The sequence below is a fragment of the Clostridium caldaquaticum genome, assembly GCF_023806125.1.
Lineage (GTDB): Bacteria > Bacillota > Clostridia > Clostridiales > Clostridiaceae > Clostridium_AT > Clostridium_AT caldaquaticum.
Genome location: NZ_JAMSKT010000010.1, coordinates 1 through 57671, shown reverse-complemented (window position 1 = coordinate 57671; position 57671 = coordinate 1). Strand labels below are relative to the sequence as shown.

Sequence of the window (57671 nt, the reverse complement as noted above, 5' to 3'; positions counted from 1 at the left end):
ACTATTGCTATTTATTCTATAAAAAATTAGAAATTCCTTCTAAAAAATAGGAATTTTGAATTAAAATTTAAAATTTTTATATGTTTTTTCTTTTGCAGAACATTTATTCTACTATACTAATAGTATTATCCTTGAAATAGCTATAACTGTAATGTATAATCTATAAAAGAAAAGTTAACTAAAGAGCGAAAGGAATGTAAATAGATGAAACTTGGAATAGTAGGTTTACCTAATGTTGGAAAAAGCACACTCTTTAATGCAATAACTAAAGCTGGAGCAGAATCTGCAAATTATCCTTTCTGTACCATTGAACCAAATATAGGTGTAGTGAATGTACCGGATAAAAGACTTGATGTACTAGAAAAAATGTATAATGCAAGAAAAAAAGTATTTGCCTCTATAGAATTTTATGATATAGCAGGACTTGTAAAAGGAGCCAGCAAAGGTGAAGGACTAGGTAATAAATTTTTATCTCATATTAGAGAAGTAGCTGCCATTGTTCATGTGGTAAGATGTTTTGATGACCCAAATGTAGTACATGTAGATGGTTCAGTTGATCCAATCAGAGACATTGAAACTATAAATTTAGAGCTTATATTTTCTGATATAGAAGTTTTAGACAGAAGAATTGAAAAAACTATTAAGCTAGCACGTTCTGGGGATAAAAAAGCAAAAGAAGAATTAGCCTTTATGGAAAGATTAAAGCAACATTTAGAAGCTGGAAAGCCTGTGAGAACACTTGAAATGAACGAAGATGAATCAGAATTTTCTAAAGGATTATTCCTGCTTACTTCAAAACCTGTGCTATATGCAGCTAATGTTTCTGAGGATGATTTAATTTCAGGAAATACAGAAAATAATTATGTATTAAAAGTCAGAGAGTACGCTGCAGGTGAAAACTCAGAAGTAGTAACAATATGTGCAAGACTTGAAGAAGAAGTTTCCTCCTTAGATGATGAAGAAAAATTAGAGATGCTTAGAGAATATGGTTTAGAAGAAACGGGTCTTGATAAATTAATTCACTCAAGCTATAAATTACTTGGTCTTATGAGCTTTTTAACAGCTGGTGTTCAGGAAGTTAGAGCTTGGACTATAAGTAAAGGTACAAAAGCTCCACAAGCTGCAGGTAAAATCCACTCTGATATTGAAAGAGGTTTTATAAGAGCTGAAATTATAACTTATGACAAATTAGTAGAGTGCGGCAGCGAAGCCTTAGCTAAAGAAAAAGGTTACTTTAGGCTTGAAGGAAAAGATTACGTAATGCAGGACGGAGATGTAGTAAACTTTAGATTTAACGTATAAAGAATGGAGAAATACTCCATTCTTTTTTATTTTTTACTATACTTTTTAATTTCTTTTAAAGCCGCATCAAAAACATCCTTAAAGCTTACCCTGCCTTCTCCCATCAATATTTCTATGGCATCCTCTACTGTTTTCATAGTATAAATGTGAAATTTACCTTTTTGTACTTCTTCTTCTACTTCGTAACTTAAGACAATATCATTTATATTGCTGTAGGGAATAAGTACTCCTTTATCATCCGTTGTATCTAAAACCCTACAAATATTAAAAAAGCCTTCAATTTTGTCATTTACTCCTCCAATAGGCTGAACCTGCCCAAATTGATTAATGGAACCAGTAACAGCTATGTTCTGTTTAATAGGTATTTTACTTAAGGCAGAAATCATACATATTATTTCTGCAACGGAAGCACTGTCCCCATCTATTTTTCCATAAAGCTGCTCAAAACTTAAATGAAAATCAACTGGCAGTCTTGTATAGGCATTGACTAATCTATTTATATATCCTTTTAGTATATTTATAGATTTGCTGTGAATTTCTCCACTTAAATTGCTCTCTTTCTGAACATCTATTATACTGCCTTCACCTTTATAACAGGAACAGGTTATTTTTATAGGCTTTCCTAATTTAAAATATCCTGCATCGATAACAGAAAGTCCATTAATTTGACCAACTATAGTTCCTTTTACATCTATCAGTATTCTTCTGCTCTTATAGTTATCTAATATTTCTTTATGAATGTTTTCTTCCTCATAAGCTACTTTTCTTATATCTTCCGCATCTATACTTTCTTTTTTTTCATTTATAACCTTATTATTTGAAAGCATAAGCAATCTATTGATTTCACTGTCATCAAAATATAGCTTATTTCTATTTTCTGCTTTTCTTGATAAAAACTTAGCTATTTCACTAATTGCTTTATTAGTTAATGGTTTCAATTTATTTTCTTCACAAATTTTAATTATATTGCTGACAAAGATTTTCTTTATACTTTCATCTATATCTACAATCGGTGCATACTCTGCTCTTATTTTAAAAATCTTTCTGAAATCCTCATCATAATTATAGAGCACATCATAGGTTTCATAATCACCTATAATAATTACTTTTTCTTTTATACTAATTGTATCCGGCTTTAAACTATTCAAAGATAACAATTCCAAATAACCTCTATTATAATCTAAATTTACTTTTTCAGAAATTAAAGTCTTTTTAAGATAATAGTAAGCCTGCAAGTTAGTAAATAAGCTGCTGGCTCTTATTATAAGGCATCCCTCATTTGCCTTTAACATTGAACCTGCTTTTATTAAGGATACATCTGTTGTATATACATTATTTCTATTTTCATACTCTATACTACCCAAAAGATTATTTACACTCGGATCTTCTTCATATATAACCTGAGGTCTTTCAAATGCACTATTATCAACTAATACATTAACTTCATACTTATAAATAATCTCGTTTATCTTTTCTTCATCTTCTTCATAACTAACAGAATAATTATTAATTATGTTAGTTTCAATTTCATTGCAAACATTTTCTAAAAACTTAAAAGCTTCCTCTAGTTCACCAAAAGCTGCTTTATAACCTTCTTTTATGCTTCTTAAATTATTTTTAAAATGCTCTGCAAAAATTTTTTTTACTTTTTTAAGTTCCTCAACTTCAATGTCTTTTAATTCATCTAATATATACTCTGCATCTCCTTTTAACACAGAAATCTTATCAAGAATTTCATCCTTTTTATCTCTATCTAAGTCAGCATAATCCTTTTCAGTCATAGTTTCGCCTTCTTTTAAAGGTATAAATACGAAACCACCCTGAGTAACCTTTATTTCAAAGCCATATTCCTCTGCCTTATCTTCTAATTTGTTAATAATTTCATTTCTTTTCTTCTGCATATTGTCGATTATATTTTCTTTTTCCTTATTGGAACTACTATTATAGAAATTGAAGGTACTTTCTGAATAGGCCTTTTGTATATCTTCTATTGTCTTTTTCAACTCTACACCCTTACCTCCAGGCAAAAAAAGTACCTTAGGACGTTTAGGATCATCATAAACTATATAGCAGATATCCTGAGGTTTATCTTTCTTATCTAGAATTTTTTCTACGAAATTCATAATATTTTTTAATTTATTTTTTGAAAAATCATCAATTAAAAAAATATTATATCCGCTTTCATCTATCTCTAAGGCACTTTTTATCTTTTTATAAACATCACTATATTCTGGTATATAGTCAACTTCTTCCCTGGACATATCATTATCAAAACAAAATTCATAAATAATTTCTTTAGGTGTAAGTTCTAATGTCACTCTCCTATTCCCCCTTCATAATAGCTTAAAATAAGTCTGCCTGAAAAACATCTAATCTCCTTATTTACTATATTAATATTCTAAAATTTTTATTTTAGGAACAATTAATAATAAAAAACTACGTTTTTTCTATAAAAACGTAGTTTTAAAAATTTAAATTTAATATTTAGTATTTGCTTCTCCGCCTTCACATATTGCTACGGATGCAGAGGCTCCAATTCTAGTGGCACCAGCTCTAATCATTTTTACTGCTTCCTCATAACTTCTTACTCCTCCTGAAGCTTTAACACCCATTTCTTCTCCTACAGTTTGTCTCATAAGTTTTATATCAGCTTCAGTAGCTCCGCCGCTTGAAAATCCCGTTGAAGTTTTTACAAAATCTGCTCCAGCTTCCTTTGCTAATTTACATGCCGTAACCTTCTCTTCATCAGTAAGCAGGCAAGTTTCAATGATTACCTTTGTTAAAGCTTTACCTTTTGCGGCTTCAACAACAGCTTTTATATCTTCTTTTACATAATCATAACAGCCATCCTTAAGCTTTCCTATATTAATTACCATATCAACTTCCTCTGCACCTTCTTTAATTGCTTCAGAGGTTTCAAAAGCTTTTATTTTACTGCTGTTTGCTCCCAAAGGAAAACCAATGACTGTACATACTTTAACAGAGCTTCCCTTAAGCAAACTAGCAACTAAAGAAACATGACAAGGATTTATGCAAACAGAAGCAAACCTATACTTTAAAGCTTCTTCACAAACTTTTCTTATTTGCTCTTCAGAAGCTTCCGGTTTTAATATAGTATGATCTATAAACTTTGCTAGTTCTTCTTTTTTCATTTCATTCAACTCCTATTTAATTTATTTTCCAATAGATTAATCAGTAGTATTCTATACCAATTATACAAAAGTAACAAGTATATACTAGAAAGTATATTTTATCCTAGTATTTTTATCAAATTCTCTTATAATTATGTAGTTTTATTGGTAAAATAAAATATAAAAATATTATATATTTTAAAAGAGAGTACATTGTGTTATAATGTAGATAAAAAATGTCATTTTTATTAATTTTACTAATTGTAAATAATAAAAATAAACTATTTGCAAAGGAGTCATACATATGAGTATTAAGGAAAAATTCGCCAAATATTACACTGAAAACTTTTTAAAAAAATACGGGGAAAGACTTACACAAATTCAAGGTAATGTTATATCTGTAAAAATAGAAGAAAAAACTATACTTTGGTTGTTTCATAAAATTAAAGCTACTCTCATAGTTAAACCTGATCGAAGCAAATCAGTTATTAAATGCGTATATCAAAAAAACAGATGGTTTAAAAAACCTGAATTTATAACTATTAATCAAGGCAACCTTGTAATTATACAGGGTATTAAAGGTAAAAAAGGCAAAGAAGACAGAGAAACTATAAGTATTATGAATGTTAGAAATCTTACTACAAAGAAAGATTTAATTCCTGTAGAAGGCAAGGTACAAAGGGTTCAAAAAGTTCAAAGAATAAAATAAAAGAAGTGGAAATCCACTTCTTTTATTTTCTGCCTATAAAAAGATATAGGCTGTTTATTACTGCAATTATACCAGAGAAAAACACAACAATAGACCATTGTCCAAAGTTTAAGGCTACTGTTTTAAATATTCCTTGCAAAAACGGTATATAGATTACACTACAAAGCATGGTTATAGATATAAGCACAGCACCTACTAAATACAGATTTGTAAAGAAATTAATTTCAAATATTGAGTATTTTTCCGACCTGCACTCAAATACGTGTATAAGCTGTGAAAGTATCAGTGTACCAAGAGCCAATGTTCTGCAGGCACTTAAACTCATACCATAGTATTTGCCAGCTAAGAAAGCTAAAACTGTACAAACACCGATCAAACTTCCTCTAAGCAATATTTTTTCTTTTAAGCCTCTTGCAAATATATGTTCATTCTTAGGCCTTGGTCTTTGATACATTATATCGCTGTCTGGAGGATCTACTCCAAGTGCAATTGCAGGCAAGCCATCTGTTACTAAGTTCACAAATAAAATCTGTATAGGAAGAAGAGGAGTATCTAGGTAAAGAAGAGAAGCTAAAAACATTGTAAGAACTTCTCCAAGATTACAAGAAAGTAAATATCTAATAAACTTTCTTATATTGTCATAAATAACTCTTCCTTCTTCAACAGCAGCTACTATTGTTGCAAAATTGTCATCTAAAAGTATCATTGAAGAAGCTTCCTTTGTAACATCTGTACCTGAAATACCCATAGATATTCCTATATCCGCCTCTTTAACGGCAGGTGCATCATTAACACCATCTCCCGTCATAGCTACTATGTAATTTTTCTTTTTAAAGAGTCTAACAATTCTAAGCTTATGGTTTGGACTTACACGTGCAAATACACTAAGCTTTCCGACTCTGTTTAAAAGCTCTTTATCATTAAGCCTGTCTAATTCATCTCCAGTTATAACTTCTGACTGGTCCTTGCATATATCAAGTTCTCTGCCTATGGCAAAGGCAGTATTTCTATGATCGCCTGTTATCATTACAGGCTTTATTCCAGCTATTTTGCATTTTAATACTGCATCTTTTACTTCTTTTCTTGGAGGATCTATTATACCAGCTACTCCTAAGAAAACTAAATCTCTTTCTAAAGAACTATTCTTAACTATATTAGAATCCTTGTAAGCTGCTCCAATACATCTTAGTGCATCAAAGGACATAGCTTCAACAGCCTTATTTATCTTATCTTTATAATTAGAAGTTAAAAGTCTTACTTCTCCATTTATAAGTATGTATTTACACCTATCAAGAAGCTTCTCTGGAGCACCCTTTACATAGCAACATTCTTTTCCATTCTCTCTAATAATTACGGACATCATTTTTCTGTCTGAATCAAATGGAATATCAAAAATTCTTATACCTTTTGAAAGAAAGCTTGTATAGTTTTTTGTATCTTTGAAAAAAGCTTTTACTAATGCTGTTTCTGTAGGATCCCCAAACAAGCTTTTTTGAATAGAACTTTCTTTTTCATCAAAACTACAATCATTACAATAGGTAAAAACTTTTTTTAACAGCAAGTTATCTGGGATACCGTCCTTATCTACATTATATACTCTTTCATTAAAATATATAGCCTTAACAGTCATATTATTTTGAGTAAGAGTTCCTGTCTTATCGCTGCAAATAATGGAAGTACACCCTAGAGTTTCTACTGCAGGCAGTTTTCTTATCAGTGCATTTCTTTTTAACATTCTTGAAACACCAAGAGCCAAAGCTACAGTTACTATAGCAGCCAGTCCCTCTGGTATTGCTGCAACAGCAAGACTCACTCCTAAAAGGAACATCTCATACTTATTTTGTCCTCTCCAAACCCCCATAATAGTAACTACAGCACAAATTATTATACACAAAACTACTAAAATTTTACCTAGAGCATTAAGCTTTTCTTTAAGCGGAGAGGTATCCCCTTCTATATCCTGAAGCATATTTGCAATTTTACCCATTTCTGTTTTCATACCTGTTTCAGTAACTTTAGCCATAGTTTTCCCTGTCAACACTACAGTACCCATAAAAAGCAGGTTTTCCTTATCTTTATTGCTCTTATTTACTCCCACAGATTCTCCTGTTAAAAGAGCCTCATCTACCATTACAGCACTGTCTTGTACTATTATACAGTCTGCTGGTACTCTATCTCCGCTTTCCAGAACTATTAAGTCTCCAGGTACAAGCTCCTCAGCATTAATTACCTGAAGCTTTCCCTCTCTTATAACTTTAGATGTAGGTGCTGCAAGCTTTTTTAACGCCTCAAGGGATTTTTCAGTTTTATATTCCTGTATAAATCCCAGAATTGAATTCATAATTATAATTATGAATATAGTAATTGCATCTGCTTTTTCTCCCATAACACCTGAAATAATAGTTGCAGCTATAAGTACCCAAACTATAAAGTCATTAAATTGAGAGAAAAATATTTTTAAAGGAGAAACTCGTTTTTTATTCTCTAGTTGATTTAATCCATAAGTTTTTAATCTTTTTTCTACTTCGTTTTTTGAAAGCCCCCTGACAGAAACTTCATTGTTTATCATGCTATACCTCCCTGTAAGTTAATATGTTTTTTACTCCTTGTGTTTTTATGCACAATCCGTACATTAGTAATATATGAAAGTAACCTCTATCTTATGAAGATTTTTAACCCTTGTAAATGCAGAAAATACAATTAACCTATTTACAAAAAAAAGAAATGACCTTAAAATAAAAATATTAACTAAAGAACAAATATATACTATTTATGATAACTATGGAGGTAATTTAATGAATGAAGTATTATATATAACTGGTCATAAAAACCCTGATACTGATTCAATTTGTGCAGCTATAGCCTATGCTGAATTTAAAAATAAAACTGGAACCTTAAAGGCTATACCTGTTAGGCTTGGAGATATTAATAGAGAAACTCGGTTTATTCTCGATTACTTTAACGTTGAGACACCTAAACTTATTGAAACAGTAAAAGTTCAAGTTTCAGATTTAAATATAGATACTGTAGCTCCTGTAGCTCCTGATATATCCTTGAAGATGGCTTGGAATATTATGAAGAAAAATAATACAAAAACCTTACCAGTAGTTGATGAAAATGACTTTCTTGTAGGTGTTGCTACAATAACTAATCTATTTTCAAGCTTCATGGATATTTGGGATAATAACATATTATCAAAAAGCCATACTAAACTTGAAAATATATTAGATACTCTTTCAGCAAAGTATGTATATATACATGACGAAAATATAAATCTAAGCGGAAAAATAGTAACAGCAGCAATGCAGCCAGACAGCACTGAAGCTATTGTTGAAAAAGGTGATATTGTTATTTGCGGAGACAGAGAAGATACCCAAGATGCAGTTATTAGATGCGGAGCCTCTCTCATAATTATCACAGGAAATCATACTGCAAGTGAGGATATTATAGAAAAAGCCAAGACCGCTTCCTGCTCAATAATCTCTACACCTTATGATTCCTTTACAGCATCAAGGCTTATAACTCAGAGTATTCCTATAAGCTACGTCATGAATAAAGATAATATTGTAAGCTTCAGAACAGAAGACTTTGTGGATGATATAAGAGATGTCATGCTTGAAACAAGATATAGAAGTTATCCTGTAATAGATAAACTTAATAAAGTAATTGGTACTATATCGCGTTATCACTTAATAAGTCAAAATAGAAAAAAAGTAATACTTGTAGACCATAATGAAAGAACACAATCTGTGCACGGCCTTGAAGATGCCGAAGTTTTAGAAATTATTGACCACCATAGAATTGCAGATATTCAAACAGGCAATCCTATTTATTTCAGAAACGAACCTGTAGGAAGTACCTCAACAATAATAGCCTCAATTTTCTTCGAAAATGGCATACGTCCATCTAAAAAAATTGCAGGCTTATTATGTGCAGCTATAATATCTGATACACTGCTTTTTAAATCACCTACCTCAACCAATGTGGATAAATTAATGCTGAAAAGACTAGCAGAAATAGCAGATTTAGATGTGGAAAATTTTGCAAGGGAAATGTTTAAAGCTGGTACTTCATTAAACGGCAGAACAGTAGATGAAATATTCCATCAGGATTTTAAAGTATTTACTTTAAATAATCTAAAAATCGGAATATCTCAGATTAGCACTATGGATTTAGAAGGTTTTGCAGATATGAAAAATGATATGATATCTCTTATGGAAAAAAAATCTGTAGAAAACAGTTTTAATCTCCTAGTATTTATGCTTACAGATATTTTAAAAGGCGGCTCAGAACTTTTAGTAGTAGGTAAAGACAAAGAGCTGGTTGCAAGAGCCTTTAATGTAAAACTTAATGGTCATAGCATATATGTTCCTGGAGTGCTTTCAAGAAAAAAACAGGTAATACCTCCAATAACTTCAGCTATTACCTCACTAAAATAGATAGAAGCGGTTTTCCGCTTCTTATCTTTTTATTTTCTTTTCTATTTATTTTATTATCACATAGAATATAATAAAAAATATCAAACAAATGCCATAGGCAATACTTAAATAATCTTTAACACAAATATCATCTATTTTTTTTGTATATTCACCATAGCTTTTTAAATAATCAGTATTTTTAGAACTATACAAGTAATAAAAATTTACTGATTCGATATATGCTCCTAGTATATCCACATTTAATAAAGGTCTCACAAAAATGTTTGTAAAATAATCCCCTTTAAAATCTATTGCAGATTTTTTATTTCTGCAAAGGTATACAATATACATAAATATTTCCGCAATAACTGCTGGTATAATGGTCAGTATTACAAATAAATATCTGAAAAGCATTAATTCATCTTCCAGCATGCTTATATTATATATAAACATATAAGCTATACCGTAGATATTGCCAAAGGCTGCTATAAATAATAAAGGAGCTATAAATCCGCAAACTACTGCTCTTGAAATAATTGAAATAGAATCATAAAATTTAAATTTTTCTCTTTGTCTTAAATTCTTCTTTTCAGTATTGCTTATATCAATTACAAGGAAAGCAGTTATAAAATTATTAATTTCCCCATACTTAATTTTAAATATAAAAAAACATATAATCGAAACAATAATAACATATATTAATTGCAGCAGAATTTTATTATTTATTTTTTTATGAAATATCTTGTTAATTCTATAAAATAAATATTGTCTATCCAACTTCCACAGCACTATGCTTGTCAGACATCCAACCACATAACCAATTCCCATGATAATCCCCCAAACTTAATCTATAATCTCCTCAATAGGCACAGATTTCATTTTCATATAAAATAAGTTGGGACTGTACATATAATCATTTCTGTTATAACAAGGATATCCAATATGTAAAGGAACTTGTTCATACATAGAATTATTTCCTCTAGTTTTATTCATGTACAAATAATTCATACATGCTGGCATTGCTCCCATCATAGGATTTATATTAACTCCCTGCGAATACATTGCAGAGCAGGCCATTATAGGACATACTATTCTCATATTTCCATTTTCTCTCATACTGCACATTTGCTCCATATATACTCCCCCTAAAATATTATCTCAATAATATTATATGATTGCAGTTTAATGCTTTATGAAAAATTTATAAAAAAAGAATAGGGCCTCTGCTGCCTATTCTTATCTGGATTTTAAGTTATTAGCCATGCTCCACATTTCATCTGCTGTTCTCATAGCTCTTGAGTTAATTTCAAAAGTTCTTTGAACCATTATCATATCAGTCATTTCCTTTACTAAATCTACATTTGACAGTTCTAAAAATCCCTGCCTTATACTGGAGTTTTGAACTATATACGGTGTTTCTACTGGTACATCTACACCATTTATATTTTCTGTATTAACTGTATAGAGATTATTTCCTATAGATTTTAAAGAGTTATCTCCTGCTACATTATATAAATTTATTTTTCCTATCTGAATACTATTAACACCATCGTTTTTATAAATATATCCATTCTCATCAATTTTAAAATTATCCTTGGTAAACTGCATATTTTCAGCTGTAACACCATCATTAAAAATAATATAAAGCTTGTTTCCATTTTTATCTACTATATTATTATTGCTGTCTATATTAAAGCTTCCGCTTCTAGTATAGGCAGTCTTAAAAGTACCATCTGCATTTTGTTCTGGAAGTATTACTTGAAAATACCCCTCTCCATCTATAGCTAAATCAGTATTTACGTCAGTTTCTGTAAGATTGCCCTGCCTATTATCTCTAATCCATTGTGAAGCCCTAACTCCCGTTCCGTTATAGGATAAAGCCTCAGCATTATTGGGATAACCATTCCTACTTAGTGTTTCATATACTAAATCTTTAAAACTTACATCTACACGCTTATAGCCTTCAGTATTAACATTTGCAATATTATTTGATATGCTGTCGAGTTTTTCCTGCTGAGCAGCCATAGCACTCCTACTGTTCCATAATATTCTAAGCAAATACCTCGCCTCCTAACCCTTACGTTACCTTACTGAACCTACTTCATTCACAGCCTTGCCTAAAGTTTCATCTATAGATTGAATTATCTTCTGATTTGATTCAAAGGTTCTAAAAGCTGTAATCATATTTACCATTTCTGTCATAATATTTACATTAGATTTTTCTAGAGACTTTTGCTTTACCGACCCATTAGTATAATCTACTGGATTTTGCCCAGAAAATAGATTGTCTCCTATCTTTGTAAGCATATCGTAATTCTCAAAATCAACTATACTAAACTTATATCTGTCTCCATTTAAATTAAAACTTCCATCGCTATTAAGCTGCAGCTCCTCATTGCCTACCAGTATAGGTTCTGCTGCTCCGATAGGTTGTCCATTAAAATCCACCCTTGCAGCAAGCACATAATCACCGCTATCATTTACTAAATAACCTTCATTATTTACATGAAAATGTCCATCCCTTGAATAAAAAGTAGTATTAATTCCATTTATCTCTCTTGCAACAGAGAAAAATCCTCTTCCTTCTATAGCAAAATCACTCCACTTATCTGTGCTTTCAATTATACCTTGAGTAAAACTTGTTGAAACCCCATCTATAGAACTTCCCTGGCTTAAAGAACCAATTACATTTTTAACATTTTTTCCGCCTTCAATCTTATCATAATTTTCTATAAGTACATCATTAAATCTTTTTACTGAAAGATTATCACTTTTAAATCCAACAGTATTTGCATTAGCTAGATTATTAGTTATTACATTTTGCTTAGCTTCTTGAGTAATAAGACCTGATATAGACGTATATAGAGACCTAATCATTTGTTTCCCTCCTTATTTATTACTTTGAATTCACTAGGATAATCCATGCCTAATCCTCTTGCTCTTTTTTCAATTTCCGCATCACTTATATTTGTTTTAAATTTGTAAGTACCTAAAATAATAGTAGTTAAAATTATACCTATACCAATTCCTAATAGAATTTTTCTATCACTTAAAAAGTCTATTAAATTCTTTATTTTAGATATAACTCTTTTATTAATAATACTTCCCCCTTGCCTATTCCTAATCTGGCTGAAACTTCTTCAACTGAAAGTCCTTTAGACAATAGTTTGTTTATCTCTTCAATCTTTATACTATTACTAGTTATATTGTCTCTATATTTACTTTCATCATTTTCAAAAACTTTTTCTTCCAATTTTATCTGGGCTTTTTCAGCAATATTATTGTTTGATTTCATATTTGTTTCTTCGTAATTTTCTTCTATTTCTTTATCCTGAAGTTTATAATTATCTAAAATTCCATCATTTTCGTTTATTTTTTTTAACCTCTGAATTTCCTTCTGTAGCTCCAATATTGTTTCGGAAAATTCTCTTCTAACTTCTCCAAGCCTTACCTCAAACTCCTTCATATTATCCTCAGTGTAATTTAATACACTGCTAAAAGTTTTTTTTTCTTTTTTTAAAGCTCTTAAATTTAAAAAAACTAAAAGACTTCCTATAATCAATAAAAATATAATCATTTAATCAACTCCAGAAAACTAACTGTATTTTAATTTCTTTAATTCATTTCTAAGATGAACAATAGCTCTTCCATGAAGCTGACAAACCCTTGACTCTGATACTTCAAGCACCTTTCCTATTTCCTTTAAGGTTAAACCTTCATAATAATAAAGAGACAGTACTGTTTTATCCTTTTCATTCAAATTGTTCAAAGCCTTCACTAAATATTCTAATTCCTCTTTTTCTTCAAGCACTTTTTCTGGACTTGGACTCTTTTCATCTTCGATAGTACCAATAAGAGCCATATCATCATCAGAGAAAATCAAGTCTTCAAGAGAAACTACAGATATATAGTTTATATAGCTTTCTATCTCAGTAACCTCATCAACAGACATTTTAAGTTCCTTGGCTATTTCTTCGGAAGAGGGCTCTTTTAAAAGCTTTTTTTGCAGCGCTTCCAATACTTCATTATACTTATTCAGCTTATCCATGGCACCTTTTGAAATAGGACTGTTTTTTCTTAATTCATCTATCATTGCACCTTTAATTCTTATGGAAGCATAAGTTGAAAATTTCATTCCTCTGCCTTCATCAAATTTATTTATAGCATCCATAAGTCCAATCATACCATAGCTAACTAAATCTTCATATTCTATATACTTACTTTTTCCTATTATTACTCTAGAGGCTATATACTTAACTAATGGAATATATTTTGCCACAACTTGCTCCTTTATATCAGAAGCTTTAGCTAAAGCCATATTAAATCCTCCTCTTTATGCTTTTCTCATTTGATTACGCATTATCTTAAATATAAATCTTATTATTTTTTCTCTTATTCTATCCTCTAAATCAATAAAACTAATACCACTTATATTTATTCTATTTACCTCATCTTTTTCAAATCTGACAACTGAGCCTTTAACTATAATTTCTTCTGTTCCAATTGGTATATGCATCTTTAATATATCTCCGACCTTTAATTCATCTTTTAGCTTTATTTTTAAACCACCGCCGCTCAAATCTACCATGGTTGCCTTGAACAAATTACTTTCCATATTAATCTTTTCAGATTTATCATAACTAAGCTGCTTTTCTTTTGAATATAAAATAGAATATACAATTGGCACTCTAACATATTTTCTCCTTTGAATCTTAAATACTTCTTTAGGATAAGCCAATTGAATAGTAGGTATCTTTCCAGCTGTTCTATCTACAACAACAGTATTAAACTTATAGCAGCTTCCTCTGTAATAGTATATTACCTCTATAATCTCTCCCTTTCTTAAAGGTATATACTCTCCTTCCCTTATAGGAATACCAATTGAGATGAAATCATTATGCACATCTTCAATTCTGCTTTTATACCAGCCTTCATCATAAAAAACTTCTACTTTACTGTTTATGACAAATTTGAAATTGTCAAGCATAATTACATCTCCTTAACTAAAAATACTAAATATCTTTTTAAATAAACCTTGAACTCCGCTGCTTTGCTCATTTCCTTCTGTACCTATAAGTTTTTTCCCTATTTTACCTATATCTTGTGAAGCCTCACAATTAGGATAACTTATTACAAAAGGCTGCTGTTTTCTAACTGACTGCACTAATCTTTTATCTTCTGCTATACTTCCTAAATACTCTACTTTCATTTTAAGAAAATTAGTAACTGCATTTTTAAACTTATTGAATGTAAAAACAGCTTCCTTTTCATCAATTGCTCTATTTACAACTATACTAGCACTGCTTTTTATCTTGAAATGATTAATAGCTTTAACAAGGCTGTAAGCATCAGTTAAAGATGTAGGTTCCGGTGTTATTATTACAATAAGCTCATCACAACAAGCTGCAAAACCTAATACGCTCCTGTTAATTCCAGCCCCTGTATCCATTATTATATAATCAAAACCTTTAAGGTGTTCCAATTTACTTATTAATATATCTCTTTGTTCACTAGTTAACTCTTCAATTTTTGTAATACCAGATCCTCCTGGTAAAAGCTTAACTCCATAAGGTCCTGTTATAACCACATCATCTATTTCCTTATTATTAAACACTACATCAAACACATTAAACTTAGGTAAAAATCCCATAAGCACATCATCATTACCCATGCCTACGTCAGCATCAAAAATTAAAACCTTTTTTCCCATAGTTTGAAGCATTATAGCTAAATTAACTACAAAGTTGCTTTTACCAACTCCACCCTTACCAGAAGTTACAGTAATAATTCTAGCTTTATCTTTCTTTAAATTGTCTGCTGCTAACTGCCTTAATTTTTGCGCCTGATCTAACATATGCTATCCTCTCCCAGTATAAGACTAGAAACTTCTGAAGCCGATATAAATTTAATATCATCAGGAACATTCTGCCCTGTAGTTATAAAACTTAGAGGTTTTTTTGCAGCCTCCAATATATTTAGTATGGAACCATAGGTAGTAGTCTCATCTAATTTAGTTATTATAATATTATTAAAATTAAGTATACTATATCCCTGAATTATTGAATCTAAATCACTATTTTTAGTAGTACAGCTTAATACTAAATGAATATTTTCCGTATTTACCTTTTCTACAAAGGCTCTAAGTTCAGAGATTTGCATAGAATTTTTACTGTTTCTTCCTGTAGTATCTATAAGTATAACATCACAATCACTCATAGACTCTATAGCTGCTTCCATGTCATTAAGAGTAAAAACTATTCTAAATGGAATGTTCATAATATCAGCATAGGTTTTAAGCTGCTCCACAGCACCGATTCTATATGTGTCTATAGTAATAAGTCCTACTTTCTTTTTCTCAATAAGAGATAATCTTCCTGCAAGCTTTGCTATTGTTGTAGTTTTACCTACCCCTGTAGGGCCAACTAAAACAACAGCTCCTTCCATCTTTATCTTAGATATTTTCACCATGTTCTCAATTACAAGTTTAGCCTTATCTATTTCATTTACCTCTTCTTCTACAGACTTTATTCCATTACATATACTTTTTATTACTTTTTCATTTAGATCGCTATTTTCTAACTTTATTTCAAGCTCAGACTTTGTTTGAGTTTTTTCAGAAGTTTTGCTTATCATATCAGAAATAAGATTTTTCATCTCCTGCATCTCTTTTATAAGCTCTAAATTACTTTTATCTTCCTTTACTTCCATTTTTATATCTGTTTTTTCATTTTTAAACTCAGAACTTTTATTAAAAGCAAATCCTTCTTTCTCTACAGCTTTTTTTATAGCTTCAATGCTGTCTGTCATGTAATCATCATTTTTCTTTACATTTTCAACAGCAGCAGTTACTTCAATAATTTTTTTGGAAAAAAATCCTATAAATCCCGGCTTTCTAATTTTTCTTTGACTTATAATAACTGCATCCTTTCCAAGTTCATAACGGATACGAGTCATTGCTTCATTCATACTATTTACTATATATCTTTTTATAATCATCTATATAGTCACAACTCCTTCAGTTCTTATCTGAATATCGTTAGGTATCTCATTAAGTGAGAGTACTGTAATATTAGGAAATACCATTTCAATAAACTTTCTAAAAGCTGGTCTTATTTTTGGAGAAACAAGAATTACAGGCTGGTTCTCATAAAAATAAACACTTTCTAAAACATTCTTTATTGAACTTAATATTCTGCCTGTAGTATCTGGGTCGATAGCAGGAAAAGATCCTTGCATAGATTTTTGGATATTGTTTGCTATCTTATCTTCTATTTCTGAAGCTAAAGTAATAACAGTAATAGCACCATTTTCATCCACCAATGGATTACATATCGTTCTTCCAAGAGCAAAACGTACATATTCCGTTAAAAGTTCAATATCCTTTGTAGCTCTTGAATTATCAGCGAGAGATTCTAAAATAGTTACCATATCCTTTATTGAGACTTTTTCCTTTAATAAATTCTGCAGCACCTTTTGAACCTCTCCTATAGTCATAAGATCTGGTATAAGCTCATCAACTACAGCACTGTATTTTTCCTTTACAGCATCTATTATAAGCTTTACCTCCTGTCTTCCTAAAAGTTCATGTGAATGAAGCTTTATAGTTTCAGTTAAATGAGTAACCATTACTGTAGTTGGATCTACAACTGTAAGTCCTTTTATCTCTGCATCTTCTCTCTGGTCTTTATTAATCCAAACAGCAGGCAGACCAAAAGCAGGCTCTACTGTATTGATACCATGTATTTCAAAATCTCCGTTTGTAGGATCCATGCATAAAAGCATATTTGGCATAAGCTCTCCCTTTGCAGTTACAGTTCCTCTTATTTTAACTACATATTCATTAGTTTTTAACTGAAGATTATCTCTTATTCTGATTGGCTGAACTATAATTCCCATTTCGATTGCACATTGTCTTCTTACAGATGATATTCTCTCTAAAAGATCCCCGCCAGCACTTTCATCAGCAAGAGGAATAAGTCCGTAGCCAATCTCTATTTCCATTGGTTCTACAGTTAATAATGACATTACATTTTCTGGCTCTCTCTTTTCTGTTTCTATTATTTGTGCCTGTTCTTGTTCTGCTTTAACAATTGCCTGAGTTTTTTCATCTTTATACAAAAAGTAAGCACTAACTCCTGTACTAATTGCTAGTACTATAAATACAAAAGTTGGAAGTCCTGGAATAAATCCTAATATCAACAATACAACTGAAGCTATTGCTAAAACCTTAGGGAATCCTGTTAACTGTGATGCAACAGAAGAACCAAGATTTTCATTATTACCTGAACGAGTTACAATAATACCTGAAGCTGTAGATATTAAAAGTGCTGGTATCTGGCTTACAAGTCCATCTCCTACAGTTAGCCTGACATAAGTTTGAGCAGCATCAGAAATATCTTTGTTCAGCATTACTACCCCTATAATAATTCCGCCTATAATATTTATTAAAGTAATTATAATACCTGCTATAGCATCACCCTTAACAAACTTGTTAGCACCATCCATTGCTCCATAAAAATCTGCTTCCATTTGCAAATTTTTTCTTCTCCGTCTGGCCTCCGCTTCATCTATAAGTCCAGAATTTAAATCTGCATCTATACTCATCTGTTTTCCAGGCATTGCATCAAGGGTAAATCTTGCTGAAACCTCTGCTACTCTGCCAGAACCATTTGTAATAACCAAAAACTGAATAACCATAATTATTATAAAAATTATTATACCAACAACATAATTGCCACCAACAACAAAACTTCCAAAAGCTTCTATAATATGTCCAGCATAACCCTGACTTAAAATAAGTCTTGTTGAGGATATGTTTAAACCAAGCCTGAATAATGTTGTTATAAGCAGTAATGTAGGAAAAATAGAAAACTGAAGCACTTCTGTTGTAAACATAGTTAAAAGTATAATAACTATGGATAAAGTTATATTAACTGCTAAAAGAAAATCTAATAATACAGAAGGAAGAGGAATAATAATCATTAATATGATACCTATTACTAGAAATGCTACAAGTACATCCGTATTATTTTTTACGCTATATTTTGTTCTTGTATTTAAATCCATTTAATTACCTCCAATAAGGCTTGTCTACTTCTTCTTTTTCATCTTATAAACTAAAGCTAGTACCTCTGCAACAGCCTGGTACATCTCTGCTGGAATTTCTTCATCTATTTCTACGTCAAAATAAATAAGTCTTGCTAAAGCTCTATTTTCAATAATAGGCACATTATTTTCCTTAGCAATATCTTTAATCTTTATAGCTATGTTATCTGCTCCCTTTGCAACAAGCTTAGGGGCACCGTCTTTACCTTCTTCATATTTAAGAGCACAGGCTATATGTGTTGGATTTGTAACAACCACAGTAGCATCAGATACCGACTGCATCATTCTTCTTTGTGACATTTCCCTTTGCTTTTGCCTGATTTTAGACTTAATTTGAGGATCTCCCTCCTGCTGCTTAAACTCCTCTTTAATTTCCTGTTTTGTCATTCTTAATTCCTTATTATATTGAAACTTTTGATATAAATAATCTGCAAGAGCAATAATTATCATTATTATAGTAACTTTAGAAAATACATTTACAATTAATTTAACAAAAGCAGAAGGTACTGCACCTATTCTTAAACTGCTTATTTTAAGCAGATAATCATAATTGTCTATTATAAATTTATAACCTGTATAACCTAATACAGAAACAATTGCTAAATCTTTTAAAGTTTCCACAAAGGTTCTATACGAAAACATTCTTTTAAACCCGCTTATAGGATTCAACTTTGACAGCTGCGGTTTCAAAGGCTCCCCTGTAATTATAAAACCAACTTGAACAAAGTTAGCTAAAATTCCCATAGCCATTATAGGTACCACTACAGGCAGAAGCGTTATAGCTAATCTCCAGATAACAGTTAGTGTTAAGCTTTTTACACTATTATAATCTAATTCTGTTAATAAAAAATTATTTAAAAATGTAATTAATGTGGCTTTTAAACTTCCCCCTACATAAGCTCCAAGTACTAATAATAATAGTGTTGAAACAAGCAAAGTAAAAGCTAAATTAACTTCCTTACTTCTTGCTACCTGACCTTTTTTTCTAGCATCCTTCTTTTTTTTAGGTGTTGCCTCTTCTGTTTTGTCATCAGAAGCAAATATTATCATTAAGGGAGCTGCTTTAAAAAACCCCTTTAAAATATCTTGAATATTTACAAAAGAAGAACCTATAAGCTTAAACAATATAGGCATTGCAAAGGTAAAAGCAGTTAATCCTACAAGTATTTTTATAGGAAGCCCCAGTATCATTAAATTAATCTGAGGCACAGTTCTTCCAATAAGACCTAAAACTATATCTGTTATAAGAATAATCAATACCACAGGTATTGCAATTTTCAATCCAATAGAAAAAAATTCAATAAATCCATTAAAAATTAAATTAATACTCTCTCCACTAAGCACAAATTTTCCAAGACTAATAGCATTAAAGCTTTCAATTAAAGCTCTTAAAAGCATGTGGTGTCCATCAATAACAAAGAATAGTAAAAGACTGCACCAGTATAAAACATGCTCAAGCAAAGTTGAGTTGCTGCTAGTAGATGGATCAAACATACTTATCATCGAGAAACCTATCTGCATGTCAATAAGCTGTCCAGCAAATCTTGCACTAAAAAAACATAAATTCGTTATAAATCCTAAAGTCAATCCGGTAATTACTTCATTAATTCCCAGTGAAAATAATATATAATTACTTGTAATATTTAAATTTGAATAATTTATTCCTGGTATCAGCATATAAGATAAAACAAGTGCAAAAGCTACTTTCGCTGCATTTGGAAGCCCTTTTGGGAAAAATACAGGTACTACTGTAAAAAAAGCAGTCATTCTTAAAAAAATTAAAATAAGTGCAGTAAAATATGCTATATTAATCAATAATTATCCCACCTAATGTGTTATATTAGCTATCTGTTCAAATATTCTTTGTGTGAAGCTGACAACCTTATGAAGCATCCAAGGTCCGACTATAAGACCTACTACTGCAGCTGCTATAATTTTAGGAACAAAAGTTAAAGTTTGTTCTTGTATTTGTGTTGTTGCCTGAAAAATACTTACAATTAGCCCAACGACAACTGAAACTGCAAGAATTGGACCTGCTGTTAAAAGTCCTGTATAAATAGCATCTTTTAATATAGACATAATCATATTTTCACTCATTTAAATAACCCCCCTCAGCCCGTCAGGAAAAACTCATAATAAGAGATTTAACTAGAAGATGCCAGCCGTCTACCATAACAAATAATAATAACTTAAAAGGAAGTGAGACCATAACAGGCGGAAGCATCATCATACCCATAGATAAAAGAACACTTGCTACAACTAAATCAATAATTAAAAAGGGTATATAAAGCATAAATCCTATATTAAAAGCAGTTCTAAGTTCACTTATAACAAAAGCAGGTACAACCACATATAATGGCACATTGTCCTTTGTTACATCTCCTTCAAGCTTGGATAGTTCTATAAAAAGCTTTAAGTCGTTCTGCCTTGTACTTTTCAGCATAAATTGTCTTAAAGGCTTTGATCCTTCATCAAAGGCCTGCTGCTGAGTTATGGTTCCTTCTAAATAAGGCTTAAAGGCTTTAGTATTGATTTCATTAAAGGTTGGAGTCATAATAAATATAGTTAAAAATATTGCAAGCCCAGTTAACACCTGATTAGGAGGTGCCTGCTGAGTACCAATAGCACTTCTTAAAAAGGAAAATACTACTATAATTCTTATGAAGCTTGTCATCATTATAATAATAGATGGAAGCAAGGTAAGTATAGTAAGTAAAATAAGCAGTTTAATATTATCTACATATTCCTTTGGAGTATCAGTTCCATTTACAGATATATTAACACTTGGCACAGGAATACTGGCTGGTTCAGCATGAACTTTGTATCCTATTAACATTACAAAAGTAAATACTAATACAAAAAGTGCAGCGTATTTCTTTTTCATTCTCTATTCTTCCTTCTTTTTAAATAGTTTTTGATAAAATTCTTTTAGATTTGCATATTCTTGTATCTGCTTTGATTCTTCAATCTTCTTAATCTCAGCTTCCTTAAGCTCTAAAAGAGTGTCAACTTTTCCTGCTACAGAAGTTAGCACATAACCTTTATCACCAATTTTAACTACAAGTAGACTGTTTTCTTTAGAAAGAGATACCCTTTCCAATATTTTAATATATCTGCCGTTTTGAATGCTTTGAAGCTTGCTTCCGCCAAATTTAAGAGATAAATAAATTAAAAATAAAATAAACGGCAGAAATACAATTATTTTCAAAAGCATTAACACAAAATCCAGATTATTCATGCCTATCTCCTTTACTGAACTATAATGTCATAAAAGTAGATATTGTTTACTGTTGCATACTCTAAGTATGGATTTACCCTGTTTATGATCTCTTTTTTCAAATCGGATACACTTTTTTCAGTAGTTATATCCGTAGACTTTTTTGACCTTAAAACACTGTTTATTGCATCTCTAAGAATAGGTTTCTTCTCCTCAAGTTCAGCTGATATCTTTTTCTCATCCTTAGCAGTATATCCAATATAAATTTTAACTTTAATATATTTCTTTCCACCCTCATCTGAAAGATTCACTAAAAACTCATCTAAACTATAAGTAAAAGGTGAAATCTCACTTGCTGCAGGATTTAGAACTTTAGTATTCTGAGTATCAGCTGAAGCTGTATTAGAATCTTTTCTGAAAAATATCATATATCCCCCAAAAGCAAGTCCAAATATGAGAATTAACACTAATAAAATTATAATAATAATTTGCAATCTGTGACCATTACCTTTTTCTTTTTTATCAGCCATAATTAATCTCCTTTATTACCTTGTTACAATGCAATTATATACCTAGTTTAAATATTTTGTTCTTATATTCTATAACTTTATTTATTATTTCTTCTGTGCTTTCAAGTACAATATACTTATTTCCATTAATTAAAGTTATCAGGCTCTCAGGCACTGACTCTAACTTTTCAATATGGTCAGCATTTAATATTATTTCTTTATTATTAATACCAGTCAGCCTTACCAATTAAATCCCCCCTATATTACTGTAAGTATTGGCTAACGAAAATCCTTCCGTTAGCCAGATTTATTTTTATCTCTTTAAATTTAATATTTCTTGAAGTATTTCATCTCCAGTAGTTATAGTCTTAGAATTAGCTTGAAAGGCTCTGCTTGTTACAATCATATCTGTAAATTGTTCTGAAAGGTCAACATTAGACATTTCAAGAACACCTTGAAGCATATCTCCGTAAGCTTTACTGTTATCTACTGATGCATTTATACCGCTTCTAACTATTGGCTCTCCAGAGTTTGCTGACTTTTCATAAAGATTTTTACCTAGCTTAGTCAAACCTGCTGCATTTTTAAAAGTTGCCATAGCAATCTGTCCCAGTACTGTTACCTCTCCGCCTTCAAGTACTGCAGAAATTGCACCATCTTTTCCTATATTAAATGTAGTAATTCTCGATGGATCCCCCTGCTTGTATAAGTTCTGAGTCCACATAGTATCAGCATTAGGGTTATTACCAGCAGCTGGAACTTTAATAGTTACCCCTCCATCTAAATTAACTGTGCCTCCAGCTGGAATTGTACCTTGTGATTCTCCGTTGATAAAATATTCCCAAGCATCTGGATTGCTTCCTGTTCCCTTTGTAAATTTAACCTGTATTATTGCAGTTTTCCCAGAATAAGGAGTACCATCAGTAGTATTTACAATTGTAGGTGATTGATCAGCAGTTGCTTCACCGCTTGACGCTTTTAAAGCAGTTGCAGTCTCAAAATTACTTGCAGGCATCTTGACTGAATCTGGAATTACAAGAGGTACAATAGTATCACTTGCAACTATAGATAAATCATTCGCATTTACATAGTTTATGCTATCAACTCTTCCATTTACATATTTAACACTTTCTTCACTTCCATTAGCTTTAACTGCGTACCCCATAACTCTATAACCATCAGAAGTTATTAAATTACCATCAGTATCAAGTGTAAAAGAACCATCTCTAGTATAACTTATATTCATACCATTTGTATCTACTATTTCACTTCCATTTAAGGTAACTGCTCTGCTGTTATTGAAAGGCAGCTGCCCACTTCCTACCATAAAATATCCTTCACCGTCTATAGCAACATCAAGATTTCTGCTGGTTGGCTGCATCATTCCTTGAGAAACTAACGTATCTATACCTGCTATCTGAACTCCAAGCCCTACCTGCTTTGGGTTTATTCCACCTTGGTTTACTCCTGGTGCTAAAGCTTGAGATACATTTTGGCTTAACATATCCTGAAATCTTACTTTTGCACTTTTAAAAGCAGTAGTACCGACATTAGCTATATTATTACCTATTACATCTAGCTTGGTTTGATTAACCTTCATCCCAGATATTCCTGAATATAATGATCTTAACATAAATTTCCTCCCACTTTGTTTTAATATAATACTTTAGTAAAACTGCTCTGCTTCTGTCATTCCGCAAAGCTGGGCTTCCTCTTTTAGGTCCAGCCCTGTTATAAAAGCACTACACTATCAATATTAGTGAATACGTTATTTTTACTGCTGCTCTTATCTACAGCTGTAATTATAGTTCTGTTTTTTATGCTGGCAACAAATACTATATCTTTATAAAGAATCAGGGATTCCTTTGCTCCTTTTTCACTAGCTTTATTTATTCCTTCATTCAATTTACTCATATCACTTTCATTAAGAAAAATGTTTCTATCCCTGAGCCTTTCAGCTGCGTGATTTGATATAGAAAAGCTGTCCTTTTTATTTATTTCCTTTGCTAATATACTTTCAAAAGAGGCGTTATTATTTTTATTTTCCTTTGCTGTATATTTACTAAAATCCTCTAAAGAATATAATTTCCCATTAATTACTCTGTAACTCATAACTTATTTCCTAACTAATAAACATCTAAAACATCTTTATACGAAAACTCCATAAGCTGTTTTGTATTGTTTTTTTCAATTTCCACACTTAAAATAATTTCTCCGCCGTCTTTTGTAGCTCCCTTTACTATTCCTATATACTGATTTCCAGTCTCATCTACAGTATTCAATCCTACTGTTTTTCCAATTAGGGCTGAAGCTCCCATAAAGCTCATAGTACTGTTTAAATTAGTCATTTGTTCTAATGCTGCAAATTGAGCCATCTGAGCTACATATTGTGTAGAATCTGTAGCATTCTCAGGATTTTGATTTGACAACTCTGCAGTCAAAATTCTTAAAAAAGCATTTTTATCCATTTCATTTGTTGATCTAACAATTTTAGTACCCCTATCAGTTGTTGCCGTGGCTAAACTAGTTGAATTTACTGCCATAGTAATCCTCCTTGTGAAAATTCTAAGCTAATATATTCACATTGCTTTGTTCTAAGCTGTATTCTTCTACAACTTCCTCTTCACCTGATGCTGTAATTTTAGTCCCTTTTCTTCCCTGTTGCCTGCTGCTGTCTTCACTATTTCCATTACTGTTAAACAAAAAATTATCTCCATTATAAAGACTTAAACTGAAACTTTGAATGCTCATATTCTGCTTTGATAGTTCATTATTTATTATTGGAAGCTGTGAATTTAAAAGCTCAAAAGTATCTTTATTAGCAGCAGTTAAATTTGCTTTTAAAACTCCATTATCCATTGTAAGCCTAATTACAATTTCACCTAATTCCTTAGGTATAATCTTTACAGTCAGTTCTTTTATGTTATTTAAATCCATATATTTTACAGCTTTTATAACATCCGTATTTAAACTATTTTTGTTAATAATTATTTTATTTTCCAATGTCAAGGTTTTTTCTGCTTTTACAGCTTCAAATCTGTTTAACATATTTGTAATTTTATCAGAGAAATTATCTTTTTCTTTTCTTGAGCCATCTCCTAATAAATCTAATAAAATCTTTTCCTCCTTATAAGAAGGATTATTTATCATTTGCTGTGAAGTTTTATCACTATAGCTTAATATAGCATCTTCTTTTGTTGCATTATCCTTATTATTAAGAGAGTAATCTATTGCTTGCTTGATTTCTGTGAATTCTTCCTGTTGTCTAACCTTAACCTTAGGTACTATAATGCTAGTTTCCTTAATATCACCTTCGTTATTATTTTTCACAAAGAAAGACTCATTAATTTTTTGAAGTAAAGTCTTCTCAATAATCTGACTATTGTCATTATTAAGTTTCTCACTTTGTCCTTGAAAACCCATAATAACAGCTTCTTTTAATTTACTAACTACATTATTAACCTCAGTATCGATACTTATATTTTCTAAGTAAACATTATTACTTGATAAAGCATCTGAATTAATGCTGTTATCTTTTATTGAACTTCCTAAAAATGAATTAGATACTAACTCTGAAAAAATATTTTCAATCTGTTTTAAATCTCCCTGTTCAATAGAACTTAATAACTCCGACTGTTTAGTAGCACTTGAATAATTGATTAAAGTTAAAAGCAAATTTATAAGCTCGCTGTCTTCATTACCTGAAATGCTGTCTTCTGTAACTTCAGTTTCTACTTGTATATTCTGATCTTTTTCATTTATAATTTCACTATCTTTGTCTAAATTCTTTAGTTTTTCAGTTTCCTTCTCGGCACTTTTTAATATTTTAGTAAAAGCTTTATTTTTTTCCTGCGTAAGTTCCCTTTTAACTTTTATAGCACTTAAGTTTAGATCAGCTACTGACGTGATTATATTTCCTGTTTCCACCTTTTCACCTCCCTTCATGTGCTCTTAAAAATCCATAAAGAGCAAATTCGTCATTTACTTTTTGCTCAATAGAATTTTGCTCTTTTAAAAAAACCTGAAACTGCTTGTCCTTAAGAATTTCAACTGTTTTTCTCTCAATTTGCCGCATCTTTAACTGCTCTCTCTTTTCTTCCAGCTTTTTGATTTTATCCTGCAGTTCTAACTCTGCTTCCGCAATAGAATTAGTAAGTGCATTTAAATATATGTGCTTAATCTTTTGCTCAACTAAACTTTCATCTGGAGAAAACTCTTTATATCTTTTATAGCTTTCCTTAAGAGTTTTAAACTTTTCCTCTGCTCTTTCCTTTTCAAGCTGTGCTTCTTTAAATATTCTCCTGCTTTCTTCCTCTTTATCATTTCTTATATCTAAAAGCTTTTGAAGTCTAAACTTAAAATTATTCAAAAGTTAAGCACTCCTTAATTAAAAATATTTTTAAGTGCAGCTAAACACCCTTTAAAATCTGTATGCTCTTTAATTCCCTGCTTTAAAAACTTTTCTATAGAATCATTATAATTAATAGCTAAATCTACCTTTTTATTGCTGCCTTTTACATAGGCTCCGATATTTATCAAATCTTCCGAATCTTTATAAGTTGCAAGCAGATCTCTGGCAAAGGAAGCAATTTTCTTATGGTCATCATCAGCAATTTCAGGCATTAATCTGCTTATGCTGCTTAAAACATCTATGGCAGGATAATGATTTTTTGCAGCTAAGGCTCTTGAAAGAACTATATGCCCATCTAATATACCCCTAACCGCATCAGCTATTGGCTCATTAAAATCATCTCCATCAACAAGAACTGTATAAAAAGCAGTTATAGAACCTTTATCAGACATACCTGAACGCTCCATAAGCCGAGGAAGCATCGCAAAAACTGAAGGTGTATAACCTTTAGTTGCTGGAGGCTCTCCAATAGCAAGTCCTACTTCTCTTTGAGCCATAGCAAATCTGGTAACTGAATCCATCATTAAAATAACCTTTTTACCTTGGTCTCTAAAATATTCTGCAATAGCTGTTGCAGTAAAAGCCCCCTTCAGTCTTACAAGAGCAGGCCTGTCAGAAGTAGCACAAACAATTACTGATTTTTTAAGTCCCTCTTCTCCAAGGTCTCTTTCAATAAAGTCAAGAACCTCTCTTCCTCTTTCCCCTATAAGAGCAATAACATTCACATCAGCCTGAGCATATCTGGCTATCATACCTAAAGTAGTACTCTTTCCAACACCACTTCCAGCAAAAATACCGACTCTCTGACCTTCTCCACAGGTTAAAAAACCATCTATAGCTCTTACTCCTGTAGGAAGTATGTTCTTAATCCTCTTTCTTTTTAAAGGATCCGGAGGGTCTCTATCCAGATTGTATGGCACACCAGTTTTCAGCTTTTCTCCATCTAAAGGATTGCCTAATCCATCAAGCACCTTTCCAAATAAATCCTCAGAACAGCTTACACTTAAAGGCTTTCCCTCTGCAACAACCCTGCAACCAGGAGCTATTGCTGACAATTCACCAAGAGGCATTAAAATGACGTTATTTTCCTTAAATCCTACTGCTTCACAAGTTACAGGTTCATTTTTTTCATTATAAATAGTACATACCTCTCCAACAAAAGCATTAATACCTTCTACCTCAACTGTTAAACCTATAACTTTTTTCACAATACCTTCTACATGCATCCACTCTGCACTTTGAATTTTTCTTTTTATAGCCTGAAAATCAATTGACAGCATTTTACTCCTTCCCTTCGAGAATAGCTTTCATCTTCTCAAGCGCAAATTTAACTCCAACTGTTACTTTTCCATTACCTTTATCTATAAGAGCATTCCCTGGTTCTATACTATCATCTCTTACAATAAATATATCTCCAATATAACCTAGCTGCTCTTTCCAACTCTCAGCTTGTAATTTCAGTTCTTCTACATAAACAGCATTACACCTTATGATAAAATTTTTTGCATTTTTAGAATTTTCAAGAGCCTCAAATATCATATTATTTATAAAATCCTCAGCCTCAACTTCTCTTTTAAACACAGTTTCAGCTATAGTTAATATTAGATCCTTAATTTCTAAAGCCTTGCTTTCAAGATACTTTTCATACTCAATTTTGGCATTTTTAAGCAGCTTTTCAGCAGTTGAAACTATTGAATTTCTTTCAGTTTCAGCCTTTTTCAAAGCTTCATTATAAGCCTTGCTGTAGCCTTCCTCATAACCTTGTCTGTAAGCTCTTTCATAAACTTCTTGAGATTTAACTGAAGCTTCTTCCTCAAGGGCTCTTGCTTCCTCATAGGCTTTTGAAAGTATACGTTCGCTTTGCCTACGGGCATTTTCAAGCATAGTTTTAGCTAAATTTTCATAACTCTCAATGTTATTTTTAATATTTTCTTCAGTTTCAGCCTTTGCTGCTGGAAACTCTTTTTCAGTAACTATTGATTTAAAACCTGAATTTTTAATACTGTTATTTTTAATCACATTATACGATAATTGCATCTTCTCCACCTCTTGAGATGACAATTTCCCCTACTTCATCTAATCTTCTAATTATAGCAACAATTTTCTGCTGTGATTTCTCAACATCAACAAGCCTTACTGGTCCTAAGAATTCCATGTCTTCTTTTAAAGTAGCAGCAGCTCTCTTGGATTGGTTTCTGAAGATTGCATTTGCAACTTCCTCAGAGCAGCCTTTAAGTGCAAGAGCCAATTCTTTTGTATCAACTTCCCTGAGCACTCTTTGAATAGATACGTCATCAAGAGTAACAATATCTTCAAATACAAACATAGATTCCTTAATTCTTTCTGCAAGCTCTGCATTTTCTCTTTCCAGACCTTCTGTAATATTTCTCTCTGTAGTTCTATCAACTTGATTTAAAATATCAACAAGTGTTTGAACTCCTCCTAAAACTGTCATGTCAGACTTAACAACATTAGACAGTTTAGAATCAAGCACTTTTTCTATTTCCTTTACAACTGCAGGAGAAGTATTACTCATAGTTGCGATTCTATAGGCAACTTCAGTCTGTATATCCTCAGGAAGTGCAGACAATATTTGTCCTGCCTTATCTGCTTGAAGATAACAAAGCACTAAAGCTATAGTCTGAGGGTGCTCATTTGAAATTATATTTAGCAGCTGATGTGCATCAGCTTTCCTTGCGATAGAAAAAGGCCTAAACTGCTGTGTAGCTTCTGTAACCTTATCCATTATTTCTTTTGCTCTTTGAGGCCCAAGGGCTTTCCCAAGAAGTACTCTTGCATATTCTATGCCACCTTCTATTATGAAATCCTTGGCTCTGTTCATGTGAATAAATTCATTTAATATTTCCTCCTTCTGTTCTGAACGAACAGAAGTTATATTTGCAATTTCATAGGTTATTTTCTGAATTTCTGATTCTGGAAGTTTTTTGATTATTCCTGCAGCCGCATCAGGCCCTAAGGTTATAAATAATATGGCTGCTTTCTGAACACCAGTTAACTTGTTTTCTCTATTAGCCATATACTACCACCTCTCATCTTCTGCCAACCAGGATTTAATAATGTCAGCAACTTGATCTGGCTTTTCAGCAGCATATCTTTTTATTTCCTTTTCAATGTGCAGTTTTTCATTATTTTCTTCCATATCAAAATCTATAGGTTTAAACTGAACTTTAGGCTGCTTTTCATCATCACCTATAAGCACATTAATTCCCTGAGGGCTTGACATTGCTTCCAATTGTTCCTCTACCTTTGAGCTGCCTTTCTTTCTTCTTATAAATATAACTATTATTAAAATTAAAAGTCCTAATAAACCTGCCCCTGCTCCAATAAGCTTATATTGATTAAGCTTCTTTTCTTCTGCCTGCTGAGCTTCCATTTCCTCTAAAGCTTTTTTAGCATTATCAGCATCTGTAGAATCAAATTTTATACCTTCTACATTTATAATGTCTCCCCTGTTTTCATTAAAACCAATTGCACCTGCAACAAGTGATGTTATTTGATTCTTAGTAGTATCATCTAAATTTCCGTCAATAATAACTGAAGCAGTTATTCTCTTTACTGAACCAAGAGCTTTTACTGTTTTAGTTTCACTCTTACCATACTCATAATTTATCGTTTCTTCCTGATAAGTCACATTTTCTGTATTTGTGCTATTTTGTGTTGTAGTATTATTTGTCATGTTGTTATCTACAGGGCTTTGAGAAGGTCTAGTTGTGGTATTCCCATTTGTATCCCTGATATATTTCTCACTTACTTTATTGCCTTTAGGATCGATTGTATTTGTGACATTTTGAACCGCATCAAAATCTAAATCTGCATTTATTTTAACAGTAACTTTATTTTTAAAAGGCTTAGAAAGCTGGTCTAAAACTTTATTCTCCAGCTCTTTTTCATAATTCTTTTTCATTTGCTGTTGTTTCTCAGCGGCAATACCTGTATCGGCACTATCATTATCAAATAATCCTTGTGTTAAAAGCTGCATTTTGTCATCAATCACTTGTATATTTTCACGAGGTAAATTCTTCACACTTCCAGATACAAGTGCTACAATAGCTTTAACCTGTTCTTGTGTAAGACTTTGTCCTGGTTTCATCATAAGAGTTATAGATGCACTTGCTGGACTAGAATCTTTTACAAAAACACTATCTTCCGGCATAACCAGAGCAACTCGTGCTTTGTCAACCTGTGAAAAGCTCTTTATTGTCTTTTCAAGTTCTCCCTGAAGTGCCCTTTGATATTGTATTTTCGTTTCAGTATCTGTTGAGCCAAAAGCATTTGAACTGTCGAAAAGCTCCCATCCCTTGCTACCGGAAGTAATCTGAGGAGCAAGCTCCAGCCTTAACTTATCTCTCATTTCTTCCGGAACCATTATAGTATTTCCTGAAATCTTGTAATTTTCTATCTTCTGCTCTTTTAATTTTTCTATTATTATATTTGCATCAGTGGCGTCAAGATCAGAAAATAAAACATCATACTTCGTTGCCCCTAAAGACACAGCTAAATATATTATTGCTATTAAAGCTCCTAAAAAACTAACACTTAAAGCTATCTTCTTACCTTTACTTATATTCTTCCATTTTTCATAAGAGCTTTTAAATATCTCCGATAGCTTGCCCATTCCTAGCACTCCTCACTAACTACTAACTATACCTGCATCTTGTTAATTTCCTGATATGCTTCCACAATTTTATTTCTAATTTGAACAGCAAGCTCTAAAGACATCTTTGCTTCTTCAGTTGCAAGCATAACTTCATGAATATCTCCGCCTTCTCCAATTACAAACTGTTCTGTCATTGTGTCTGCTTCTATCTGTTTATCGTTCACTGCATCTAATTTCTCCATTAATGTATCAAAAAAGCTGACTTCATTTTTTTGTTCTAATTTATTATCAAAAGTTATGCTTTCAAATATTTTACTATCTGGAACAAATTCATTTATCTTCATTTATATCCTCCATGTAATTAAATGATTTTTATATTATTTTCCTATTTCCAAAGCTTTTAAAAACATACTCTTTTCAGAATTCATTGCACTGACATTAGCTTCATAAGCTCTTGTAGCAGCTATCATATCTGCCATTTCATTAAGTATATTTACATTAGGCATATTTACATAGCCTTCTTCATCTGCATCGGGATGTGAAGGATCATACACTCTTTTTAAAGGAGACTGATCTTCTTCAATGCTTACTGCCTTAACACCTAAAAGATTTTCTTCAACTTTTCCTGTAGATTTATTCAACTCTTTGACCAAATTCTCCTGAAACACAGCTATTTTCCTTATATAAGGTTGTCCATCTTTTCCTCTCGTTGTTGAAACATTAGCTATATTTGAAGCTATAGTATCCATTCTTAACCTTTCTGCAGATAAACCACTGGCACTAATTCTTAATGCACTAAATGCGTTATTCATAAAACTTATCCCCTGCCTTCTTTTATGATATATCTTTCCATAGCAATTCTACTGTTAACCTGACTTATAAGTGCATTATATATAAGATTATTTGCTGCTTGATTTGCCATTTCATTATCGATATCTACATTGTTTCCATCTTCTCTCATGCTTGAAGCTGTATCCTGAGTTATTTTAATTTCCCCAAAAGTATCTTCATCGTTTATATGCCTTTTATCTGTAGTCTTCATAGCAAAACTTTGCAAACTTTCTTTTAAATTTTCTTCAAAGGATACTGTATACCTCTTGTAGCCTTTAGTATTTATATTTGCTATATTATTTGCTATAATCTTTCCTCTAATTGAAGAGGCATCAAGACTTTTCTTTAAAAGGCTGTAAACATTATCGCTAATCGACAAATTACTCATACTTGAATCTCACCTCTAACAACATTTTTGTCTATTATTATATTTTAAACAAACTATTAGTCATTTTATATTTATTATTTTACATGAAAACACTTTATTTGTATACTTCATTTTTAAAATCAGCTATTTTATAACAAATTTTTTTAACGACAATTTTAGAGCTTTATGCCAAAACAGAAAAATAATAAAGTTTTATCCAAATTCCTGTTAACATTATATATAAATTAAACTATTTTTGTTAACTTTATTTTCTAGTTAAAAACAATAATATAATACAGTAAAATCAGATTTATTAAAAGTAATAATTTATTAATTATTTATTAATAACTATATTCTTTTAAACAATTTACAAAACATATAAAAAAACGAACCCGAATTTTCCGAGTTCGTTTTTTATAATTATTTATTTTACCCTCTAACATTTTCAAGTATTCTAAGTATTTCTTGGGGAAATTTATTTGTCTGTGCCATAAGAGCATTTCCTGCATCTATTAATATGTTATTTTTTGCAAATTCTATCATTTCTTCAGCTATATCCACATCTCTTACGCTGCTTTCCGCTGACTGCATTTTGTCACTTATCTCATTTAAATTTTCATAACTGCTTTCAAATCTATTTTCTAGTGCACCATACTTACTGGAAATTGAAGTTACCATGTTAATAGCCTTGTCGATACTTTCAATTGCACTGTCTATACCATTTGAATCAGTTACATTTATAATTCCTAGAAGCTTAGAACTTGATAAATCATACATTGGAATTTGAACTTTTTCATCAGGATTATTACCTACAGGCATATCTTTCATAACTGGTGCATCATTGTTCATTACTTTATCATAACCTATAAGCTTAATTCCATTAAACTCAGTATAAGCTGCAACATCATCTATACCTTTCATCAGCTGGTCTATTTCATTTTGAATAATTTTTTTATCTTCTAAGCTGTTAGTTCCATTTCCAGCTTTAACAGCCAGCTCTCTAACTCTTATAAGCATTTCATTTATACTACCTAGTGCCCCGTCAAAAGTCTGAAGCATGCTTATTCCATCCTGAACATTACGGCTGGCCATTTGTGCTCCTCTAATCTGCATCCTGAATCTTTCACTTTGAGCTATAGCATTAGGATCATCCTTTGCTTTATTTGCTTTAATACCAGAAGATATTCTTCCTAAAGATGTACTTTGTTTATTTAAAATCTTTGATTGTTCTTTATATATATTAAGCGATGCTAAATTTTGACTTAATCTCATATTATCAACTCCAAAAATAAATATTACGAATAATTATAACTATATTATCGTTAAAATTACAGCATCCTTTATATCCGTCACTAAACATTTAAACCTTTTTATATTATTAAAGATATAACTAAATTATTTTAACCAAACAAATATAACTCTAGTGGATGGAATGAGTTGTAAGTCATTTATTTAATTACACTAAATATGTCATCTACATCAAATATTAATCCGTCCATACATTTAATTTTCATGCCAAAAGTATATGTATTTATTGACATATATTTTCCATTTACATTATTACTGTACACTTTAATACTGCTGTCCTTTATGTTAATTATCCAATATTCAGGAACTTCGAATCTTTCGTAAACTTGTAACTTAATTCCTGTGTCTCTATGTTCAGTTGAATGAGATAATATCTCAATTATAAAAGAAGGTATACCTTTATATTTTGCACCATCAAACTTATCAGGCTCACAACAAACCATTACATCTGGTTCATATTCATATTTCTCATTATATTTTTCGAAAACAACAGCAACATCACTAGTAAAAACTTCACATTTTTCTGATTTTCTCAGATAATCCATAATGCCAAAGGCTATCTTATTTTTTATTCTATCATGGTTAGGAAAAACAGGTGACATGTAGTATATATATCCATTATCATATTCTAGCTTAAACCTGTCTTCTTCTAATTGTATTTTTTCAAATTCCTCATAAGAATAAAATTCATAATTCTTTGCATTTGCACCCATAAAAAACCTCTCCCTTACATATATTCTCTATTGATTATACCTTTCTTTAATATTATTCTCAACAAATTAACCTAAATAAAAAATAGAGAAAAAAGAAGCCAGAGCTTTCACCCTGACTCCTTATTATTACTTTTATTAGTTTATCAATTATCTTAATAATTGAAGAACTCCTTGTGGTTGTTGGTTAGCTTGAGAAATCATAGCTTGAGCAGCTTGACTTAAAATGTTGTTCTTTGAGAATGCCATCATTTCTTTAGCCATGTCTACGTCTCTAATTCTTGATTCTGCTGCTGTTAAATTTTCTGATGAAGTTCCAAGGTTATTAATAGTATGCTCTAATCTATTTGCATAAGCTCCTAATTTAGAACGTTCAGCTGAAACCATTTTAATTGCATCATCAATTACAGTAATAGCACTATTTGCTCCACCTTGAGTTAAAACTCCACCAGTTGATGCAGTTTCTGGACTAGTAACCTTTAATGAATTAACAGATGTAAGTGAATTATTTATAGCTCCTACTGTTATCTTTAAGCTATCAGCTACATCTACAGTTCCACCACCATTAGAAGTTGTAATTTGTTCTGATGTTTTATTTACTAATGTTATCTTATTTCCATCAAGCAGTTTAGCTTCAATTTTATCCTTGAATATAGCATTACCTTGAATTTGATTATTTATTGCATCAACTACAGCACCTGCGTTTTCATAATCTTGATCTAATGTAATATCCATTTGATTTTGTGGTGTTTGAGCATCAGCTAAATGTAATACTGAATCTAATGCACCGCTAAAATCAGTAGCAATTGATGCTGAAGATGTTTGACCGCTACCAGCTGTTGAACCTATAGCAGAACTTCTCATATCAGCAATTGTAACATCCATATTTTGTCCTGCATTAGCACCAATATGGACTTTAAGTGCTGTTGATGCATTTGTACCGTCTATAAGATTTTTAGTATTAAATTGGGTATTATTACCTATTCTATCAATTTCATCAGTTAATTGATTCATTTCCTTTTGAATTTCTCTTCTATCATCTAGTGTTGAAGTATCATTTGATGCTTGTACTGCTAATTCTCTCATTCTTTGAAGAATGGAGTGTGTTTCATTTAGAGCACCTTCTGCTGTTTGAATCATAGAAATACCATCTTGAGCATTTCTTGCAGCCTGGTCTAATCCTCTAATTTGACCTCTCATTTTTTCAGAGATAGCAAGTCCTGCAGCGTCATCTCCTGCTTTGTTTATTCTAAGTCCTGATGAAAGTTTTTCCATTGACTTGCCTGCTGCTGCAGTGTTTCCAGTCATATTTCTGTGTGCGTTTAAAGCATTAAGATTGTGATTGATTATCATAATTTTTCCCTCCTTGAATTTTTAAGTGGACATCCTTTTCCACTGTAATATTTATAGTTAAGCTCTTTGAGCCTACTAACACGATTTGAATTAAGAATTGAGAGTGAATAATTAAGAATAAAGGTTGAAAATTTTTAACTTTGTTAAAAATTTTCTTCATTAACTTTTAATTCTTAAATTTTAACTCTTAATTTAAATTAAGTTTTTCCTTTGTAGTTTTAACTATAGAAGCCAAAATTCTATTAATTTCACTACAATCATCAATTAATTCTTTAGAATTTTTGATATCAATATACTCAGCAGCACTTAATAATTCTAACCAATATAAAGTTTCTGAACATTCTTTAAGTGCAATACTAAATCTTAGATAAAAAATCTTTCTTGCTTTGAGCATAAAGTCCTTCTTTAATGTTTGCACCTACACTAGTCCCTGACCTTAAAACCTGTTTTGAAAGAACAAATTCTTTCTTATCTTGACATAAATGTTTGTATAGATTAACTATTCTTATAGCAAACTTAAATGCCTTATCATAAACCAAATTCTCCTTCAACTTTTCAACCTCCTAAATGTTTTATTATGTTAAAATTATCAACATAATAATAAACATCTAATCAGTTGAATTATTGATTTTCAACAATCTCAAATTGAAGCTTCAACATAGAGAAATCAACATTTTAACTCTCCATTCTCAATTTTCAACTCTCAACTGTTGACCGGCAACCTTCTGCCGTCTATAATTAGTCTAGAGTGGCCACTCTTTTTATTTATACTTTTTTTATCGTCATTCTACATAATAACTTTATATGTTTAATAAAAAAATTTTATTAAATTTTTTTATTAAAATACAATGCATCAACACTAAATCTTTTACTATAGCTCCTATTAGCTGTTTTTCTTGCACTAAACTTATCTAGTTTGTCTTTTACATAAGTTCTTTTGATATTCATCAGCTTAGTTAGTTTTTCCTGAAGCATCAATATTTGCAATTCATTACATATACTTTTAAATTCATTAGCAGAATAATTTATTTTATTCATTTGTTCAATAAGCATTTGTCTATCAGATAAAAGAGTCTCTAATGCATCGTAGTTGTCTTTTTCTAATTCCTCTATAAGTTTTATAGTTATGCTTCTATAATTATTTAGTGCTTCTCTTAACTGAAAGACCATAAACATCTCTCCTATATTCATTATTTTCTTTTAAAATATCTGTTATGCTTTGTCATTTACTAAGCTGTACTCATACCAAGCTGCTGAGAGAGCCATGTGGACTGAGAATTTAATTGATTCATGGCAGTTTCCAGCTTTGAAAATTGCAGGTAATATTTTTCCTCTTTATCTGCAAGTTTTTGAGTAAGATCAGAAATAATTTTATCCTTAGCTTGTATCTGTTTTGTTATTAAGTTGTTATATTCTGTAAAATCTCCTTTTAAACCTGCCTTTTCAATAAGAACTCCTTTTTTACCGCTGTTATTTCTTGTAGTTCTCACATAATCCTGAAGTATATCATTTATCCTTTGAAAAATTCCCTGGTCACTGTTTCTGCTCTCTCTTTGTGTTTGTGTTAAATCCGGACTGTAGGTAGGCTGCTTTGAAGAAGTCTGCATAAACAACTTTGCAACCTGTTCTCCTCTCGTTGCAAGCATGTCTTTAAGTTTTTGTTCTCCGCCTAATGAACTGTTAAATACAATTTTCCCTCTTTGGGATATATCGCTGGAAGTGCTTAATCCTAAATCTTTAAGAGTTATTCCAGCTCCCTCAACACTTTGAAAAAATGCATTTCTCATAGCGTAAAGCATATTCTGAAGACTGCTGTCATTTTTCAATAACCCTTCTTTTGCCTTTTCTTCCCATTTTTTAATTTCATCTTCTTTCATTTCGCTTTTTTGATCATCAGTAAGCGGCTTATAGTCGTACTGCTTCTTTTCATCTATTTTACTGTTTATTTTTTCTACAATTTCGTTATATTTATCAATAAAAGCTTTAATTTTATCAAAAGCCTTCTGAGCATTAAAAGTAACTGTTATATCTACAGTTTTAGCTGAGTCTGCCTGAGTTAAGTTATAACTTACATTATCAATTGTAAAAATATTTGATGACTTTACTACTGAAGTTGGTGATGTTGCTCCAGGAGGTGTTATATCTACTTTAGCATCTTGACCGTTCTTAATAGTAAAATCTTCCGGCAGACCTAAGGCAGTAATAAGCGAGCTAGTAGTACCGCTGTCTAAATTAATTGCCGTGCTTCCCCCGGTAGAAGTTGTCCTTAACTCAAATTTTCCTGTTAACTCACTAAACTTAGCAGTAACATTACCAGAAGTTTTATTGCTTATACTTTGTATAAGTTCTCCTAAAGTGCTCTGATTACTAATATTATCAATAGAAACCGTACTGCCGTTATAGGTAAATTTAAAAGAGCCGGCTGCATCTGTCATACCTAGATTTTCTAACTTAGTAGATAAGGAAGGATTAATTATTTTGCCGCTTACCACATCTAAATCAGCTACACTATCAACATTTGTTATTTTAATATTTTCTGTAGTTAAAGCTTCAAATTTTATATAGGTATTAGCTCCATCTGTTATCTTTGATACCTGTACTTTACCTTTCATTGATCCTGCAGTAATTTTGCTGTTTATATCATTGACAATATCATCTACAGAATTTAAAGTGGAAGATAAAGTTATTTCCATATCATTAAACTTAATTCTTTTGCCTTCCCAGTCTGATGGACTTATAATATTACTTGTTCTATCAACTATAATAGAATTTGAAGTTATGCTGGCGCTTGTGGCAAGCTGATTTACTTTAACAGTATACTTTCCTGATACTGCTCCTGTAGAGGCTGATGCTGTTGCAATAGTATTATCACTGCTAGAAGTCTCAAAGGCTGCATAATTATTCTTAGACAGCATATTTGTATCTGACTTTAAAACATCAAAATAAGTGCTTCTTAAACTTATTAAATCACTAACAATCTCTCTATATAAATCCTGCTGCCACTGAAAAATTTGTTTTGCTTGCTTTACCTTATCAATTTTAGCACTTTCAGCCTTCAGCATTTGCTTAACCGCTGTATCAACATCCAAACCGGTAGCCATACCTGTTATTCTTAATTTACTGCTCATATTTTCACCATCCTGTTTAATAAACAGTTATATACATATTATCATTCATCTTAACTGCTTACTTTAAGATTATTTTGCTCCCTTGGAAAGCTTATAAGCTTCGTTCCAAGTATCTTTGACTTCTTCAATTAAAGGAATGATTTCATTCATTATATCAATGTCTTTCTTAATATTAGCATCCCTAAGTCTCCTTATAATAAAATCATAAATACTTACTAAACTTTTTGCCCATTCTCCACCCCTGTTAACATCTAAACTGGCTATAAGCTCATAAAATATATTCTGAGTTTTAATTATATTTTCATGAGCCTTTGCAATGTTCTTATCTAATATAGCCTGTCTACCTATTTTGGAAAATTTTACAGCTCCATCTAAAAGCATTAAAAGCAGCTGTTCCTTTGAAGCATAATTCACACTGTTATTTTTATAAGCATTGTAAGCATTACTTGATTGCATTTTATTCTCACCCACCTGATTAATAGTTTTGCGTTATTATTTCTTAACATCTATAAAAGAACCTTTTGAGGAATTTTGTACTACAGTCTTAACGGCTTCAACTGAAAATTTTTGAGTAGCCTTATATCTTTTAAGGCTATAATCCTTTTTTTCTTTTTTCTCTTCCTTTTTATCCTTATTTATAGAAATATTTTTTGTACCATGAACCTTTCCTTCTTTTGTACTTTCATTTATTTTCTGGCGCAAGTCGGTATCAATTTTATTTAATCTATATTCCATGAAAACCTCTCCCCTGTTACTTGAGGTATTATGCAGAACTTTTACGCCTTTTTGTCAAAAAGAACTCCTACCATCTCCATCATTTGTGCTACCATATCCAATATTTTCTTTGGAGGAATCTCTTGTATTACTTTTCCGGTATTATCGTCAACTATTTTAATCATTACATCATTTAGTTTATCATGAACTTCATACTCCGCATGAGTTTTGTTATCTTCTAAAAATTTGTTAAGCTTATCTACAGCGTTTTTTAAATCCTTTTCTTTTATATCACTGCCTGCTGTATTTTTATTGCTATCATTTTTGAATTTTTGCAAAAACTGCTCGCTATTTGCCTGCCCAAAGCTATCAACAGCTTTGTTTAAATCTAAGGTTATCTGTCTTCCTTGACCTATTCCTCTAACTTCCATATTGAACACTCCATCCAAAACCTTATTTTTTTATATTTTTTAATATAGAACTGTCAAAAGTAATAGCACTTTTATTTTCTTCCGTTACTTCCTTGTAAAGCTCTTTTCTTAATATAGTTATATTCTTTGGTGCCGCAATAGATAGCTTGACTGAACCATCATCCACTTTAACTACAGTTATCTCTATATCATCGCCAATTAATATGGATTCTCCTTTTTTTCTTGTTATAACCAGCATAAAATCCTTCCTTTCGTCGGATACGGGGTGCTTACTCTCTTTTTAAAGCTAACGGTTAAAACACATTTAAAGCTTTTACCCCATTAAATAATGGGTGCTTTATCTTATATTTATCGTTATCTATTATTATTTGTTCCCCTAGCTTCTCATTTATATTTATAACTATTGGAGCTTTCAGGTTAGTAGTTATATTTTCAACCTTTGAGTTTAAAGTAACGGTATTTAAAACTAAAACATCTTCTGGCCTAGTTATTTTTAATTCTTTAAGCTTTTCATCGCTTAGCTTAAATTCATAATCCTCAAATACTGTAAAAGGTGAAATGGTTACAATACCTATTTCCTCATTTTCTATAGATTGAAGTATGTTGAACAGCTCATTTTCCTCTACAGTAAACAGTATAAATTTTTTTAAGTTTTCAAAGCCAGGCAATCCTTTTTTAAAGGTTATTATATCTTCACTTCTGTATTCTCTTACTCCGTGATATTTTGTATTAAGTTTCATACTATCCTCCTTTTGTTACTGTTTACCTTAAATAGTCTAGTAGCGTTGGCTGAAGTACTTTTGCACTTGTTTGCAGTGATGCCATATAAACAGTTTGAAGCGTTGCATATTCCATTGTCTTCTGAGTTATATCTATATCCTCAGTACGAGATAAGATTGAGGTTAAATTATAGCTCTCATCCTCATTTTTTTCTTTTGCAGCTTCCATTCTGTTTTGCTTTGCTCCAACCTCTGAACGCTTTTTAAGGATATTATTTATTGCCTTTTCAATATCTGTTAAATCCTCGTTTGTAAGCTTTGAAACAGAGTTTTCATCATCTAAATGATCTACTATATTTTTAAATATCTGTCTTAAATCTTTTCCATCAAATTCAATTACTTCACCTGCTGCAACATTATAATCTATAGTTACTCCGGAGGAAATCTCAACAAACATTTTTTTATTAATTTTATTTAGCTCAATACTTTCATTTGCGTTAGGAACATCCATATTATAAATAAGTTCTTTGTTTTTTCCATTTACTGTATCAACCGATGAATCAATTTCAGAAGTAGCCATTGGCTTAATTGTGCCTCTAGTTCCGCCAAATATATATTTACCATCAAAGCTGGTGTTTAGAATTTGTGCAAATTCATCTATTCTTTGGTTAATTTCATCTTTAATAGATTGTCTTTCACTAGAGCCATAGGCAGCATTTCCTGCTGATACAAGAAGCTCTCTTACTCTTTGAAGCACATTTCCAGCCTGGCCTAAGGCAGTATCTGTAGTATCTAACCAGTTAATTGTGTCGCTTATATTTTTATTGTATTGTTTATTTGCATTTATGTCTGTATGAAGCTGCATAGCTCTTGCAACTCTTGCAGGGTCGTCAGAAGGTTTTCTTATTTCCTTCCCTGAGGTCATCTGCTGCTGAAGAGTCTGCAGGTTCTTAAGATTTGTATTCATATCTGTTAAAAAGCTGTTTGTCAGCATTTTATTTGTAACACGCATAGTTTCACCTCGATACTAAGTTATATAAATTATCTCTTTAACCCGTTAATAACAACATCAAGAAGTTCGTCTACTGTAGAGATGATTTTTGCATTTGCTTGATAAGCGTGCTGATATTGTATTAAATTAGCCATTTCCTCATCTAAAGAAACTCCTGATATTGATTCTCTTGTCTGTTTAAAGCTTGCTAAAAGAGTTTCCTGGTTTACAACCATCCTTTTTGCTTCAGCACCTTGAACACCTAATCTATCTATAACATCTTTAAAATAATTATCTATTTTCATTCCATTAGGACTACTCACAAATTCAATAGTTCCGATAGATTTTTTATTAATTAGATTATTACCTTTGGATGAGTCAAATAAATCTGCTCTTGAATTTATGACGCTTCCAATATCCTGTATATTCATAAGCTTATCTCTTAACTGTGCTATAGCCAATGCTCTTGAACCATCGCTTAAGCCATCTGTAACATTATCTGACGCCAGTTCATATCCTTCTTTATCATCGTTAAATCTTGTTTTAATCTGCATAACATCATCAATTAGCTGTTTATTTACAGATATATTTGCTGCTGTAATATTGTCTTCAGCTCTTAATACTGCTTCTAAGGCTGAAGTACCATTTTTATCATAAAGTACACTCTTCGTGCTTTTAATAGTATATACATTATCTGCCACGTCACTGTTTACAAAAAATGGAACAAAATCATTTATAGATTCAATTATTTTATTTCCGTTTTCATCCAGGATAAATTCACCGTTTGCATCAACTTTATAGGTAACTGATGACTCTTTACCGCTGTGCAGAGCGTTTACTGAAAATGCTAAAGCTTTTGCTACCTTATTCAGCTGATCCATATAAGTATCTATATCCTTTTGAACTGACATATAACCTTGTAGTTCTCCCTTTGATGGCTGAAAGAGTACAAAATCCTTAAAGGTGCTTCCGCTGACCACTGCAGCATTTCCAGATTTATCAGCCCAGATAACTCTAGTCTCATCTATTTGTTTGTACTCCTCATCTGTTAAGGTTACACCTTTTATTGTAACCCCATTTTCACTGCTGGTTTTATCTCCTAATTTATAGTAAGTTATATCATATGTTCCATCTGCATTTTTAGTTATACTGTCTATATATGATAACCTTCTTACATTTGTATTGTCCTCTGCCTTTATAAACGATGAATTATCTGAAAGACCTTTAGAAATTAAATCTTCAGGCTTTACATCAAAACCTTCAAAATTCTTCTTATCAATTGTTATATTGAATTTGGTACTTAATTCATCTAGAAGAAGGTCTCTTCTATCCATCAAATCATTAGGTTCCTGACCTGCAACCTTTACTCCAATAATTTGAACATTAAGCTGGTCAATCTGATTTAAAATATCATTTACTTCAAAAACTGTATTTTTAATAACAGATTGTGTGTTTTCCTTAAGCTTTTGCAGCTGACTTGCAGTATGATTTAAAGCATCTGCTAGTGCTGCAGCCTGTTGAACTACTATAGTCCTTGAATTAGAATTTTCAGCATCTTGAGAAAGAGTCTGCCAGGAATCAAAAAACTTTCCTATTAAACTTGATATTCCTGTATCGCTTGGTTCATTAAAAATACTTTCAATTTCGCTTAAAAACTTATCTCTTGCTGAAAACTGTCCGTATCTGCTGTTTTCAACCCTTACCTGATAATCTAGAAAACTATCTCTTACTCTTTGAATAGCTGTAACCTGAGAACCTGTACCAATTTGTCCAGGTTCAGCTGCATTGTTTAATGTTGGCATTCCAAAAGGTCTTGTAGTTTGAATTACAGCCCTTTGCCTTGAATACCCTTCTGTATTTGCATTTGCAATATTATGTGAAGTAACATTTATTGCTCTCTGTTGAGTTGACATTCCTCTGCTTGCAATATTAAAAATCGAAAATAACCCCGACATCTGTCCACCTCATTTAAACTTATCTTGATACTCTTCCATAGGAATTATAGGTTTTTGGCATTCTTGAAGGATTAAGTATATTTAATATTCTATTAGTAAAACTTAACCCCTGCTTTATTAATAACTCATTTGACTCCTTCTGTACCTTGGCTTCATGAAGCAGTATCCTCATTTTTCTATAGTTTTCTTCTAAAGAACTATCCCCTATTTCCTCTACAATTTCACTCATGGATCTTCCTTTTGTTAATTCTCTTCTCTTAACTTCCTTATCCGCCAGCATTCTGCTGCACTTTTCTATTTCACTGACACAGCTTTCAAGTGTAATAGCATCGCTCTTAATTAAAGATGCATGCTGAGTTTCAAGTACTTTTATCAGTTCCGTTAAAGCCTCTATCTCTGCTGAAATAATATTGTTTAATTCCTCTTTCAAAACTAGACTCCTTTCTCTTTAATGTTATCTATTATACTTTTCGCAATTAAAGCTGAATTTACTTTATAAGTTCCCTTTGATATTTCGTTTTTTAGTTTTTCAACTTTTTCAGGGGAATTTTTAAAGTTTTCTTCTAACGAAAGAGAACTCAAACTTTTACCAAGGGTTGATATTTCAATTGTATCTTTATTTGAATTTGATGTATTTTTTAAAGATGATTTAGAATTAGTTTTATATAAATTAACTACTTTATTGACACCTACACCGCTTATTTTCATACTCAGCACTCCTAAATTTTCCAAATTATATTTTCTAATATATTAATTCTATTATCGTATAATATTAATATAAATTTATACCTAAATAAAAAGAAATAAAGCATTAAACTTTATTTCTTCTTAATTATCTAGATAATGATTTAACTCTTTCTGCACCGCTTACTATGCTTGTAATCCTTACTCCAAAGTTTTCATCAACTACTACTACTTCTCCATAAGCTACTATTTTACCGTTAACTAATATTTCAACTGGTTCTTCAGCCAATTTATCAAGCTCTATAAGTGAGCCTGTTCCAAGACTTAATATATCCTTTATATTCTTTTTAGTCCTTCCTAAAACAACAGAAATTTCTAGCGGAACATCCAATATTAGATCTATATTTCTAGGCATAGCAGCAGCTGAACTTTCCTTAAGAGGCTGAAAGGATGCCTTATGAATTTCCACCTGAGGTTCAGGTGTTCTTTTTTCAAAAGCCGGCTCTACGTAAACCTCTTTAGAAGGCTCCTGAAAATTAAAAGACGCCTGCGGCTCTATATAAGCTGGTTTTACATTAACAGTCTCTGCAGCAGGTTCTGAATTTTCAGTTCCCATCATTATAGAAATAACTTTTTTAGCCGTTTCCATAGGAAGTATCTGCATTATTGTACTGTCCACCAAGCTGCCTATTGTTAGCCTAAAGGATACTTGAATAATGTTTTCATTTTCATCAATATTATTTGATAGTTTATTAGTGCTGTCGCTCCAAATAGTTGAACTTGGAGGAGCTATGTTTACCTCTCTTGAAAACATTGTTGCCATAGAAGTTGCGGCAGAACCTATCATCTGATTCATAGCCTCTGACACCGCACTTATTTCTATCTCTGTAAGCTCATGGCTTTCAACTTTTCCATCTCCGCCCATCATAAGATTTGCAATTATTGCTGCATCTGTTATCTTCATAACTAAAAGATTCTCACCGACTATACCACTTGTGAATCTTACTTCAAGAGCAATATTGGGCACCTCAAAATCATTTTTAAGCTTTTTTAAAGTAGTAACTGTAACTACAGGTGTAGTTATATTAACTTGTTGGTTTATAATTGTGGAAAGTGCTGTAGAAGCTGAACCCATAGAAATGTTTCCTATCTCACCAAGCAGGTCCTTCTCTATGTCTGAAAGCATCTCCTCCACTTCAGGTTCAGGGCTTAAACTTCCTCCGTTTAATAGAGAATCTATTTCTTCCTGTGAAAGAAACCCATTACTCATAATTTTCCACATCCTTATCTATAATATCAAGTATTTCAATTCCGAGGTTCTTGCCTATTATACCAGGCTTACCATAATAATAAGGCTTATCCTCCACCAATAACTTAACTGGACTGCTGCTTTTATTATCAAGAGTTATTACATCTCCCGCTGACAACTTCAAAAAATCATCGATTGTAATATTAGTTTTGCCTAAAACAGCTGTAACTTCAACTTTTACCACATTTAATCTATTCTTAAGCTTTTCCCTGGATTCATGTAACACTTCTTCATTATTTTCCTGAAACCAATATTGAACAACTAACTTATCAAGCACCTTTTCAATACTTAAATATGGTATGCAAATATTAATATAAGTACTGCTTTTATTCATGTCTACAGAAAATGTTATTAGAGCAACTGGTTCAGTTGGTGCCATCGTTTGATTTAAAGCAGGGTTAGTTTCAATACCTTCTATTTCCGTCTGTACTTCAAGTACATCCTCCCAGGCTAACTTCAGATTTCCTATAAGTCCTTTATTAATATGCCTTATAATATTTTTATCAATATCTGTAAACTCTCTCATTTTATACTTTCCAGTACCAGAGCCTCCAAGAAGTACATCTATTATTTGAAATACAAACTGTGGATTTGTTTCAAATAATATTGAACCGCTTAAAGGAGGCATCTTGAATATTGTAAGTATAGTGGGATTAGGTACAGAGTGAATAAACTCCTCATAAGTTATCTGTTCTACAGATACTATCTTTACCTTTACATTACTTCTAACCTGAGCTGTAAGATAACTAGATATAATTCTGGCATAATTATCGTGTATAAGTTCAAGTGTTCTTATATGCTCCTTTGAAAATTTCTGAGGACTTCTAAAATCATAAACTTTGACCTTTTGCTTCTCTTCCTCCTTTGGAAGTTCATCTGGTTTTAATTCACCAGAGGATAAGGCAGACAGGAGAGCGTCTATTTCGCTTTGTGATAATACTTCTGCCATATTTTCCCCTCATTTCTAGTTAATTTGATAAAAGCCTATCTATATCAATAAGTGTTACTATTCTGTCCTTAAGGTTAATAACTCCTCTTATATAGGATTTCCTTCTATCATTCTCTACTCTTTCAATAAAACTTTCATCTATATCTAAAACTTCATCTACCTGGTCAACAGTAATTCCTATAAGTTCATCTTCCATTTCTAATATAACAATATTATTTTGACCTTTTTCATTTTTATCTATATCAAGAAGCATGTTTATATCAAGAAGAGATATAATATTTCCTCTAAGGTTTATAAGTCCTTTTATATGGCTTGGAGCCTTAGGAACTTTTGTTATTCCCATGGTGTCATTTATGCTTTGAACCTTTGAAGTTTCCACTGCAAATTGTTCATCAGCAAGCTTAAATATAACGACTTGCATAGTAATTCCCCCTTATTCCTTGTTACCCCAATACCTTCCTAATAGCTTCTAAAACTCTGTCTGGTTGAAAAGGCTTAACAATAAAGTCTCTTGCTCCTGCTCTAATTGCATCCATAACCATTGTCTGCTGTCCCATAGCACTGCACATAATTATTTTCGCACCAGGGTCAAACGCCCTTATAGATTTTACAGCCTCAATACCATCCATATCAGGCATAGTAATATCCATAGTTACAACATCTGGTTTTTCTTTTTTATAAAGTTCAACAGCTTTTAAGCCATTATTTGCTTCTCCAATTACTTCAAATCCGTTCTTTTCAAGTATATCCTTTATCATCATTCTCATAAAAGCAGCATCATCAACAATTAATACTTTTGCAGCCATTTTATATCCTCCTCGTATTCCTTATTATTTTACTCCAAGTGCACCTAAAATTTTATCAAGTGAGCCAGGCATAGGTATATAATAAAAATGCCCGCTGATATTAGAACCAGACTCTAAAAACGTAGTTTCAATATCAAGTACAAATTCATCAAATTGTCCTGACTCAATAAAAGTTGTGGAAAGAATAGCACCAAGCATATCACAGGAAACTGCAGGCACAGAAGGCACTATCAGAAGGTTTGTAAACCTTGCTATAGCATTCATAAAAGAGCCTGATATAATATTTCCTATTTCGCAAAGCACGGAGTTACCCATTTCGCTTATTTCTTCTTCCCTTTGTCCTAAAAGAATCTCTATAAAATCTAAAGCAACTTCTTTCTCAAAGATAAACAAAATGTTTCCTGGAGTATCTCCAAGTACTCTTACTATAACCCCAACAACAATTTCTTCTCCACCAATTCTTGAAAAAACAGTGTCAAAGGGAACTATATTTACAGCTGGAACAGTCATATCGATTTTTTTATTAATAATCTGTGAAAGCGCTGTAGCAGCATTACCAGCTCCAATATTGCCCACTTCTTTTAAAGCATCAAGCTGCACAGGGTTAAATTCCATATTTTCCATAATTTTCTCCTCCTACAGTTACAACCACTATATTAGTGCTGCAACATCTAGTATAAGTGTTACAAGTCCATCGCCAAGTATTGTTGCACCAATATATTCCTTTAATCCTTGCAGTGTCTTTCCAAGAGGTTTTATAACTATTTCTTTTTGTCCAAATAGTGAATCTACAAGAAGTCCTGCTACTTTCTCTCCAACCTTCACTATTACTATATAATTTTTATTATTTCCTGCAGACTCTATACCTAATTTTTTATTAACTCTTATAAGAGGAATTACATTTCCATTATAGATTATAACTTCTTTGTTATTAGTCTTTTTAACTAAGTTTTCCTTATAATCAATTACTCTGTCTATATATCCAAGAGATATAGCCATAGTTTCATCTCCAACCTTAACTAAAAGAGCCTGAATTATTTGAAGTGTCAATGGTAATCTTATAATAAATGAAGTACCTTTGTCAATTTCACTAATTACGTCAACTGTTCCACCCAAGGCTGAAATGTTTGTTTTTACAACATCCATTCCTACTCCTCTTCCGGAAATATCAGTTACTTTTTCGTTAGTACTAAAGCCTTGAACAAAGATTAAATTTCGGATATCAGTATCCGACATACCTTCAGTACTAATACCCATTCTTTCTGCCTTAGCCTGTATTTTATTCACATCTAAACCCTTACCATCATCTTCAACCTTAATAACTGCCTTAGTTCCTTCCTGGTAGGCTATAAGTTTAATCTTTCCAATAGGATCCTTACCCTTGGCTATTCTCTCTTCCTTACTTTCAATACCATGGTCTGCTGCATTTCTTATAAGGTGTATAAGAGGTTCTCCTATCTCATCTATTACTGTTCTGTCAAGCTCTGTATCCTGCCCTTGTATTATAAGCTCTATTTCTTTGTTAAGCTCAACAGACAAATCTCTGACCATTCTAGGAAATCTATTAAACACTACATCTAAAGGCATCATTCTAATCTTCATTACTAAATCCTGCAGATCAGACGTAGTTCTGGCTACTTGCTCTAAGGTTTCATTTAACTCTGTAATCCTTAAACTGCCGCTAATTTGTTCCAGTCTTGTTCTATGAATAACAAGCTCTGATACCATGTTCATAAATTTATCCAATCTTTCCAAGTCTACTCTTACAGATTGATGAGCTTTTTTGTGAGCAGTAGTTTCCTTTTGGGTTTCTTTTGCAGCTTTATTATTTCCCTTTGAAACTGTTTGGCTACTTATTTGTTCACTTTGCACAACAGGTTTTACCTGACTGCTGTGAAGCTCTGATGAGTTAAGCATTTCAATGCTTACCTTTTCAACTTCTGAAATATTTATGAGATTTTCATAAATTTCCTCTTTACTCTTATTTGAAACATAAATAAGCCCTATCTGAAATTCAAAATTTTCATTTTCTATATCTTCAACAGCAGGAATAGATTTTATAATTTCTCCACTTTCCTCTAAGCTTTTAAAAATAAGAAAAGCTCTGGCAGATTTAAGCAAAGTATTTTCATTTAAACTTATTGCTATCTGATAAGCTTTAAACCCTTTATAGGCTGCTTGCTTAACGATATTAATATCATATTCATTTAATTTAATTTCTAAATTTTCCTGTTCTTCTTCAGAAATTTCCTTATTTTCAAATACATTTTCTTCTATTTCTTCATTCTCTTCTCTATTTCCAATTCCCTCTAGATTTTTAATAATACCCTCTATTGGTACTCTTTCATCGTTACCTTCAGAAATATTATTAACCATAGTTTCAAGAGTATCCAAACACTGAAAAAGTACAGTTACAACCCTTTGAGTTACTTTCAGTTCACCGTCTCTAAACTTTGTTAATACATCTTCCATCTTGTGAGTAAGCTCAGCCATTACATTAAAGCCCATAGTTGCAGCCATTCCCTTTATAGTATGGGCTACCCTGAAAATTTCATTTAACTTATCTATATCATTTGGATCTTGCTCAAGCATAAGCAAGGATTCGTTCAAAGTCTGAAGATTATCCATAGACTCTTCAAGAAACATTGAAAGATATTGTGATGTATCCATATTTTTCCCTCCCTAAAGTTTTCTATATATAAAAGTAGAAGCCTTATCAAATCCATAGTCTTTATAATTATAAATGCTTTCCGTAGCTCCTACAAATAGAAGTCCCCCTTTTTTTAATGAAGAACTGAATTTTTTATATATGGCATCCTTCACGTCCTGATTAAAATAAATAACTACATTTCTGCATACTATAAGATCAAAATCCTTCTCATAAGCTTCCAATATCAAATCATGCTTTTTGAAAGACACCATATTTTTTATTCTAGAATCTATTATATATTTATCTCCTGAAACTTTAAAGTACTTATCTAAATACTCTTTTTTTACATTCTTAACTTCAGAGAAAGAATATTCTCCTGCCCTTGCTCTATCTAATATAGTTGAATCAATATCCGTTGCTATTATCTTATGTTTTCCTCCCGGACTTAAGTTGTCCATAATTATAGCAAGTGAATATGGTTCTGCACCAATAGAACAGGCTGCACTCCAAATTTTTAAGCTTCTATTACCTGGAAGCAGCTCCTTAAGTATTTTCTCTTTCAATTCCTCAAAGATTTCCGGATTTCTAAAAAATTCACTTACATTTATAGTAATAAAATCTAAGAATCTTTGCCTTTGAGATTTATCTTTTTTCAAAAGAGCAATATAATCTTCAACAGACTTCACTCCAACCCTTGACATCAAACTTAATATTCTTCTATGAAGCTGATTTGACTTGTATGCTGATAAATTTATATTAAACTCTTTTAACACCCATTGTTCAAAATACACTAAATCCATAAACTTTATCTCCCTGTAATAAGCTTAATAATTTGGACTGCCATTTCATCAATAGGAAGAATAATATCTACTTTTCCAGTTTCAAAAGCTGCTTTTGGCATACCATATATTGTACACGTAGACTTATCTTCTGAAATAGTTATTCCTCCATTTTTCTTTATTTCCACTGTTCCCTGTGCTCCGTCTCTTCCCATTCCTGTGAGTACAGCACTTACAAGCCGAGGACCATATACTTTAGAAGCTGATATAAAAAGCTTATCTACAGCTGGCCTAACCCCCCACATAGCTGGTTCTGTATTTAAATGAATTTTTCTATCACTATGAACTTCCATGTGAAAACCTCCAGGGGCTATATAAACTACATTTTTTTCAATACTTTGTCCATCTGAAGCTTCCACCACTGTAATTTTACTGTTTGTATTTAATCTATCTGCAAAAGCTTTTGTAAATCCTACAGGCATATGCTGAACAATAAATACAGGTACACCTAAGTCCTTAGGAAGTTCTGTTATAACTTTATAAAGCGCCTTAGGACCACCGGTAGACGCCCCTATTACAACTGCTTCAATTTTATCACTTAAATTCTTTTTTAAAAATTGAGCCTTTTCATTATTAACTGTACTTGTCTTTATATAAGAAGCTTTAGCATTGTTTTTATCATATGCCATTCTTATTTTTATAATCAATTCATCTTTAACCTTGTTTATATCTAGAGATATTGCTCCTGAAGGCTTAGGAATAAAATCAAAAGCTCCAGCCTCAAGACACTCCATGGTAAGTGTTGTTCCACGTTGTGAAACGCTGCTAAGCATTATTACAGGTATATTGATTCCTCTTTCCTTCAATTCCCTTAATGCAGTTATTCCGTCCATAACAGGCATTTCTACATCTAATGTTATAACGTCCACATTATGTTTTTGCAGTTTTTGGAGCAAGTCCTGACCATTTCTGGCAATATCTATTACTTCCATATCGTCCTGCGAATTTATCATATCAGATATTATTTTTCTCATCAATGCTGAATCATCAACTACTAAAACCTTAACCTTTTGCAAACAAGACCACACTCCATCATATTTCTTTTATACCTAAACCTACTGTTCTTATTTTAACAGTACCATTAAAGGTATCAAATATCATAGTTCTTCCTTTATTACCTCCTACATCCTCACCAATAATTGATATGGATAACTTTCCAAGTACAGCTTTTACAGCTGCACTGTTTCTATTTCCTACATCCATTATCATGCTTTTATCTGAAAAATTAAACATGGAAGCCCCCCCAGCTATTTTAGCTGTGATGTTTCTTTTTGAAGCTCCCATTTTCTCCATTTTTTCAATAAGAACAGGAATAGCCAAATCTGCAAATTTAATAGGATTGTTTATATTGCCAAATAGTGTACTATCTGGCAGCATAATATGAGCTAATCCTCCTATATTTTGGAGTTTGTCATAAAGTGCAATTCCAATACAAGAACCTAAACCTACAGTTATAAGTTTATTTGGTGAAGTAGTTACATTAAGATCTGCAATTCCAACTTTAATTTCTTTTACATCCATTACATCCATAACTGCACCTTACATTATTAAATTTTTTTCTTCTTCAGTTAAAATGGTAGCTAGATTTAAAAATATTATTATTTTTTTATCTATTTTAATAAGGCCTTTTATATATCTTTTTGAAATTTTTGCTGCAATTTCTGGCGCATTTTCTATATCTTTTGTATTGATATCTTTTACTTCAGAAACTACATCTACAATTATTCCTATTTTATTGTTATCCTGTTTAGCAACAATAATTTTTGAATCATTAACCTTTTCCTGAGAAGATAAATTGAATTTTTTAGCAAGTGATATAATGGGAAGAATAGCCCCTTCATAGTTTATGACTCCTAGCATGAAATCTGGTGAATCAGGGAGCTTTGTAGTTTCTTCATAACCTAAAATTCTTTCAACTTCCATAATATCTGTTGCATAATACTCACCATTTATACTGAATATCAATACCTTTATTTCTTTGTTTTCCATATTACCCTCCTGTATTCCTCAAAAGCACATAAAGATTATCAATCTTTATGCCTCCTGTATTCCTTTTACAATCTTAATCTATCAACCTTTAGTTCATAGTTTTCATTTAAATAAGCATGCAGCTTTCTGCTTGCATAATCTATGACAAACTCTCTACCGCCAATTGATAACACTATGTTTTCATAAGCTTTATCTATCCATATATGACCCTCTTCATTTACAATAAGCTTAGTAATAGATCCTCCAAGGCTCCCTGCAGTTTTACATTTAATTTCTTTTCCTGCTTTAACTGTACCGCCTCTGACTACACTCATATCTCCTGTAAAATAAACATTGTTATAGGCGTATAATTCTGAAACATAAGAACCTTTACCTGAAACTATTATATCTCCTGAGCTGTTTATAAATGAATCTTGACAGTAATTTATTTTTACATTTACCGGTAAAGAAAGAGTACTATTTAAAAACTCAATTCTTTCATTAACTGTTTCTTCTATTTCTATAACTTCACTGTAATGTTTTATACTTAATGGAGCTAATCCAAGCAGCTTTCCTTTTATAAGACACAAAAGTTTATCCCCTTGGATATCGTCATTTTGTCTGCTTTTAATAATATGAGTTATTGCACATAAACCCTGTTTTGGTATAGCTTTAAACTTATTTTCCATAAGTACTTTAACTATCTGACCGTCTGATACATCATATCCTAAAAGATTAAACTTCTTTACTTCTTCAATGGCTCCTATCATATCCTTTAAAGACTGTCTGAATACATTTAAATTTTCAAGTTCTTTAAGCTTTTCTGTATCTTCTCCTCCACCTATAACATGAGATGATATAATATTCCCTTTAATTACTATATCAGATCTTCCTTTTATTTCCGCTCGCTCAACATTTTTTAATACAGAAATTGTATTTCCAGCTATAACCTTCATACCTTCTTTTACATGTCCATGTATTAATATATCTTCTGAAAAGATAATATTTCCTGTTTCCAGGTTCACATCTCCTTTTACTTCATGTACCTTGTATACATAAAAAGTATTATTTTTTATACTTGGTTTACCGGACATAGAAGCTATTACTATATTTTCGTTTTTAATTTCACAACCACTTGAAACTTTAAGCTTAATTTTTTTTACAGGTTTAGGTTTAAGTATTTTTCCTTTAATATCTTTTCCAGGAACACCATCTTTCCCTGGTACTCTTTCAACTAAAACATCACCCTTACTAACTGCAGTTACTGCACCAATATTTTTAAAGTCAATTCTTCCATACTTATCTTCATTTAACTTTTTTATATCTTTATCTATATCAAATTTAATATGGATAATATCATCTTCACCTTCTACCGGAAATTCTCCTTTGGCAACTAATATATTTTCTACTCCATTTTTGTCAGTGCATTTCTCTAAATTTTCCTCGATAATTCCATAAACAATACCTTTATTAAACAGCTCAGCTTTTAACTCATCAACATTATAGCTTGGAGGAGGATTCTGCCCCTCCTTAAAAGAGTAGGTTATTGTTATATATGCTTCCATATTGTTTTCAGTTATTTTTATATTTAAGCTTCTAGCTGGAATAGAGGAATCCTTGTCCACTATCAAAGTGCTGTTTTCCTTCATAACAATTCACCCATCCCCGATAAGATTATATTATAAATTTATATACTTATCTTTATTTTCGTATTAATAAACATTTTCTTGATAATAATTTAAAAAATTATAAAATTTTATTGTTAACTATATATGTCTCAATAATTTTATCATATGCTTCCTTAATTTTTAACACAATACTATTTTTTGAAGAATTAAACATAATATTTTCGACTTTATTTACTGGCAGAACTTTTGGAGAAGTACCTGTAATAAATAATGCACTTAATTCTTTTAATTCTTTATAACTAACCCTTTTCTCTTCTATTTGTATATTTTCAGCTTTACAAATATCCATTATAATTTGTCTAGTTATGCCTGGCAGAACATCAACAATAGGGGCAGTTAAAACTACGTTTTCTTTTATCATGAATATATTAGACCTGCTGCCTTCTGTAATATTTTCATTTTTATCTACTAATATAGCTTCATAAGCACCGCTGCTTTTCATCTTTTCATCTGTTATTTTTCTTAGTTCATTATTAATTATCTTAGCATTAGGTTTATCTCTCTCCATAAAACATAGTATTGTAGAAACTCCATTTTCATATAATTCTTTGCTTGGATAGTGGTGCTTTATAAAATATGCCAAAAAAGTACGCTTTTCCTTTCCTTCATTATTGTTATAATTGAAAATAATTTTTACATTACCTACTAGTACATTATTTATATTTATAAGTTCTAATAATTTTTCTTTAATATCATTTAAATCCATCCACAAATGAAAATTTACTATTTGAGCCGAATTTTTTAACCTTTCTAAGTGTTTTTCTAAAAAAAGCGGTACTCCATCTATAACTCTTATCACTTCATAAAGAGAAGTTCCAGTAGAAACTAAACTATCTTGAAAAACTTCTTCTCTCAGCACTTCAGTGTTACGTATAAAAAATTTACTATAGCACTCGCTCATATGTATCTCTCCTCCTGTAAATAATTTATCTTTATGTAAAATCTTAAATTTATAAACAAATACCATAATTTAAAATAATCTATTAAAACGCTTACTTCCATTTTAATATTTTTATTTTATCATGTTTTTTTCTATAATTTATAAGATAAGGATTTCCTACAAGATTAAAAAGAGGCAAATCTGAAAGAGAATCTGAAAACATGTAGGAATTTTTAAAGTCTACTTCTATTTTTTCTTTTTTTAATTCTTCCATCAATCTTTTTACCTTTTCCTCACCTTTACAATTTTCACCCTCCATGGTGCTTTTATGTACTCCATTTTCGCATAAGTATCTAGTACCAATTACCTTATCCACTTCTTTTATATTATATAGTTCCTTTAAATAAAATTCTGGCGAAGCAGATATTAAATATATTTTACACCCTTTAGCTTTTAATTTTCTCATGGTCTCAATAGCATCCTTATACAAAATCCTGCTCAGTCTTTTTTCATAGAATTCTTTAACTAAATCTTTCATTTCTTCTTCCTTGATACCATCAATAAAGTAAATAAAATATTCTTTTACTTTTTTTAAAGGAACTATTTTAAAAGCATAAAAGAACGCTGATAATAATATTTTAGGAAAACTAAAAGATAGTTTAGGATTTTTTTTAAGCATAAACTTATAAAATTCCATTAAAGTTTCTCTCTTTGTAAGAGTATAATCTACATCAAATATAGCAAGCCTTTCCATCAAAGTCAGCCTCCTTAAGCTAAATAGAAACATATAATTAAAGGCCGCTATTTACGGCAGCGGCCTAAATTTTTACTCTTCATCTTCTAAACTTTGTTCATAGTATTTTGAAACTTCGTCAAATTCTTCCTCCTCTGGAATTACAAGCTCTCCTTCTTCACCTACTACTTTAAATAAAAAAACAGAACCATCTTCTGGATGCTGAACTAAAACATAATCATTTTCTTTATAGGTAAATCCATCAACAACCTCACAAGAAACTACATTACCGTTTTCATCTTCTAAATCAACAATCATAGCTCCATGATCATGTCCGCAGCCACAACACTCCCCATGTTCATGATCACCACATTCGCAGCCTTGCTCATGCTCATGTTCTCCGCAGCCACAGCCGCATGTATCTTCCTCACAACCGCAGTTGTGTAATTTTTCATCACTCATTAAAAATACCTCCTTATTATTATGGCATAATATAAATTATATTTACGCCTCATAAACATTATGTTAACATTGTACCCTTAATTTAGAAATATTAAAAGTGTTTTTTATTAATTTTTTAGAAATTTAATTTCAAATGGAGTAGAAGCTCTTATTCAGATAATGCTTTTTTAAAAGAATCAAGCTTAAGCTCTGATTAAACGATAATGGCTAAACCATAAATATTTCTTCATTTCTTCTTAAATCTGTCGCTTCGCGGGCTAGATATACAGTATTAATCTTATCAATATTCAGCATATTGCAGCTAGTTCTTAGAAAGAATAATTTTCTAAGATTTTTCCCCAAGCTTTCTGTTGTAATGCATTTTCCAATACAGATACCTCCTGTTTTTGGATTTATGTCAATATAGTAGACACAAAAACTCAAATTTTTTATGCAGTTTTTCTTAAAGAATCTTCAAACTGTTGGGGAGTCATATAACCGATACTGCTATGCAGCCTTTTTCTGTTATACCAGGATTCTATATATTTAAATATAGCTATCCTTGCAGCATCAAAGTCATAATATGTAACTAAGTGTACTTCTTCCTTTTTTAGTGTAGCATGAAAGGATTCTATACAAGCATTGTCATAAGGACATCCCTTGCCGCTAAAAGAATGAATTATATTATGTTCTCACTGTGGAGTATAACAGTATTCTTTGGTTTTTGAGTTATGTAGGCATTTTCTACAGCCTTTATAGCTAGTTCTGTATCCATAGTCTTTGAAAAAGCATAGCCA

Annotated in this window: 62 protein-coding genes and 2 pseudogenes; 3 read left to right on the top strand and 61 right to left on the bottom strand. The window is 31.4% G+C overall.

Going from position 1 to position 57671, the window contains the following annotated elements; translation table 11 throughout:
- Positions 1-204: 204 nt before the first annotated feature.
- Positions 205-1302: a redox-regulated ATPase YchF gene (gene ychF / locus M2651_RS08165; RefSeq protein WP_252131853.1), complete on the top strand. Its 1098-nt coding sequence runs from the start codon at positions 205-207 to the stop codon at positions 1300-1302.
- Positions 1303-1328: 26 nt separating this feature from the next.
- Here the strand turns inward: ychF and M2651_RS08160 are convergent, their stop codons facing one another.
- Positions 1329-3620 carry an AAA family ATPase gene (locus tag M2651_RS08160; RefSeq protein ID WP_252131852.1) on the bottom strand — a complete coding sequence of 764 codons (2292 nt, stop codon included), beginning with the start codon at positions 3618-3620 and terminating at the stop codon, positions 1329-1331.
- Between the two features lie 159 nt (positions 3621-3779).
- Positions 3780-4454 (bottom strand): deoxyribose-phosphate aldolase, encoded by a 675-nt coding sequence (deoC, locus tag M2651_RS08155; RefSeq protein WP_252131851.1) that lies wholly within the window; start codon positions 4452-4454, stop codon positions 3780-3782.
- A gap of 283 nt (positions 4455-4737) precedes the next feature.
- On the opposite strand from deoC, the gene M2651_RS08150 reads away from it, so the two are divergent.
- Complete coding sequence (locus tag M2651_RS08150; RefSeq protein WP_252131850.1) at positions 4738-5142, top strand: hypothetical protein; 405 nt, start codon at positions 4738-4740, stop codon at positions 5140-5142.
- Positions 5143-5164: 22 nt separating this feature from the next.
- Here the strand turns inward: M2651_RS08150 and M2651_RS08145 are convergent, their stop codons facing one another.
- Positions 5165-7711 carry a calcium-translocating P-type ATPase, PMCA-type gene (locus M2651_RS08145; protein ID WP_252131849.1) on the bottom strand — a complete coding sequence of 849 codons (2547 nt, stop codon included), beginning with the start codon at positions 7709-7711 and terminating at the stop codon, positions 5165-5167.
- Positions 7712-7937: 226 nt separating this feature from the next.
- On the opposite strand from M2651_RS08145, the gene M2651_RS08140 reads away from it, so the two are divergent.
- The gene (locus M2651_RS08140; protein WP_252131848.1) at positions 7938-9581 is read left to right on the top strand and encodes a putative manganese-dependent inorganic diphosphatase; all 1644 of its coding nucleotides are present in this window, start codon (positions 7938-7940) and stop codon (positions 9579-9581) included.
- 45 nt (positions 9582-9626) lie between these two features.
- Here the strand turns inward: M2651_RS08140 and M2651_RS08135 are convergent, their stop codons facing one another.
- The 58 genes and pseudogenes from M2651_RS08135 to M2651_RS07850 form a co-directional block, all read right to left on the bottom strand.
- Positions 9627-10388, bottom strand: coding sequence for a hypothetical protein (locus M2651_RS08135; protein WP_252131847.1), 762 nt, complete (start codon positions 10386-10388; stop codon positions 9627-9629).
- 15 nt (positions 10389-10403) lie between these two features.
- Positions 10404-10694 carry a hypothetical protein gene (locus M2651_RS08130; RefSeq protein WP_252131846.1) on the bottom strand — a complete coding sequence of 97 codons (291 nt, stop codon included), beginning with the start codon at positions 10692-10694 and terminating at the stop codon, positions 10404-10406.
- A 102-nt stretch (positions 10695-10796) separates the two neighbouring features.
- Entirely contained in the window at positions 10797-11618 is an 822-nt protein-coding gene (locus tag M2651_RS08125; protein WP_252131845.1) for a flagellar hook-basal body complex protein, read from the bottom strand.
- 24 nt (positions 11619-11642) lie between these two features.
- A complete protein-coding gene (locus M2651_RS08120; RefSeq protein ID WP_252131844.1) occupies positions 11643-12437 on the bottom strand; it encodes a flagellar hook-basal body complex protein in 795 nt (264 codons plus the stop codon).
- A 193-nt stretch (positions 12438-12630) separates the two neighbouring features.
- Positions 12631-13137, bottom strand: a complete 507-nt coding sequence (locus tag M2651_RS08115; protein ID WP_252131843.1) for a DUF6115 domain-containing protein — start codon at positions 13135-13137, stop codon at positions 12631-12633.
- An 18-nt stretch (positions 13138-13155) separates the two neighbouring features.
- Positions 13156-13878, bottom strand: coding sequence for a FliA/WhiG family RNA polymerase sigma factor (locus tag M2651_RS08110; RefSeq protein WP_252131842.1), 723 nt, complete (start codon positions 13876-13878; stop codon positions 13156-13158).
- A 15-nt stretch (positions 13879-13893) separates the two neighbouring features.
- Positions 13894-14547 carry a flagellar brake protein gene (locus M2651_RS08105; RefSeq protein WP_252131841.1) on the bottom strand — a complete coding sequence of 218 codons (654 nt, stop codon included), beginning with the start codon at positions 14545-14547 and terminating at the stop codon, positions 13894-13896.
- A 12-nt stretch (positions 14548-14559) separates the two neighbouring features.
- The gene (locus M2651_RS08100) at positions 14560-15414 is read right to left on the bottom strand and encodes a MinD/ParA family protein (protein ID WP_252131840.1); all 855 of its coding nucleotides are present in this window, start codon (positions 15412-15414) and stop codon (positions 14560-14562) included.
- Entirely contained in the window at positions 15408-16556 is a 1149-nt protein-coding gene (flhF, locus tag M2651_RS08095) for a flagellar biosynthesis GTPase FlhF (RefSeq protein WP_252131839.1), read from the bottom strand. Before flhF ends, M2651_RS08100 begins: the two co-directional genes overlap by 7 nt.
- Complete coding sequence (gene flhA, locus M2651_RS08090) at positions 16557-18626, bottom strand: flagellar biosynthesis protein FlhA (RefSeq protein ID WP_252131838.1); 2070 nt, start codon at positions 18624-18626, stop codon at positions 16557-16559.
- A gap of 24 nt (positions 18627-18650) precedes the next feature.
- Positions 18651-20480: a fused FliR family export protein/FlhB family type III secretion system protein gene (locus M2651_RS08085; RefSeq protein ID WP_252131837.1), complete on the bottom strand. Its 1830-nt coding sequence runs from the start codon at positions 20478-20480 to the stop codon at positions 18651-18653.
- 12 nt (positions 20481-20492) lie between these two features.
- Positions 20493-20762: a flagellar biosynthesis protein FliQ gene (gene fliQ / locus M2651_RS08080; protein ID WP_252131836.1), complete on the bottom strand. Its 270-nt coding sequence runs from the start codon at positions 20760-20762 to the stop codon at positions 20493-20495.
- A gap of 22 nt (positions 20763-20784) precedes the next feature.
- Positions 20785-21501, bottom strand: coding sequence for a flagellar type III secretion system pore protein FliP (gene fliP / locus M2651_RS08075; protein ID WP_252131925.1), 717 nt, complete (start codon positions 21499-21501; stop codon positions 20785-20787).
- A gap of 51 nt (positions 21502-21552) precedes the next feature.
- Positions 21553-21903: a flagellar biosynthetic protein FliO gene (gene fliO / locus M2651_RS08070; RefSeq protein WP_252131835.1), complete on the bottom strand. Its 351-nt coding sequence runs from the start codon at positions 21901-21903 to the stop codon at positions 21553-21555.
- Between the two features lie 11 nt (positions 21904-21914).
- A complete protein-coding gene (locus tag M2651_RS08065; protein ID WP_252131834.1) occupies positions 21915-22412 on the bottom strand; it encodes a flagellar basal body-associated FliL family protein in 498 nt (165 codons plus the stop codon).
- A 34-nt stretch (positions 22413-22446) separates the two neighbouring features.
- Positions 22447-22638, bottom strand: coding sequence for a flagellar FlbD family protein (locus M2651_RS08060; protein ID WP_252131833.1), 192 nt, complete (start codon positions 22636-22638; stop codon positions 22447-22449).
- A gap of 66 nt (positions 22639-22704) precedes the next feature.
- A complete protein-coding gene (locus M2651_RS08055) occupies positions 22705-24024 on the bottom strand; it encodes a flagellar hook protein FlgE (protein WP_252131832.1) in 1320 nt (439 codons plus the stop codon).
- Positions 24025-24122: 98 nt separating this feature from the next.
- A complete protein-coding gene (locus M2651_RS08050) occupies positions 24123-24503 on the bottom strand; it encodes a TIGR02530 family flagellar biosynthesis protein (RefSeq protein WP_252131831.1) in 381 nt (126 codons plus the stop codon).
- A gap of 14 nt (positions 24504-24517) precedes the next feature.
- The gene (locus tag M2651_RS08045; RefSeq protein ID WP_252131830.1) at positions 24518-24934 is read right to left on the bottom strand and encodes a flagellar hook assembly protein FlgD; all 417 of its coding nucleotides are present in this window, start codon (positions 24932-24934) and stop codon (positions 24518-24520) included.
- A gap of 22 nt (positions 24935-24956) precedes the next feature.
- Positions 24957-26318, bottom strand: coding sequence for a flagellar hook-length control protein FliK (locus tag M2651_RS14440; RefSeq protein ID WP_252131829.1), 1362 nt, complete (start codon positions 26316-26318; stop codon positions 24957-24959).
- Positions 26319-26322: 4 nt separating this feature from the next.
- Positions 26323-26760 carry a flagellar export protein FliJ gene (gene fliJ, locus M2651_RS08035; protein WP_252131828.1) on the bottom strand — a complete coding sequence of 146 codons (438 nt, stop codon included), beginning with the start codon at positions 26758-26760 and terminating at the stop codon, positions 26323-26325.
- 14 nt (positions 26761-26774) lie between these two features.
- Positions 26775-28082, bottom strand: a complete 1308-nt coding sequence (gene fliI, locus M2651_RS08030; RefSeq protein ID WP_252131827.1) for a flagellar protein export ATPase FliI — start codon at positions 28080-28082, stop codon at positions 26775-26777.
- Between the two features lies 1 nt (position 28083).
- Positions 28084-28839: a FliH/SctL family protein gene (locus M2651_RS08025; RefSeq protein ID WP_252131826.1), complete on the bottom strand. Its 756-nt coding sequence runs from the start codon at positions 28837-28839 to the stop codon at positions 28084-28086.
- Positions 28823-29839, bottom strand: a complete 1017-nt coding sequence (gene fliG, locus M2651_RS08020) for a flagellar motor switch protein FliG (RefSeq protein ID WP_252131825.1) — start codon at positions 29837-29839, stop codon at positions 28823-28825. Before fliG ends, M2651_RS08025 begins: the two co-directional genes overlap by 17 nt.
- A gap of 3 nt (positions 29840-29842) precedes the next feature.
- Positions 29843-31438 (bottom strand): flagellar basal-body MS-ring/collar protein FliF, encoded by a 1596-nt coding sequence (gene fliF / locus M2651_RS08015; RefSeq protein WP_252131824.1) that lies wholly within the window; start codon positions 31436-31438, stop codon positions 29843-29845.
- 26 nt (positions 31439-31464) lie between these two features.
- Positions 31465-31764, bottom strand: coding sequence for a flagellar hook-basal body complex protein FliE (gene fliE / locus M2651_RS08010; RefSeq protein ID WP_252131823.1), 300 nt, complete (start codon positions 31762-31764; stop codon positions 31465-31467).
- Positions 31765-31797: 33 nt separating this feature from the next.
- Entirely contained in the window at positions 31798-32232 is a 435-nt protein-coding gene (gene flgC / locus M2651_RS08005; RefSeq protein WP_252131822.1) for a flagellar basal body rod protein FlgC, read from the bottom strand.
- A 5-nt stretch (positions 32233-32237) separates the two neighbouring features.
- Positions 32238-32639 carry a flagellar basal body rod protein FlgB gene (gene flgB, locus M2651_RS08000; RefSeq protein ID WP_252131821.1) on the bottom strand — a complete coding sequence of 134 codons (402 nt, stop codon included), beginning with the start codon at positions 32637-32639 and terminating at the stop codon, positions 32238-32240.
- Positions 32640-33047: 408 nt separating this feature from the next.
- Positions 33048-33890 carry a flagellin gene (locus M2651_RS07995; RefSeq protein WP_252131820.1) on the bottom strand — a complete coding sequence of 281 codons (843 nt, stop codon included), beginning with the start codon at positions 33888-33890 and terminating at the stop codon, positions 33048-33050.
- Positions 33891-34066: 176 nt separating this feature from the next.
- Entirely contained in the window at positions 34067-34639 is a 573-nt protein-coding gene (locus M2651_RS07990) for a Uma2 family endonuclease (RefSeq protein WP_252131819.1), read from the bottom strand.
- A 147-nt stretch (positions 34640-34786) separates the two neighbouring features.
- Positions 34787-35989: a flagellin N-terminal helical domain-containing protein gene (locus tag M2651_RS07985; protein WP_252131818.1), complete on the bottom strand. Its 1203-nt coding sequence runs from the start codon at positions 35987-35989 to the stop codon at positions 34787-34789.
- 187 nt (positions 35990-36176) lie between these two features.
- Positions 36177-36540, bottom strand: a pseudogene (locus M2651_RS07980) (four helix bundle protein).
- 274 nt (positions 36541-36814) lie between these two features.
- On the bottom strand, positions 36815-37159 hold the full coding sequence (fliT, locus tag M2651_RS07975; protein WP_252131817.1) for a flagellar protein FliT: 345 nt from the start codon (positions 37157-37159) through the stop codon (positions 36815-36817).
- Between the two features lie 59 nt (positions 37160-37218).
- Entirely contained in the window at positions 37219-39117 is a 1899-nt protein-coding gene (gene fliD, locus M2651_RS07970) for a flagellar filament capping protein FliD (RefSeq protein WP_252131816.1), read from the bottom strand.
- A gap of 69 nt (positions 39118-39186) precedes the next feature.
- Positions 39187-39573, bottom strand: a complete 387-nt coding sequence (gene fliS / locus M2651_RS07965; protein ID WP_252131815.1) for a flagellar export chaperone FliS — start codon at positions 39571-39573, stop codon at positions 39187-39189.
- A 36-nt stretch (positions 39574-39609) separates the two neighbouring features.
- Positions 39610-39852 (bottom strand): hypothetical protein, encoded by a 243-nt coding sequence (locus M2651_RS07960; protein WP_252131814.1) that lies wholly within the window; start codon positions 39850-39852, stop codon positions 39610-39612.
- A 41-nt stretch (positions 39853-39893) separates the two neighbouring features.
- Positions 39894-40262 (bottom strand): flagellar protein FlaG, encoded by a 369-nt coding sequence (locus M2651_RS07955; RefSeq protein WP_252131813.1) that lies wholly within the window; start codon positions 40260-40262, stop codon positions 39894-39896.
- A 22-nt stretch (positions 40263-40284) separates the two neighbouring features.
- The gene (csrA, locus tag M2651_RS07950) at positions 40285-40500 is read right to left on the bottom strand and encodes a carbon storage regulator CsrA (protein ID WP_252131812.1); all 216 of its coding nucleotides are present in this window, start codon (positions 40498-40500) and stop codon (positions 40285-40287) included.
- A gap of 55 nt (positions 40501-40555) precedes the next feature.
- Complete coding sequence (gene fliW / locus M2651_RS07945) at positions 40556-41002, bottom strand: flagellar assembly protein FliW (RefSeq protein ID WP_252131811.1); 447 nt, start codon at positions 41000-41002, stop codon at positions 40556-40558.
- A gap of 22 nt (positions 41003-41024) precedes the next feature.
- On the bottom strand, positions 41025-41993 hold the full coding sequence (gene flgL / locus M2651_RS07940) for a flagellar hook-associated protein FlgL (protein WP_252131810.1): 969 nt from the start codon (positions 41991-41993) through the stop codon (positions 41025-41027).
- A gap of 29 nt (positions 41994-42022) precedes the next feature.
- Positions 42023-43927: a flagellar hook-associated protein FlgK gene (gene flgK / locus M2651_RS07935; RefSeq protein ID WP_252131809.1), complete on the bottom strand. Its 1905-nt coding sequence runs from the start codon at positions 43925-43927 to the stop codon at positions 42023-42025.
- A gap of 19 nt (positions 43928-43946) precedes the next feature.
- Positions 43947-44357, bottom strand: a complete 411-nt coding sequence (locus M2651_RS07930) for a flagellar protein FlgN (RefSeq protein WP_252131808.1) — start codon at positions 44355-44357, stop codon at positions 43947-43949.
- Between the two features lie 2 nt (positions 44358-44359).
- A complete protein-coding gene (flgM, locus tag M2651_RS07925) occupies positions 44360-44635 on the bottom strand; it encodes a flagellar biosynthesis anti-sigma factor FlgM (RefSeq protein ID WP_252131807.1) in 276 nt (91 codons plus the stop codon).
- A 124-nt stretch (positions 44636-44759) separates the two neighbouring features.
- On the bottom strand, positions 44760-45881 hold the full coding sequence (gene fliY / locus M2651_RS07920) for a flagellar motor switch phosphatase FliY (RefSeq protein WP_252131806.1): 1122 nt from the start codon (positions 45879-45881) through the stop codon (positions 44760-44762).
- A complete protein-coding gene (fliM, locus tag M2651_RS07915) occupies positions 45874-46869 on the bottom strand; it encodes a flagellar motor switch protein FliM (protein WP_252131805.1) in 996 nt (331 codons plus the stop codon). The genes fliY and fliM overlap by 8 nt, the downstream gene beginning before the upstream one ends.
- Positions 46870-46888: 19 nt before the next feature.
- Positions 46889-47290: a chemotaxis protein CheW gene (locus tag M2651_RS07910; RefSeq protein ID WP_252131804.1), complete on the bottom strand. Its 402-nt coding sequence runs from the start codon at positions 47288-47290 to the stop codon at positions 46889-46891.
- Positions 47291-47312: 22 nt separating this feature from the next.
- Complete coding sequence (locus tag M2651_RS07905) at positions 47313-47675, bottom strand: response regulator (RefSeq protein WP_252131803.1); 363 nt, start codon at positions 47673-47675, stop codon at positions 47313-47315.
- 24 nt (positions 47676-47699) lie between these two features.
- On the bottom strand, positions 47700-48299 hold the full coding sequence (locus tag M2651_RS07900) for a chemotaxis protein CheC (protein WP_252131802.1): 600 nt from the start codon (positions 48297-48299) through the stop codon (positions 47700-47702).
- A 27-nt stretch (positions 48300-48326) separates the two neighbouring features.
- Positions 48327-50345 (bottom strand): chemotaxis protein CheA, encoded by a 2019-nt coding sequence (locus M2651_RS07895; protein WP_252131801.1) that lies wholly within the window; start codon positions 50343-50345, stop codon positions 48327-48329.
- 12 nt (positions 50346-50357) lie between these two features.
- Positions 50358-51125: a CheR family methyltransferase gene (locus M2651_RS07890; RefSeq protein WP_252131800.1), complete on the bottom strand. Its 768-nt coding sequence runs from the start codon at positions 51123-51125 to the stop codon at positions 50358-50360.
- A gap of 5 nt (positions 51126-51130) precedes the next feature.
- Complete coding sequence (locus tag M2651_RS07885) at positions 51131-52180, bottom strand: protein-glutamate methylesterase/protein-glutamine glutaminase (RefSeq protein ID WP_252131799.1); 1050 nt, start codon at positions 52178-52180, stop codon at positions 51131-51133.
- Between the two features lie 16 nt (positions 52181-52196).
- The gene (locus M2651_RS07880; RefSeq protein ID WP_252131924.1) at positions 52197-52685 is read right to left on the bottom strand and encodes a chemotaxis protein CheD; all 489 of its coding nucleotides are present in this window, start codon (positions 52683-52685) and stop codon (positions 52197-52199) included.
- A gap of 18 nt (positions 52686-52703) precedes the next feature.
- Positions 52704-53153 carry a chemotaxis protein CheW gene (locus M2651_RS07875; protein ID WP_252131798.1) on the bottom strand — a complete coding sequence of 150 codons (450 nt, stop codon included), beginning with the start codon at positions 53151-53153 and terminating at the stop codon, positions 52704-52706.
- Positions 53154-53218: 65 nt separating this feature from the next.
- Positions 53219-54781 (bottom strand): flagellar assembly protein A, encoded by a 1563-nt coding sequence (locus M2651_RS07870; protein WP_252131797.1) that lies wholly within the window; start codon positions 54779-54781, stop codon positions 53219-53221.
- Between the two features lie 97 nt (positions 54782-54878).
- On the bottom strand, positions 54879-55721 hold the full coding sequence (locus tag M2651_RS07865) for an aminotransferase class IV (protein ID WP_252131796.1): 843 nt from the start codon (positions 55719-55721) through the stop codon (positions 54879-54881).
- A gap of 91 nt (positions 55722-55812) precedes the next feature.
- Positions 55813-56454, bottom strand: a complete 642-nt coding sequence (locus M2651_RS07860) for an HAD-IB family hydrolase (RefSeq protein WP_252131795.1) — start codon at positions 56452-56454, stop codon at positions 55813-55815.
- A gap of 72 nt (positions 56455-56526) precedes the next feature.
- A complete protein-coding gene (locus M2651_RS07855) occupies positions 56527-56895 on the bottom strand; it encodes a DUF1292 domain-containing protein (RefSeq protein ID WP_252131794.1) in 369 nt (122 codons plus the stop codon).
- A 428-nt stretch (positions 56896-57323) separates the two neighbouring features.
- Positions 57324-57671 (bottom strand): annotated as a pseudogene (locus tag M2651_RS07850) (transposase); the annotation flags it as partial.

Bases quoted from the DNA above. Each gene is read 5' to 3' on its own strand.
- M2651_RS08025 (WP_252131826.1), bottom strand. From the start codon at position 28,839: ATGCAATTATCGTATAATGTGATTAAAAATAACAGTATTAAAAATTCA.
- M2651_RS07855 (WP_252131794.1), bottom strand. From the start codon at position 56,895: ATGAGTGATGAAAAATTACACAACTGCGGTTGTGAGGAAGATACATGC.
- M2651_RS08055 (WP_252131832.1), bottom strand. From the start codon at position 24,024: ATGTTAAGATCATTATATTCAGGAATATCTGGGATGAAGGTTAATCAA.
- fliE (WP_252131823.1), bottom strand. From the start codon at position 31,764: ATGAAGATAAATGAATTTGTTCCAGATAGTAAAATATTTGAAAGCATA.
- M2651_RS07900 (WP_252131802.1), bottom strand. From the start codon at position 48,299: ATGGAAAATATGGAATTTAACCCTGTGCAGCTTGATGCTTTAAAAGAA.
- M2651_RS07860 (WP_252131795.1), bottom strand. From the start codon at position 56,454: ATGGAAAGGCTTGCTATATTTGATGTAGATTATACTCTTACAAAGAGA.
- ychF (WP_252131853.1), top strand. From the start codon at position 205: ATGAAACTTGGAATAGTAGGTTTACCTAATGTTGGAAAAAGCACACTC.
- M2651_RS08105 (WP_252131841.1), bottom strand. From the start codon at position 14,547: ATGCTTGACAATTTCAAATTTGTCATAAACAGTAAAGTAGAAGTTTTT.
- M2651_RS07995 (WP_252131820.1), bottom strand. From the start codon at position 33,890: ATGAGATTAAGTCAAAATTTAGCATCGCTTAATATATATAAAGAACAA.
- fliS (WP_252131815.1), bottom strand. From the start codon at position 39,573: ATGCAATCAAGTAATGCTTACAATGCTTATAAAAATAACAGTGTGAAT.
- flgK (WP_252131809.1), bottom strand. From the start codon at position 43,927: ATGTCGGGGTTATTTTCGATTTTTAATATTGCAAGCAGAGGAATGTCA.
- fliO (WP_252131835.1), bottom strand. From the start codon at position 21,903: ATGAATAATCTGGATTTTGTGTTAATGCTTTTGAAAATAATTGTATTT.
- fliF (WP_252131824.1), bottom strand. From the start codon at position 31,438: ATGGGCAAGCTATCGGAGATATTTAAAAGCTCTTATGAAAAATGGAAG.
- flgB (WP_252131821.1), bottom strand. From the start codon at position 32,639: ATGAGTAATTTGTCGATTAGCGATAATGTTTACAGCCTTTTAAAGAAA.
- deoC (WP_252131851.1), bottom strand. From the start codon at position 4,454: ATGAAAAAAGAAGAACTAGCAAAGTTTATAGATCATACTATATTAAAA.
- M2651_RS07875 (WP_252131798.1), bottom strand. From the start codon at position 53,153: ATGGAAAACAAAGAAATAAAGGTATTGATATTCAGTATAAATGGTGAG.
- M2651_RS08065 (WP_252131834.1), bottom strand. From the start codon at position 22,412: ATGGCTGATAAAAAAGAAAAAGGTAATGGTCACAGATTGCAAATTATT.
- M2651_RS08150 (WP_252131850.1), top strand. From the start codon at position 4,738: ATGAGTATTAAGGAAAAATTCGCCAAATATTACACTGAAAACTTTTTA.
- flgL (WP_252131810.1), bottom strand. From the start codon at position 41,993: ATGCGTGTTACAAATAAAATGCTGACAAACAGCTTTTTAACAGATATG.
- fliW (WP_252131811.1), bottom strand. From the start codon at position 41,002: ATGAAACTTAATACAAAATATCACGGAGTAAGAGAATACAGAAGTGAA.
- M2651_RS08120 (WP_252131844.1), bottom strand. From the start codon at position 12,437: ATGATTAGGTCTCTATATACGTCTATATCAGGTCTTATTACTCAAGAA.
- M2651_RS08130 (WP_252131846.1), bottom strand. From the start codon at position 10,694: ATGGAGCAAATGTGCAGTATGAGAGAAAATGGAAATATGAGAATAGTA.
- M2651_RS07910 (WP_252131804.1), bottom strand. From the start codon at position 47,290: ATGCAAGTCGTTATATTTAAGCTTGCTGATGAACAATTTGCAGTGGAA.
- M2651_RS08045 (WP_252131830.1), bottom strand. From the start codon at position 24,934: ATGGCAGTAAATTCAACTAGTTTAGCCACGGCAACAACTGATAGGGGT.
- M2651_RS08145 (WP_252131849.1), bottom strand. From the start codon at position 7,711: ATGATAAACAATGAAGTTTCTGTCAGGGGGCTTTCAAAAAACGAAGTA.
- M2651_RS08115 (WP_252131843.1), bottom strand. From the start codon at position 13,137: ATGATTATATTTTTATTGATTATAGGAAGTCTTTTAGTTTTTTTAAAT.
- fliG (WP_252131825.1), bottom strand. From the start codon at position 29,839: ATGGCTAATAGAGAAAACAAGTTAACTGGTGTTCAGAAAGCAGCCATA.
- flgC (WP_252131822.1), bottom strand. From the start codon at position 32,232: ATGAATAACGCATTTAGTGCATTAAGAATTAGTGCCAGTGGTTTATCT.
- M2651_RS07870 (WP_252131797.1), bottom strand. From the start codon at position 54,781: ATGAAGGAAAACAGCACTTTGATAGTGGACAAGGATTCCTCTATTCCA.
- csrA (WP_252131812.1), bottom strand. From the start codon at position 40,500: ATGCTGGTTATAACAAGAAAAAAAGGAGAATCCATATTAATTGGCGAT.
- M2651_RS07960 (WP_252131814.1), bottom strand. From the start codon at position 39,852: ATGGAATATAGATTAAATAAAATTGATACCGACTTGCGCCAGAAAATA.
- M2651_RS07990 (WP_252131819.1), bottom strand. From the start codon at position 34,639: ATGGGTGCAAATGCAAAGAATTATGAATTTTATTCTTATGAGGAATTT.
- M2651_RS07955 (WP_252131813.1), bottom strand. From the start codon at position 40,262: ATGGAAGTTAGAGGAATAGGTCAAGGAAGACAGATAACCTTAGATTTA.
- M2651_RS08140 (WP_252131848.1), top strand. From the start codon at position 7,938: ATGAATGAAGTATTATATATAACTGGTCATAAAAACCCTGATACTGAT.
- fliI (WP_252131827.1), bottom strand. From the start codon at position 28,082: ATGCTGTCAATTGATTTTCAGGCTATAAAAAGAAAAATTCAAAGTGCA.
- fliY (WP_252131806.1), bottom strand. From the start codon at position 45,881: ATGAGTAATGGGTTTCTTTCACAGGAAGAAATAGATTCTCTATTAAAC.
- M2651_RS07880 (WP_252131924.1), bottom strand. From the start codon at position 52,685: ATGGATGTAAAAGAAATTAAAGTTGGAATTGCAGATCTTAATGTAACT.
- M2651_RS08110 (WP_252131842.1), bottom strand. From the start codon at position 13,878: ATGGCTTTAGCTAAAGCTTCTGATATAAAGGAGCAAGTTGTGGCAAAA.
- M2651_RS07895 (WP_252131801.1), bottom strand. From the start codon at position 50,345: ATGGATACATCACAATATCTTTCAATGTTTCTTGAAGAGTCTATGGAT.
- M2651_RS08135 (WP_252131847.1), bottom strand. From the start codon at position 10,388: ATGGGAATTGGTTATGTGGTTGGATGTCTGACAAGCATAGTGCTGTGG.
- fliM (WP_252131805.1), bottom strand. From the start codon at position 46,869: ATGGCAGAAGTATTATCACAAAGCGAAATAGACGCTCTCCTGTCTGCC.
- fliT (WP_252131817.1), bottom strand. From the start codon at position 37,159: ATGGTCTTTCAGTTAAGAGAAGCACTAAATAATTATAGAAGCATAACT.
- M2651_RS08100 (WP_252131840.1), bottom strand. From the start codon at position 15,414: ATGTTAGATCAGGCGCAAAAATTAAGGCAGTTAGCAGCAGACAATTTA.
- flhF (WP_252131839.1), bottom strand. From the start codon at position 16,556: ATGATTATAAAAAGATATATAGTAAATAGTATGAATGAAGCAATGACT.
- flhA (WP_252131838.1), bottom strand. From the start codon at position 18,626: ATGGATTTAAATACAAGAACAAAATATAGCGTAAAAAATAATACGGAT.
- fliQ (WP_252131836.1), bottom strand. From the start codon at position 20,762: ATGAGTGAAAATATGATTATGTCTATATTAAAAGATGCTATTTATACA.
- fliP (WP_252131925.1), bottom strand. From the start codon at position 21,501: ATGTTAATAGGATACAAAGTTCATGCTGAACCAGCCAGTATTCCTGTG.
- flgM (WP_252131807.1), bottom strand. From the start codon at position 44,635: ATGAAAATAAGCGGTGTAGGTGTCAATAAAGTAGTTAATTTATATAAA.
- M2651_RS07985 (WP_252131818.1), bottom strand. From the start codon at position 35,989: ATGATAATCAATCACAATCTTAATGCTTTAAACGCACACAGAAATATG.
- M2651_RS08050 (WP_252131831.1), bottom strand. From the start codon at position 24,503: ATGAGTTACAGAGTAATTAATGGGAAATTATATTCTTTAGAGGATTTT.
- M2651_RS07890 (WP_252131800.1), bottom strand. From the start codon at position 51,125: ATGGATTTAGTGTATTTTGAACAATGGGTGTTAAAAGAGTTTAATATA.
- fliD (WP_252131816.1), bottom strand. From the start codon at position 39,117: ATGAGCAGTAAATTAAGAATAACAGGTATGGCTACCGGTTTGGATGTT.
- M2651_RS07905 (WP_252131803.1), bottom strand. From the start codon at position 47,675: ATGGCTGCAAAAGTATTAATTGTTGATGATGCTGCTTTTATGAGAATG.
- M2651_RS07865 (WP_252131796.1), bottom strand. From the start codon at position 55,721: ATGAGCGAGTGCTATAGTAAATTTTTTATACGTAACACTGAAGTGCTG.